Genomic DNA, 56,411 nt, shown 5'->3' with positions numbered 1-56,411 from the left:
AGCACGGGCCTTCCCCGGCGGACAGCGCCTCGCCGGTGTCGTGCGTGGCGGCGAATTCCTCGACGGTGACGGCGATTCGCTTGAGTGTCCAGAGCGCCGCGACATCGTCGGGCACCGCGCCTGCCACCACGGCGACGTGCACCTGCCGCACCCCGGGTTCCGCGGCAGCGGCTGTCAATTGCGCGGTGAGGTCGGCTTCGAGGGTCTCGTCCTCGGGTTCGGCGGGCAGATATCGGGAGTGCAGCAGCACCGAGGCCAGCCGTTCGGCGCGCGGCGGCCGTCCCAGGCCCACCACGATGGTGCAGGTCGTCTCGGCGGTGCGCAGGGCACTCGGATCGATCCGGTCGCGCTGCTCCATGGTGTCGGCGTAGAAGAAGTCGACCATCCGGTGCAGCGGGCCGGCCCCGGGGCTGAGCGCACCGATGCGGACGCCGACCAGTTGCAGGCACAGGTTCCGGTCGGCATCCAGCAGATCCACGTGGGCGCGCAGCGCGGACGACGGGTCGCGGCGGGTGACCACGGTGACCTGTTCCGGCAGTGGGCCGTACAGCCGGACCTCGTCCACGCCGACCGGCACCATGGCCCCCTCGCCGAGACTCGCATCGGCGAACAGCAGCGCCACGGTCTGCATGGCCGCATCGACCACCGCCGGGTGTACGAGATGTCCCGAGCCGGCGGCGATCGCGCCGTCGACGGTGGCCACCACCGCATCGGCGCTGGCCCGCACGGAGGTCACCCGCCGGAACGCCGGGCCGTACTGCAGGCCGCGGGCTGCCAGTGCGGCATAGAACAGCTCTGGATCGAGCTCCACCTCGGAATCGATATGGGGTGGTTCGATTTTCGATGATTCGTAGCTCCCGGTGAGCAGGCGCCCGGTCGCGTTCACGGTCCACACCGAACCGGTCGCAGTGCGGGATCGAATCAGGAATCGGCCGCTGGAATCCTCGATGCTGGTCTCCAGCAGCGGCACATCCGGTCCGGCCATGATCAGCGGTGCGACGAAGCGAACATTGTCCAAGGCGACCCGGGTGCCGCCCAGCCTGCTCGCGGCCGCACTGAGCGCCGCATCCACATATGCTGCGCCGGGCAAGATCCGGGTACCCGCGACCACATGGTCGGCGACCCACGGCAGATTCTCCGATCCGATCTGCAGCAGCCAGCCGGGCCTGCCCTCCAGATCCGGATCGCCGAGCATGACGTGACCGCCGGGGGTGCCCATCCGCATTTGCTCGAAAAGCGGTAGCGCGGAATGTAATCGGGTGCGCTGCCACGGATAGCGGGGGAGTGGAATATGCGGCGTGGGCGGCCGATCCTGGGGGAACAGGACCGTGGTGTCGAGGACACCGGCACCGTAGAGACCGATCAGGGTCTGCCGCAGACTCACCGAATCCGGTTGCTTGCGATCGAGAGTCGCCACGGTGACTCCGGTATCGCCGGCGCCGAGCAGCAGTTCCCGGATATTGCCCGACAGCACCGGATGCGGGCCGACCTCCAGGAACACCTGACTGCCGGCGGCGATGAGGGCGCTGATCGCGGCCGAAAACCGCACCGGCTGGCGCACATTGGCGCACCAGTACTCGGCGTCCCAGCTCGCGCCGGTCACCATTTCGCCGGTCACGGTCGAGTAGAGCGGCAATACCGGACGGCGGACTGTCAGCTGCGCCAGGGCGGTGCGCAGTTCCTCGAGGATCGGGTCCATCAATCGGCTGTGATAGGGCACCTCCACGCGCAGGCGGCGGGCGAAAATGCCGTCGTCGGTGAGTTGTTCGGCAATCTCGTCGAGCCGGTCCACGTCACCGGAGAGGGTGAGCGATCCGGCACTGTTGATTGCCGCGATATCCACGCGCGGATCGTCGTCGGCAAATGCGTGCGCCTGTTCCGCCGTGAGCCCGACCGCGAGCATGCCGCCGGATCCGGCCGTGGTGGCCTGCAATCTGGCACGGTGGTACGCGACCGTCACGGCGTCCTCGAGCGAAAGTAGGCCCGCCACATAGGCCGCCGACACCTCGCCGACACTGTGCCCCGCAATGGCGGCGGGCGCGATGCCGAACTCCGCCAGTGCGGCCACCAGCGCCACCTGGACGAGGAAGTTGGCGGGCTGCGCGACTTCGGTTGCGCCCATTCGCGACTGTGTCTCCGGCCGCATCAGCTCCTCGATGATCGACCAGCCGGACACCGCCCGGAACGCCGTATCGACCTGTCGCGCCGTGGCCGCGAATACGCCTTCGGCGCACAGGAGTTCGCGTGCCATGCCCCACCACTGCGGACCCATCCCGGAGAAGACGAACACCGGCTCGGCGACGCGATGCGCGACGGTGCGCACCGCGTCCCGGCCGTCACCCGCGCCGTAGCGGCGCAGATCCCGCACCAGGTCGTCCCCGACGAGCACCCCGGTGCGGAAGGGATGATGCGCCATCCGCGTCCACGCCGCCTCCGCGAGGTGACCGGGATCGGCGCCGCCGGCCAGCAGATCGGCGAAGCGGCCCGCCAGCTCGCGCACCGCCGCCGGGCTGCGGCCGGAGATCGGCAGCACCCCGAAGTGCCGGGGGGCGATCGGAGTTGTGGACGCCTCGGCCGGGAACTCCTGCATGATCACGTGCGCATTGGTGCCGCCGTAGCCGAATCCGTTGACAGCGACCGTCATTCGCTCGACGTCCGGGCCGACCCGCTCGGGGTCGAGCTGGACGTGCAGATTCAGATACGCGAAGGGGATATCCGGATGGGCGGTCTCGAACCAGCCCTGTGGCGGTATGGTCCGATGCCGCAGCGCGAGCGCGGATTTGATGATGCTCGCGACACCGGAGGCGGCCTCGGTATGGCCGAGTGTGGCCTTGAGCGAACCGACGCCGAGCGTGCTGGTCCGGCCTGGCGCCACACCGTAGACGCTGCCCAGCGCCCGCAGCTCGATCGGGTCGCCGACCGGTGTCCCGGTGCCGTGCGCTTCCACGTAGGTGATGTCCTCCGGCGCCAATCCCGCACGGGCGCAGACGGTTCGGGCCAGCGCCTCCTGCGAGGTGGCATTGGGCACCGTAATGGCGGTGGTGCGCCCGTCCTGGTTGGTGCCGGTCGCCTTGATCACCGCGTAGATGCGATCGTCGTCGCGCACCGCATCGCTCAGCCGCTTGAGCACGACCATGCCGCCGCCCTCGCCGCGCCCGTACCCGTCACCGGCGGCATCGAAGGATTTGCAGCGGCCGTCCGCGGCCAGGAATCCGCCCTTGCACATCATGACGAATGTTTCCGGCTGGAGCATGACGTTCACCCCGCCCGCCAGCGCGACCGTGCAATCACCGCGTTCGAGGGACTGACACGCCAGATCCACGGCGACCAGTGAGGACGAGCACGCCGTATCCACTGTGAGCGCAGGGCCGGTCAGATTGAGTGCGTACGCGATTCGATTCGACAGCATGGTGTAGGACGCGCTCGCGGCCGTATGCATATCGACATGCGGCAGCGCGGGCCCGACCACACCGACCACCGACTGGTCCACCACGAACCCGCCGACGTACACCCCGACCGCCGCGCCCGAGGCGCGCCCGGCCACACCCGCATCGTCGAGCGCCTCCCAGGTGACCTCCAGCAGTAATCGCTGCTGCGGATCGAGTCCGATCGCCTCACGCCGGGAGATGCCGAAGAAATCGGGATCGAACTCCCACGGATCATTGGTCAGGAACGCCCCGCGCTTGGTGTAACTGCGCGCCGGCGTGCGCCGGTCCGGGTCGTACCAGCGGCGGTAATCCCACCGGCTTGCCGGAATATCGACGACCGCGTCCCGCTTGTCGATGACGAATTCCCAGAAACTTTCCGGTGAATCGATTCCGCCGGCATAACGGCAGCCGATACCGACGACGGCGATATCCGACATACGTTTCCTCCAGAATGTGTGACACCGCCGTTCACCCGAGGGGACAGCGGAAGAATCGCCCAGCTGTGCACGGTTTCGCTCATCCGATGCGCCGGTGCAGGGTTGTGGGCCGATAGTACGTGCGCTGCCAGGGATTTCGACCGCCGGAATTCGAACGTTGATCCAGGGCACAAACCTTGGCGACCGCGACTGTGAGCGGCCACGAATCGCCTGCCGCGGAATTCATCCCGCCGTGATCGGCCGTAGCATCGGCACGCGATTCGAACGACGCTGGGAGTGGCCATTGTTCATCGGTTTCGCACGCTGGGGAGAATTCGTGGTCCGGCGGCGTTTTCTGGTGCTCGGCGTCATGGTCGCCGGGTTGCTCGCGCTCGGCGGGTACGGCCTCGGATTACCGGACCACCTGAGCTCGGGCGGCTGGGATGATCCGGGGTCGGAATCGGTGCGTGCGATGAGCCTGCGGGAGCAGGCCTTCGGGCGTGATCACACCGGCGATGTGATTCTGCTGTTCCACGCCCCGGCCGGTAGGACGGTTGATGATCCGGAATTCTCGCGGACGGTCACGGGCTATCTGAACAGCCTGCCGCAGCGCCATCCCGACGAGATCGCCAAGATCAATGGTGCCTACTGGCCCACCGAAACCGGTGTGGCGCAACGGTCTATCTTCGGCACGGCCGACCGGGATGCCGCCTTCGCCTCCGTCGCGATCGCGGGCGACGATGACACCACGCTCATTCGCAATTTCCACAGGGTGACCGACGCCTTCCGGCTGCCGGGGGTCGATATGGAGGTGGCCGGCGGGCAGGCCGTCGGTGCGGCACTGACGGACACCATGACCGAGGACCAGCGGCGGATGGAATTGCTCGCCATCCCGGCGGTGGCGGTGCTGCTGTTCTTCCTTTTCGGCGGGGTCGTGGCGGCGGCACTACCGTTGTTCGCGGGTGGCCTGACCGTACTCGCGGCCTGGGGCGTGCTGCGTGTATTCACCTCGGCTGTTGCGGTGAATTCCTTTGCTTCCCCAGTGGTTTCGATGATCGGCCTGGGACTCGCGGTGGACTACGGATTGTTCATCGTGAGTCGCTTCCGCGAGGAGCTGGCGGCAGGATACGAGGTGCGGGACGCGGTACGGCGTTCGGTGTCGACCGCCGGGCGCACCGTGGTGTTCTCGGCCGTCATCGTCATTGTCGCCAGCAGCAGTGTCCTGCTGTTTCCGCAGAACTTCCTGCGCTCGTTCGCCTACGGCGCGATGGTGACCGTCGCCCTGGCCGCGCTCACCGCGGTGACCGTGCTGCCGGCGCTGCTGAGTGTCCTCGGCCGCCGAGTGGACCTGCTCGGGGTGCGCTGGTTCCGGGCGGCGGGGCCGCGCTCCGGGGTGTTCTGGCATCGCATCATCGGACTGGTCGTGAAACATCCACTCGCCGTAATGATTCCGGTGTGCGCGGTATTGCTGCTGCTGATCGCGCCGGTGGCCGATATCAGGTTCGGCGGTGTCAGTGAACTGTTCCTGCCGCCGCAGCATCCCACCCGGGTCGCCCAGCAGCATTTCGACGAACTGTTCCCGCTGCGGCGTATCGATCCGGTGCAGTTGATCATTCGCACCGGCGATCCACGTGCTGCCGGAACGGTGTGGGAGCAGGCGAATCACACACCCGGCCTGGCAGCTCACTTCGGCGTGCCCCGGCGCAGCGGCACCCAGCCGGATGTTTTCACCACCGACGCGCCGCTGCTCGATCCGCACAATGCGTCGGCCACGATCGAGAGCTTGCGCTCTATCGCCGCGCCGCCAGGTACGACGGTGCTGGTCGGGGGGTCACCGGCCGTTCAGCACGACAGTCTCCGGACTCTGACCGACCGCATGCCGTGGATGCTCCTGCTGGTGCTGTCGGCAACCACCGTGCTCATGTTCCTGGCCTTCGGATCGCTGGTGCTGCCGCTCAAGGCGGCGGTGCTCAATCTGCTGGGTCTCGGTGCGACACTGGGGATTCTGACGTGGATCTTCGTCGACGGGCACGGCGCGCAGGCGCTGGGTTTCACACCGCAGCCGATCATGTCGCTGATCCTGGTGGTGGTCGTCGCTGTAATCTACGGCCTGTCAACCGATTACGAGGTCTTCCTGCTCTCGCGCATCGCCGAGGCGCGGGCGGAGGGGGCGTCCACCGCCGAGTCCGTACGCATCGGCACCGTGCGCACCGGCCGGATCATCACCGCGGCCGCGGCGATCCTGCTGGTTGTGGTCGGCGCGTTCGCCTTCTCCGATCTGCTGATGATGCAGTACATCGCCTACGGCATGATCGCCGCGCTGTTCCTGGACGCGACCGTGCTGCGGATTCTGCTGGTGCCGGCGGCTATGACGCTGCTCGGTGAGCTGTGCTGGTGGGCGCCGAAGTGGCTGCGGCGCGGTTCCGAAAGCGATAGTAAAAGCTGAGTGGTTCTTGCCATCCGCCGCTGGCGGATAGGGCCGGAGTGGTGCATTCACCCCATTTTGCCCAGGCCATCACCATGATTCGCGGTCGATCGGCGCTGAGATCGAAAGGGAGTAGAAGGTGAGCTGATCTTCACTTTAGAGTTCGAACTCCACCGTGAACGTGCGGTAGATCACCTCGGAAGGGAGTCGACGATGACAACCGACGAAGCGCTTCGAGCGGGCCTGACGGTTTCCGGTAAGCCGATGTCCGGCCCGCTGCAAGACGTCGGGACCGTATCTCAGCAGCTGGTAGGACATTTCATCGACAATGTGATCCCCTGCGGCACCCTGCCCGGTGATGTCATCTCCGGTGACGTCACCAGTGTCACCCGGGTCTGTCTGGAATTGGCCGTGAGCATGCTCGATGGTCAGGACATTCCGGCGAAGGCCGGACGGCTGTCGGAGGCCGCGGCCGGATGGTCGCGTGAGGGGGTGCCGATCGAGACGATCCTGCACTCCATTCACGAGGGCTTCAAATTCGGCATGGACCTCATCGCCACGGGCGCGACGGCCCAGGATTACACCAACCTGATGGACGGCGCCAAGCTCGTGGTGGAGCTGCTCGACACCATCAGCGCGACGGTGGCCCGCGCCTACGTGCGCGAACACAAGGCGGTCGTCAGCGAGCACCACAGCGCCGTGCACACCCTCACGTCCGCGCTGCTCGGCGGGCACCCCACCTCGACGATGGCCCGCGAATGCGGTATAGACATCGCCGCCGAGTATTGCGTACTGGCACTGGACATTCCGGAACACCCGGATGAGCGCCACCCCATGCTCGACGGCAAGGTAGTCGCCCGCCGCAAACTGCGCCGCCTGCAAGCCGAACTGGCCACCCGCTGCGGCGAGACCGCACTCGCGCTCCTGAGCGTGGACGGCGGCACAATCCTCATTCCCACAACATCACCGACCGCGGACCGACTGGACGAACTCCTCGCCCACCTCTCGGCCGCAGCGCGAATCCCCGTAACCGCCGCAGTAGTAGTCGCACCCCCGGTCGATGTCCCCTCAGCCGCCGACCGTGCACACGAACTACTGGATATGGTCCAACGCCTGGAATGCTAGCCGGCCTGTACCGATTCGCCGATATGGCCCTGGAATACCAACTAACCCGCCCCGGCCCAGGCCGAGAATCCCTAGGCGCCCTCCTGGACCCCCTGGACGCCCACCCCGAACTCCTACACACCCTCCGCTGCCACATAAGCACCAACCTCAACCGCCAGCGCACCGCCCGCCAAATGCACATCCACACAAACACAGTCGACTACCGAATAAAACGCATCTGCCAACTAACAGGTTTCGACCCCACCGCCACCTCCGGCCTCTGGCAACTCCGCGCAGCCCTGATAGCCCGAACTTTCGGCGACCACACCCACACCCACCGAACCGCCTAACCCAACCGCATCGTCTTTGTCTTTGTATTTGTTCTCGAGAACGGCACCACAGCCGGTCGACCGAGCTGGTACCGCAGATAGTTCTCCCAACCGCGGAAGGTAGGCCGGGTACGGCTCCCCACGTGCCCAGCACGGCCATCTCGGGCCTTGCCCGCACCCTCCTGCAGACCAACCCTGTCCGGGAGGCAAGCAACCCAGGTGCACCGACCGTTTCGGCATAGAAACCGTTGGCTTTGGGAGGATTCGAGGCCGAGGCAGGCCGGTGCACCTGGGTTGCTTGCGCCGAGAGGCGGTGGTGGGTTTCTGGGTGCGGGCAGGGCCCGAGATGGCCGTGCTGGTGGCGTCGGGTGGGGTACCCGGTTGACCTTCCGGGCCAAGGAGATACCTGCGGTACCGGCGGGGTCGACCGGCTGTGGTCCGGTCTCAAAGACACAACACGAAAAGACAAGAGCGAAAAGACTAAGGACGCCTGGAAACAAGGGATCGAAGAACAAGAACCCGGAAGGCCACCTCGGGCAACAGCCTGCCGCAGGAGCGAGATCAGGCGGGCAGGGCAGGGCAGGGGCAGGGGCAGGGAAGAATCGCGGTCTGGCGTGGTGGTGTGGTCCGGTGGGCGAGCAGATTCGGTGGTGGCCCTCGGAGATGTTGCCGCCCTGCAAGTCCGCGCCCGGGGCGGGGAAACCTGTTGTCGCGGTGGAGTTGTCATTGCTCGGCGAGCGAACCGGCCCGAAAGCCGATGCGACAACGACCTCTAGCACCGACAGGATCAACCTGTCGGTGACACCAGGGGCGGGAAATCTATTGTCGCGGTGGGGGTGTGATGGCCCGGCCGACCACCCGGTACCGAACCGGTCGCAATCTCGAGGCACGACACACCCGGGGAGGCCGGAGCGACGGCGGAGCCTCGGTCAACAACTCGGCCGGGTGATGCAGGTGGTTGACCCGCGGAGTCCGGGACGGATCCACATGCGCCGGAGCGATCCACGCCGTCCGGCCCGGAAAGTCCGAATCCGCACCGAGTTTGATCGTCTTCCACCCACGTGGCCCGTCCTTCACCAGGGCATGGCAGTGATCGCACGCCAGAGTGAGGTTCTCGATGTCGGTCGGTCCGCCCTTGCAGAACTCGGTCACATGATGCGCGGCGGCCATACTCGCCGGAGCCGAGCACCCCGCGCGGGTGCACCCGCGCTCGGTGGCGATCAATGCCAGCCGTTGTGCCGGGTTCGCCAACCGGATTTCCCCGATATGCAGGGGCATACCGTGCTTGTTCTTCACGAGCACGAACGTCTTGGAGTCGCGGGCCATCAGCTTGAGGGCGTTCTCGACCGGGATGTGCCCACCGGTGGCCAATGTCGCTACCCCCGTAGCGCGTTCGACATCTTCGATGTCGATGGTCATGATCGTCGACACCGGCAGGCCGCGGTGGGAACCGAGTTTGGCGGGGTTGAAATCCGGGTGCAACACCGCCAGCAACGCATCATGCTGGCGTTGGGCCTTGCTGCGCTCATCACGAGCCGCGCACGCCTCCAGCACATCCCGCGGCACCGGGTTGTCCTCATCCTCAGCCCACGGGCTTTCCTTGTCCGCCGGGTTGCACATACCGGGGCGCGCCAGCTTGGCCATGACCGCATCGAATGCCGCACGGGCGTTGGGGGTGAGCTCGACGGTGAGGGTGGACATGAGGTCGTAGCGTTGCGGGCTCAGAACCGCGCTGCGCTGGTTCTGCCGGTCGGCGTCCTCGGTGAGCTTGCCGTCGGGGTCCAGGAAACCGAGGATCATCTCCCCGATCCTCGGCAAATGCGTCGGATCCAAGGCGCGGGCCTGGAAGGCGAGCTGCTTCTCGGCATACGCGCGAGCTTCGGGCGCGACCTTGCCGGGCAACCGGTTCATCACCTGCCGGATCACCCGCACATGATCGAGGGAGATCGCACCCTCGTCCAAGGCTTGAGCCGCGTTCGGCAGGACCGGGGCCGCGTCGGGCTCGTCACCGACGCGATGCCACACCGCGAGATCCTCAGCGGTGCGCCACCGGTTGATCGCGTCCCCGTGCGAAATGTGCAGCACCGATTGCAAATACAACGCCGGGCTACCCGACCCGTTGAGAGCGGGCAAAGACCGGGCGCAGGCTTGCACGATCAGATCCCGCTGCACCGACGCCAACCGGCGAGTGCAGGTCTCGATCTGCTGCATCAACGCCACAATGTCGGTGTCCGACACCGGAATCAACGGCAGAGTGGTGAGGGAATCGACCGCCGCGACCAGTGCGGCTGCACCGGTCGCGATTGCGGATTCTCCCCCTGATTCCATGCCTCTATTCTACTCCGCGAAAACAGACCTCGAAGGGTTAATTGTATTGTGATACAAGGATATTCAGATTCGGGAGGAGCTGTTCGTCTATGATTTCGGGCCGAAGTTCAGTAGGTTCCACAGCTCGTCGGGGGAGTAGGTGCTGGTGACTGATATGCCGGCCGCGGTGAAAGAGGCCAGGGCTCTGGGCATGTGGTAGCCCGAGGTGATCAGGATGGCGTTGGGGGTGCCGAGTTCGGTCATGAGCTGGGCGGAGTATTCGGCGTTTTCGACTGTGGAGCGGGCGGCGGGTTCGAGGTGGATGCGCTGCGGTGGGAGGCCGTGGGAGGTAAGCCAATTGGCCATGGCTTGGGCTTCGGTGATGCCGGATTGGGGGTTGCCGCCGGTGACTATGACCGGTGATGCCGCGGAGACGAACGCTTCGACGTAGCCTGCGCGCAATCGGTCGATCAGTTCCGGTCGCAGGGCGCCGTCGGGCTGCAGGCCGAAACCGAGGATGACGATTGCGGTGTCGGGGCCGTGCGGGACCGGCTGGTCGGCGTGGGCGGTCGGTGCGCTGAACGCGATGACACCGAGTGCGAGGACGGCGGTCAGCGCCGCTTTCGAAAAACGGGGGATGAGGCGGGGAAATGGAAAGTCGCGCACGGGAACTCCAGAAGTTTCACGCGAATTGAGACCGGACGGACAGCCGGTGTCGTCGATGATTCGTCACCCGAATGCGACTGTGCGGAAGTAGTTCCCATATCCGGAAATGTCACTGCGCCGGTCGTGCAAATTTGTGACGGCATTCCCGATGAATCATATTGTCGCACTTCATGAACAGCGTCCATCGGTTTCGTGAGATGTCCGAACCCCGTCGCAGTGCCTTCTGACGCCCTCCCACCGGGCTTAGCGTAAGCCCGGATTCGGTGCCGAAACTCCCACACGGCAGCGGAACTCGAACGTACGTCGGGCTGCAGGAAGGCACGAAATGAAACGAAGCACCCGCCCAAGGGCAAAACGAAGTACCCGCCCCAGGGCAATACGAGCGGCGGTCATGACGGGGGTCTCGCTGCTGGCGGTCGGATTCGCCGGAACGAGCGCTGAGGCCGCACCGGATGCGGCGCCGACCGAGCAGCAGCTGGGTGACTACATCGCGGCGGGACTGAAGCAGGCGGGACCGGTCGCCGGCGTCGGCACCGGATCGGCATGCACCTCCGGCAGTGGCGCGGGATCGGGTAACGGTTCCGGTGACTGCTTCGGCGGGTCCGGGTCCAGCTCCGGGCTGTCGGGCGGATACTCCTCCGACACACAGGGTTACGGCCCGGCCATGACGTCATGGACGGCGGCCTTCGGGTACGGTCTGGCCAACCCCGATGCCGCGCCCCCGGAAACCAACGACTGGAATTGCAAACCCAGCGCCGAACACCCGCGCCCGGTGGTGCTTGTGCACGGCACGTGGATGAACGCCTACAACGGTTTCGCGTTTATGAGCAAGCCGATCACCGACGCCGGATTCTGCACCTTCACCTTCAACTACGGCCGGTCCAATATCGCCCAGGGCGGCGGACTCGGCTCGGTGCTGCCGGGTGTCATGGGTACCGGTTACATCCAGGATTCGGCAAAACAGTTGGCCACCTTCGTGGATCGGGTGCTGGCCGCGACCGGCGCCCCGAAGGTCGATATCGTCGCGCATTCCCAGGGCGGACCGATGGCCGGCTGGTACACCAAGTTCGAGGGCGGCGGCCCGAAGGTGCAGCACATGATCACCTACGGCGCCACCAACCACGGCACCTCGCTCGACGGCATCGGCGCATTGGGCCGGGCGGTCAACAACTTCGGCATCGATGTCCTCGGTTTCGTCGAGCTGTTCGTGGGCCACGCGGGTATCCAGCAGACCATCGGCTCGGATTTCGTCAACCAGCTCAATGCAGGCGGTGACACCGTGCCCGGCATCGACTACACCGTGGTCGGTACCCGCTACGACGAGGTCACCAACCCTTACGATCTGACCTTCCTCAAGGCCGGTCCGGGTGCGCACGTCGATAACATCCTGCTGCAGGACGGTTGCGAACAAGACGTGTCCGATCACCTGACGATCATGTACTCGCCGCGAGCGTTGTCGATCGCGCTGCGGGCACTGGATCCGGCGCAACATCCGGACCTGCAGTGCACCTTCAACCCCTGGGTCATCGGCGGCGGCGGATCGCTCTGACCCTCACAGCCGTACCGGCGCCGATGTCGTCCGACTCCCGATGTCGCCCGGTACTCTCCGCAGGCTCGCACCGGCTCTAGTGCGTCCGGACCCCCTTTCGGTGACACGTACGGGGTCCGAAGCCTGCGGGCGCGCCCACCGGGATCTGCCCTGAACCCGGTGGGCATGCGCCTGTCCTCCCTAGCGCCGCCCGGTTTCGGACTCGATCCACGCGGCCATCATCTGCGCGGTCATGGCGACCGCCTCTTGACGTTCGTGACTGTCGACCTCCAGCGCCGATGCGCGCAATACCCCCGCGAACCCGGTATTGACCAGAACGAATGTCATCACGTCGTATTGGTGATCGTCACCGGGCCCGAGAATTTGGATCAACAGCACCTTCATCAGCAGGTGCAGGCGAGTCTCGAACTCCGGGAGACCACTGTTGTAGAACTGCACTCCCGCAACGAGTGCACGCACCAATTTCGCATTGACGACGAGTTCTTCGGCGAACACCTCCAAGACCTCGGTGATCACCCGCCTCGTCGACAGCGGCTCTTGTGGATTCGATTGCTGCGAGAGACCGGACAGCCACTGTGTGAAGCGCCGCTCGAGCTGATCGAGCAGTCGCGCGAGCAATTCGTCCACCATCACGCTGCGATCGGAGAAATACCGATAGACCGTGCCGATGCTGACGTCCGCTTCCGCCGCGATCCTGTTCGTCGAGGTGTCGGCGATTCCGCGTTCACCGAACAATCGCGACGCGGTGTCCAGGATGTGCTCCCTGGTCGCCCGCGAACGCTCCTGGGTCGGACGACGACGCTGTCGTGCTTTCGGCGGCATCCCGGCCTCCCTGCCGTATCGTGAAAATTGAGCTTTGCTCATCTTAGGCTGTCGAAGATCGCTAATAGGCTGTAAGTTATTGCGCCACAGGAATTTATGGCCGACGTGGCACGGCACGGGCGCCGATCGCGGCGTGCGGCCGCTGCGCGCAGGCCTGCGGAGGTGCGCAGATGGCCGATCGGGTGTCCAAAGGGCGACTCACACGCGGAAGTCAGCTGGGCCGTCTGGCGGCGGGGCAGGCCGTGCGCGGGGTCGGGACCAGGCTGTCGATGATCGGACAGCCCGAGGAGGCCCGGCGGATTCTCGCCGAACGATCCTCCCTGCAGGCCGCACAGCAATTGGTCACGGTGCTGGGCGGTATGAAGGGCGCCGCGATGAAACTCGGGCAGATGCTCTCGGTGCTCGACGTCGACCTGGTTCCGGAATCGCATCGCGAATTGTTCCGCGGCAAGCTCGCCGAACTCCGCGATCGTGCGCCCGTGGTGTCCTTCACGGCAATGCGGAAGGTCATCGAGGACGATCTCGGGCCATTGGCGCGAGTCTTCGCCGAATTCGACGAGACGCCGATCGCGGCCGCCTCGATCGGCCAGGTCTACCGGGCGACATTGCACGACGGGCGAGCGGTCGCGGTGAAGGCGAAGTACCCCCGTGTGGACGAGGCCGTACAAGCGGACCTGCGCAATCTGGAATTCTTCAGCAAGCTCTGGAAGTCCGCGCTGCCCAGCGCGGCCGATGCCGGCGTACTGGACGAGATCGCCCGCAATATCAGCGGCGAACTCGATTACGTGCGCGAGGCGCGGACCCAGCATCGAGTGGCAATGCGCCACCGCGATCATCCGTTCATCGTCGTCCCCGACAGTATCGAAGAGTACTGTGCGCCAAATGTTCTGGTGACGGAGTTCCTCGAGGCGGAGTCCTTCGATCGGATCCAGGCACTGCCGGACGACGACCGGAATCGAATCGGCGAGCTCATCTACCGTTTCTACATCTGCTCACTGTTCACCGACTACGAATTCTGCGGTGATCCGCATCCGGGCAATATTCTGCTGGATGCGAGCGGCCGTCTCGGATTCGTGGATTTCGGGCTCTACAACCAAATGGATCCGGCACACGTCGATTTCGAACGCACCGCGCTGCGGGCCGCGGGCGAACACCGCGCCGACGATCTGTACCAGCTGTGGGTGGAGCGCGGCATCATCGATCCGCATGCGGGCGTCACCCCGCGGGAATGCCTCGAATACGTCTGGGCCGCAGCGGGTTGGCATCTGCTCGACGAGGAGATCGCCATCACCCCCGAGCTCGCCACCGGGGCGGTGATACTGGCCGTCAACCCCAGATCCGTCGAATTCCGGGGTATGCGTAAGCAAATGCTGCCGCCCGAGCACGTCTTCTCACGGCGGGCGGATCTGTTCACCTTCGCCGCGCTCGGTCAGCTGAGGACGAGGGGCAACTGGCATGGAATCGCACGCGAGTGGCTCTACGACGAGCCCCCGGCCACCGAAATCGGCCGCGAGATCGCCCGGTGGCGGGCCTCGCGCCGAATGTGACGGCCACCGCAGTCCGCTGGAAACCGCACCTGCCCAATGGAACTGAGATCCGCGACCGCAGTACTGTGAATTGTTCACCTGCGGGGACGGGTGTCCGGCCGGACGAGGGGACTGACTGCGTATGAGCGACGAGCACCAAATCCTCACCCCCGGCGAGACCTGCTGGCAGATCGCGCAGGCCGACCGCCTGGCGTGCATTGTGGATGCGGCCGACTATTTTCGGCACGCCAAGTCCGCGATGCTGCAGGCCCGCAAGCGCATTGTGCTGATCGGCTGGGACTTCGACACCCGGATCAAGTTCGAACCGCAGCACAAGACCCTCGAGGGTCCGGATCGGCTGGGCAAATTCCTGTCCTGGCTGCCGAAGCAGCGCCCGGATCTCGAGATCTACCTGCTGAAATGGAATATCGGCGCATTCGCGGCGATCGGCCGCGGGATGACGCCGATCTTCGTCGCGAACTGGATGACCGATCGGCGACTGCACTTCGAAATGGATGCCGCGCACCCGATCGGCTCGGCACATCATCAGAAGATCGTGGTGATCGACGATGCGCTGGCGTTCTGCGGCGGCATCGATATGACCGTCGACCGCTGGGACACCAGCGACCACCGGGACGACAATCACTACCGGACCGAGCCGAGCGGCAATCGGTACGGACCGTGGCACGATGCCACCACCGCCGTCGACGGCGACGCGGCGAAGGCGATCGGCGAATTGGCCCGGGCCCGATGGAAAGCGGCCACGGGAGAGGAACTAGACGCGGTCGACGAGATCGGCGGCGATACACCGTGGCCGGAGGGCCTCGAGCCGACAATGCGGTCCGTCGATGTGGGCATCGCACGGACCCTGCCCGCACTCGCCGACCGCGCCGAAGTCCGTGAGATCGAGGCGCTGTACCTGGCGGCGATCGCGGGCGCCGAGCGATCGCTGTACATCGAGAGCCAGTATCTGGCCTCGCGCCACCTCGCCGAGGCGATCGCCACACGGCTGCGCGAGCCGAACGGCCCGGAGATCGTGCTGGTGCTGCCGCGGCACGCCGACGGCTGGCTCGAGCAACAGGCGATGGACGGAGCCCGCCGGCGCCTACTGCACCTGCTGTGGCAGGCCGATACCGAAAACCGGCTCGGCGTCTACTATCCCGTCACCGCGGCCGGTGCACCGATCTATGTGCACGCCAAGGTGCTGGTGATGGACGACCGGCTGCTGCGGGTGGGCTCGTCGAACCTCAACAACCGTTCGATGGGCTTCGACTCCGAATGCGATCTGGTCGTCGAGGTCACCCCGGACACCGCGAACGGTGATCTGCTGCGCGACACCATCCTCGGCATCCGGCGTCAGCTGATCTGCGAACATCTCGGTGCCGAGCCCGCGAAATTCGATGCCACCCTCGCCGAGACGTCCTCACTCCGCAGCACTGTCGAAGCCCTGCGCGGCAGCGGCCGGACCCTGGTGCGGTTCGATCCGGAGACGGTCGAGGACGAGGACAGTCCGCTGGCGGAGAACGAACTGATGGATCCTGAACGCACCCCACCGAGCCTGTGGGACAACCCATTACTGAGCTGGGGTCTGCGCCGCCTGAAGGCCACCGGGCCGGATCCGCTCAGCTGACCGGTTTTCTGACCCCGCCGTAGATGCCGCGCCGCACGATGAGCGGTTGCAGCAGCGACCACGCCGGGATTCGGAAGCCCTGACCGCCCGGGCTGAACACCTCCAGGCTATTGCGCTGGGTGCCCACCACCGAACCCCAGCGCCGGGCTGCCGGTACGAACGGCTTCGGTGTTCCGCCCGCCAGGTCGGCCCGAATATTGTGTGCCAGTAGGCCGTCGGCGCGGCTTCTGGCCGATGTGCGCAGCGGGTCGGTCGCCGCGACGTCTCCGATCGCGTACAGGCCCGGCGCGCCGGGGACCCGGAGATACTCGTCCACCACGACGAAACCGTTTTCGTCGAGCAGCTCGTCCGGCAGCCAAGTCGTATTCGGAGTGACCCGGCCGACCGTCCAGAGCACGGCAGCGGCACTGCTCGCCGATTGCCCGGTGCTCCATTCGACGGTTCCGCTGGTGATCTCGTCGCAGCCGAATCCGTCCGGCACCACCGCGCGATGGTGTGGGTGCAACCCGACACCCAACCGTTCGAGCCGCTTGCTCAGCGTGCTCCACACCCTGCCGTGGTGGTGCGAAAGCGCGCGCTCACCAGGGAAATACAGGTCCACCCGCTTCTCCGGCCAGGTGGTGGCCACGTTCAGGGCGCCGCTCACCGCAGCGGCCCCGCCGCCGAGCACGATGACCGAGTCGGCGGCCGCGAGTCTTTCGTGATCCGCGGCGATCGCGGCTGCGACCTGGTCGCTGGTCTGTAGATCCGGCCGCCGCCAGAAGCCGTTCGTCACGCCGGTAGCGATCACGAGCACGTCGTACGGCTCGATAGCCCCGGCGCCGTCTGATCCGGTGAGTTGGACCTGCTGTGCCGCGAGGTCCAACCGTGTCAACGTGCCGTGCACGATTCGCACCGGGTCGAGCCGCTGATAACGATCGAAGGGCACCCAGTAATCGCGGGCCCACTCTCCCGGGCGGGACAGGCGCATACCGAGCTCCTGACCGCTGACCAGTCCCGGTTTGCTCGAAATACCAACCACGCGGCCATGTTTCGAGAGGTGTATGGCGGTCAGCAGACCGGTGTCGCCGAGACCCGCGACCACAATGCGAGGGCTGCTCACGCCACGAACTCCCGCTGCTTGCGCGGGGGACGCGGAACGAAGCGCGGTACCCGGTCGATCACATCCTGATAGTCCGGCCTGCGTTCGAGACTGCGCTGCTCCATCATCGGGATGCTCGCCCCCTGGAACATCGCGAACATACCGATCGCGCCGAGGAAGACCCACCACCAGTCCTGTGGTGCGGCAGCCAGTCCGAAGAGCCCGAGCGAGAGCCAGAAGCTGAACTCGCCGAAGTAGTTCGGATGCCGCGACCAACTCCACAGTCCCCGATCCATCGCCTGGCCGGGGCGGCGATGCGCCGCGAAACGGTACATCTGCAGATCGGCGATGAACTCCAGCACCACCGCACCGATACCGACCACGCACGCGACGATGTCCAACCAGCCGATCCCGCGATCGGTGTTGGTCAGCACCACATACACCGGGAGCATCCCGGCGAAGACCTGCAGAGTAGGGAACACGTGAATGCCCATCAGGTCGGCGACCGCCTCGGCCTTGCCCGCCCTGGCGCGCAGCATCGGATAGCGCCAATCCTCATGGTGCAGACCGGGAAACGCGTACAGCCAGTTACCGGTCAGCCGAATCGCCCAGAACACCATCACGCCCAGCACCAGCCAGGCGCGTGTGCGGTCTCCGTCATCCCCGATCCGCGCCCACCAGGCCACCAGCAACAGCGGCGGCAGCACACTCCAGTAGGCGTCGTAGAAGCTCGAATTCTTGTGCATCCGGCTGGCCGCGAAGACCACAACCGTGGCGATCAGATCGGCGATCAACCCATCCAGCCAGAGCTGACCGGTCCGCGGCCCCCAGGCCAGCCACGCACCGCCCGCCCCGAAGGCGAGGACATAGGCGATCCCGACACGCACAATCGATTCGGTCTTGCTCATCCGATGACCGTACCTAGAACGTGTTCCAGTTAGTCGGAGATTCCGCCATGAACATGGACGGCCTGCCCGTAGAACCCTTCGGGCCGCTGTGCCAGAAGCGGAGCGACCTGACCACTGGCCGCAACGACGGCCTCGGATCGCGTGGTCGCATCATGTGCGTCCTTGTCGGCCCACAGCTGAGTCAGCCAAATAGTGTCCGGATCGTCAAATGCCGTGTTGATGCTGTAGCTGAGCAGCCCGCCATCTTCGCTGGCACGTAACCCCTTCAGCAGCAGGGCAATCAACTCGTCCCGCTGGCCAGGTAGCGCCGTCATTCGACCGAAGACGCTGAACAAATTCTCACCGGACACCGTTCGCCCTTTCGCCTGATCGTTCGTGTCCGAGGCTACCTTCCACCCGCCACTCCGGTCTTGAGATGCGCTCGGCCCGTTAACCTTCCGCCGTATCGAGGTGGGAACCGCACGTCACGGTGAGAAGTCCGCCCCGATGCCGATTTCTGACCGCTCGGGCCGGTTCGACTCGGGCGAGGGAATGACTGAGACGCCCGCGATGTTTTTCCGGAATTCGAAGTGCAGTGGTCGAACCGGAAGGAAATGTGCCTCATGTCACAAGGAGCGGTCGAGGACCCTTCGATCCAGCTTGATGAGTTCTTCACCGAGTTCCGGGCGGGATCGTTGCGGTTGCGGAACAGGTTCGCGATGGCTCCGATGACAAGAATGCAGTCGCCGGGCGGTGTTCCGAATGCGGAGAACATCGAGTACTACCGGGCCCATGCGGCCGGTGGTGCGGGGCTGCTGATTACCGAGGGCACCTATGTGCGGGGCCCGGCGGCCGGGCCGGAGGCGGCGGTGCCGCGGTTCTACGACGATGACAGTGCCGCCGGTTGGCGGGCGGTGGTGGAGGCGGTGCACGCCGAAGGCGCCGCGATTGCGCCGCAGCTCTGGCATACCGGTGTGACACGGGGTGACAGCCCGAAATTCGAGCCGGAGGTTGCCTCTGTGAGCCCGTCCGGCGTGAACCACAAGGGTCAGCAGGTGGGGCAGTCCTTGACCACCCGTGATCTGGACACGCTGGTCGAGTCGTATGTGGAGTCGGCGTCGCTGGCGAAGCAGATCGGATTCGACGGCCTCGAACTGCACGGTGCGCACGGGTATCTGCTCGATGAATTCTTCTGGGCCGCAACCAATCACCGGCAGGATGAATACGGTGGAACGCTGCGGCGGCGCGCCGGTTTCCCCGCTCGCGTGGTAGCGGCCGTCCGCGAGGCCGTCGGTCCTGATTTCACGATCATCTACCGCTATTCACAGTGGAAGGGCGCCGATTACACGGCCCGGGTCGCCGAGACTCCCGCAGAGCTCGAAGAGCTGCTGACGCCGCTGGTGGAAGCCGGCGTGGATATCTTCCACACGTCGCTGCGGCGGCACTGGCAGCCCGAGTTCACCGAGCACACAGACGATCTGAGCCTGGCGGGCTGGACCAAGAAGATCACCGGACTGCCGGTGATCACCGTGGGTTCCGTCGGAGTGGACAGCGTCTTCCACGGTGATCGAATCGACGAGACCCAGGCTCAGCGCTTTCAGGTGCTGCAGGAGCAATTCGAACGCGGCGAGTTCGATATCGTCGCGCTCGGCCGGGCGCTGCTGGCCGACCCGGAATGGGTGAACAAGGTGCACGACGGCCGGCTTTCGGAAATCACGCCGTTCCGGTAGGCCGTATCACGTCGGGCCGGCCCTGATCGAGCGCCGGGAAGTGGTGTGCGCACAGGCTTTCCATCGCTCGAGAGGCATGCGAAGCTCACCGTGTGAATCCCGATAGGCCGCCGCTCGTGCTGCTGCACGGCATCACCATGTCCGCGCAGGCATGGCAGGACGTCATCCCGCTGCTCGCCGCTCATCACAGCGTGGTCGCGCTGGCGGCGCTCGGGCATCGCGGCGGCCCGCCGGCGGTCCGGCGCCCGGCCACGGTCGGCGACCTGGTCGATGACGCGGAACGGGTACTCGACGACCTCGGCCTGGAACGGGTCCACCTGGCCGGGAACTCACTGGGCGGCTGGATGGCCGTCGAACTCGCGCGGCGAGGCCGCGCCGACAGTGTTTGTGCGCTTTCACCAGCGGGTTTCTGGGATGCGGGCGCGGCCGGCCAGACCTCCGGTGTGAAGAAGCTGCGCCGCATGATCGCTCTGACCCGGCTGACACCCGCACTGCAACCGCTCGCCATGCGCTCGCCGATCGTCCGGCGGCTGGCGCTGCGCGATATCGCAGTCCGAGGCGAGCGACTGTCACCGGCGCAGGCCCTCGAGGCCGCACGCGACCTCCTCGGTTGCACGGTCGCCGATGATCTCCTCGGCAACCATGAGGAGATCGCGCCGCTGGACCCGCTGCCCTGCCCGATAACGCTCGCCTGGTCGGCCCTGGACGCCATCCTCCCGGTGGACGTCAACGGACGGATCGCCCGCGAACGAATTCCGCAGGCCCGCTTCGAGATTCTGCCTGGCGTCGCGCATGTGCCGATGATCGACAATCCGGCCCTCGTCGCCGAAACGATTCTCACCAGTACCGGAGCGCTTCCGCGGCGGTGATACGGTAGCCCACCGGAATGTCCGCCGATCGACAGGCAGTGAGTAGCGCAGGTGTCCGAATCCATTGCGGCTGAGAACGAGCCCGGCCGCATGGCGCCGCGGACCCAGCGCGGTGAACGGACACGCACCGCGCTGATCGCGGCGGCGCGTGAAGTCTTCGAACGCGACGGATACCTGGACGCGCGAATCGTGGACATTTCCAAGACGGCGGGGATGGCGTCGGGGTCGTTCTATACCTATTTCGACAATAAGGAAGAAATCTTCGCCGCGCTGGTCGAGCAGGTGCAGGAGGAGATGCTGCATCCGCATGTGCAGGCGCGCAGCGGGATCACCGATGTGCGGGCGCTGATCGAGGCCGCGAATCGCGATTACCTCCTGTCCTACAAGCGCAATGCCCGTCTGATGGCGCTGTTCGAGCAGGTCGCGCATGTCGATGACAACTTCCGGCGGCTGCGGGTCGAGCGTGGCCGGGCATTCGTGCAGCGCAATGCGCGTCTGATCCGGTCGCTCCAGGAATCCGGGCAGGCTGCGCCCGATCTCGACCCCATGATCACCGCGCACGCGCTCTCGGCGATGGTGAGCCGGATGGCCTATACCGTTTTCGTGCAGAACCAGCGCATCTCGTTCGAGAAGCTGGTGACGACCCTGACCCAGCTGTGGATCAATGGGCTGCAACTGAAACCCGAGTTATCCTCGGTCTCGGAAGCCGGCCCCGGAATGGAGCTCGGCTGACCGGTGGCGACGAGGCCACCGGCGAGGAGAGGTTGTTCATGGTCGCGTTGCTGCCGTCCTTCGCCCAGGTGCTCGCACTGCCCCGTGGATTCGGCCGGGTCATTCCGCCGGAATTCGAGGACGGCAACGGGCATATGAACGTGATGCACTACTACGGGCTGCACGGTGAAGGTCTGTGGCAGACGCACCGCGACCTCGGATATCGTGCGCACGCGGGCAGGTTCGGGTCGTTCGCGAAGGAGCAGCACGTCAAGTATCTGCGCGAAGTGCTTGTCGGGCACGAGGTTTCGGTGCACGTCGGCCATATCGGCCGCACGGCCAAGGCTTTGCGCGGAGTGTCGTACCTGCTCAATCTGACAACGAGCGAGGTCGCGAACTCCTTCGAATTCCTGGCGGTGAACATCGATCTGGAATCGCGGCGTCCGGCGCCGTTCCCGGAGGACATCGCCGACATGCTCGACCAGCGCATCGCCGTGACACAGGCCTGCGGGATCACCCCGGATTACGGTGTACTGGAATTGCGCACCGCTCCGGCGGTCTGATCGGCCGATGCTGCGCTGATCAGCCGATCTCGCGCGCGAAGTCGATGAGGGCGGCATTGACTTCGGCCGGTCGCTGCTGCTGAATCCAATGCCCCGCGCCGTCGAGAATGACGGAACCACGCAGATCCGCCAGCACCGCAGGCATTTTCGCCAGCGGCGTGAAGCGGATGACGGGATCGGCGGAACCGGCGATGAACAGCGACGGTTGCGTGATCTTATCGGCCAGGTGGGCGGTCCGCTCCCAGCTGCGATCGAGATTGCGATAGTAATTGAGCCCGCCGGTGAACCCGGTCGCGGTGAAAGTCGCTACGTAGTAGTCGAATTCGGCGGGGGAGAGCCATTCCGGGATCGGAGGCTCGGCCGCCTCGGTGTCGAGGAATGTATCGGCGCTGAGCACCTCGTCCTGCAGCAGCGTGCGGCGGACATCCGCCGCCAGTACCGGATCGGCGACCCCGGGCTCCTGGAACCAGCACATGTAGAAGTCGTCGCCGAGCCGCGAACGCAGGATGGGCACCGGCGGCGCGGAGGACCGCGGGGTGGCCGGAACGCTCAGACCGGCGACCGCGCGCACGCGATCCGGATAGGCGCGGGCCAGCTGCCAGACCACCGATGCGCCCCAGTCGTGCCCGACGAAGATCGCGTCCTCGAGACCGTAGGCGTCCAGCAGCCCGATGAGATCCGCGCACACCGTGAGGATGTCGTAGTCCTCGACCCGATCGGGCCGCGAGCTGCCGCCGTAGCCGCGCATATCCGGGGTGAGAGTGCGGAAACCCGCGTCGGCCAGCGCGAAAACCTGGTGCCGCCAGGAGAATCCGAGTTCGGGAAAGCCGTGGCAGAACACCACCGCGGGGCCGTCGCCATGCTCGACGACACGCAGTTCGATGCCATTGGCGGCTACCTGACGACTGCCCAGCTGTTGCCAGTCTTCGAGCAGATCTCGTGCGGTCATCTCGTCCTCCACCTGACATGCTGCCCTGCCGGTCCCGGCTGAAACACACGGTATGCAAAAGTGACGTTGAGTTCAACTATGGGCCGAAATGGCATGTGCTGCACCGAGTTAAGCATCGCGACGAGTGCAGAGCGGGCATTCGGGCCTTGAAATGCGGCCCCGGAGGCGAGTAGACAGGCGAGATTATCCACTCGAATCCATTGGACTCGAGTCTCTGACTCGGAAGGAGATCCTGTGCAGGTCGCGGGAAAGATTGCGGTCGTCACCGGTGGCGGCGGCGGAATCGGCGGTGCGCTCGCCGCGCGGCTGGTGCGCGAGGGAGCCAAGGTTGTGGTCGCCGACCTGGATGCCGATGCCGCCGCGGGTGTTGTCGCATCGATCGGCGAAAACCATCCCGGCGCGGCGGTCGCCATGGGCGCCGACGTATCCGACATCGCGCAGATCGAGGCGCTCATCGCCCGAGCGGAAGCGGAGTTCGGCCCGGTCGATCTGTACTTCGCGAATGCGGGTGTCGCCGGACCCGTCGGCCTCGGCGCGGACAAGGACTGGCTGACCACCATCGACGTCAACCTCCAGGCGCATGTGCGCGCCGCCCGCCTGCTCGTTCCGGGCTGGCTGGAGCGCGGCGAGGGCTACTTCATCGGCACCGCCTCTGCCGCGGGTCTGCTCACCCAGATCGGTTCGGCCGCATACTCGGTCACCAAGCACGCGGCCGTCGGCTTCGCGGAGTGGCTGTCGGTGACCTACGGCGACCGCGGGATCCGGGTCAGCTGCCTGTGCCCCATGGGCGTCGAGACGAAGCTGCTGCGCGCGGGCGAGAACTCCGGGGACGCGATCGGCGAGGCGGCGACCCGGGCGGTGACCTCGGCGGGCGCGGTGCTGACCCCGGAGGAGGTGGCCGAGGTGGTCATGGCGGCCGTCGACGATGAGCGGTTCCTCATCCTGCCGCATCCGGAGGTCCTCGATATGTACCGGCGCAAGGGCTCCGATTACGACCGCTGGCTGTCCGGCATGCGGCGCTATCAGGAGCAGCTGCTGAGCGGTGTCGCCGAGTCCTGACAATCTGAATCCGGATTCGGTATTGCGGTTGTCATGCCTGGTGGGGACGTCGCTTCCACGATAGTGTGTTGCGAGTCACAGTAGAGTCGGAAACCTGTTCCCTTGACCTGCGCGGCCTGCGTCCCGCATGGTGGCCATGGGTTACCAAGCGCTTAGTAAGTTGCTCCGAGCGGGCCGGCCCGGATCGCCCGAACTCCGAAAGGACCACTCTGTGAACAGATTCGAAGGAAAGACGGCGATTGTCACCGGCGCCAGCCGCGGCATCGGGCTCGGCATCGCCCAGCGCCTGGTGGACGAGGGCGCGAAGGTCGTGATCACCGCGCGCAAGAAGGAGGCGCTCGACGAAGCGGTCGAGATCCTCGGCGGTCCCACCCACGCGCTGGCCGTCGCCGGTCGCGCCGATGACGCCGCACATCAGGCGGAGACCATCGAGCGCGCGATCACCACCTTCGGCAGTGCCGATCTGCTGGTCAACAACACCGGCATCAATCCGGTCTTCGGCCCGATGGTCGAGCTGGATCTTGCCGCCGCCCGCAAGATCGTCGAGGTGAACTGCCTGGCCGCGCTGTCCTGGGTGCAGCAGATCTACAAGGCCTGGATGAACGAGCACGGCGGTGCGGTCGTGAACATCTCGTCCGTGGCGGGCACCAAACCGGCTCCCGGCATCGGGTTCTACGGTTCCAGCAAGGCGATGCTGATCCACATCACCCAGGAGCTCGCGGTCGAACTCGGGCCGAATATTCGGGTCAATGCCGTCGCTCCCGCGGTGGTGAAGACCAAATTCGCCTCCGCGCTCTATGAAGGGCACGAGGACGAGGTGGCCGCGAACTATCCGCTCAAGCGGCTGGGCGTACCGGAGGACATCGGCGGCGTGGTGGCCTTCCTGCTCTCCGAGGATGCGAGCTGGATGACCGGGCAGCTGGTGGTCGTCGACGGTGGCGTCACGCTCACCGGCGGCGTCTGACACCACACCGACATCGGCCCCTGACCACTCTTCCGAGGAGAAGACACCTATGAGCAATCAGCCCCAGCGAATCGCGATCATCACGGGTGCGGCGCGCGGCATCGGCGCGGCCGTAGCCCGCCGGCTCTCCAGTGACGGCATGGCCGTCGCTGTGCTAGATCTGGATGAAAAGGCTTGCGGCGCAGTCGTCGAGGAGATCGAGAAGGCCGGCGGGCGGGCGCTCGCCGTCGGTGCGGATGTGTCCGACGAGGCCGCCGTCGACCGGGCCGTGGATCGGATCGCCGCCGAACTGGGCGCGCCGACCGTTCTGGTCAACAATGCGGGCGTACTGCGCGACAATCTGCTGTTCAAGATGTCCGTCGACGACTGGGACACCGTCATGAACGTGCACCTGCGGGGTTCGTTCCTGATGTCGCGGGCGGTGCAACGGCACATGATCGAGCAGAAGTGGGGCCGCATCGTCAGCCTCTCCAGCACCTCCGCGCTCGGTAATCGCGGCCAGGTCAACTACTCCGCGGCGAAGGCCGGTCTGCAGGGTTTCACCAAGACGCTGGCGCTGGAGCTGGGCAAGTTCGGCGTCACCGCCAACTCCGTCGCACCGGGCTTCATCGAAACCGAGATGACCGCGGCCACCGCCGCCCGGATGGGCGTTCCGTTCGAAGACTTCAAAAAGGCTGTGGTGTCCACGATTCCGGTCGCGCGCGCCGGGCAGCCCGAGGATATCGCGCACACCATTTCGTTCCTCGTCAGCGAGGGCGCGGGGTTCGTCTCCGGCCAGGTGATCTATGTGGCCGGCGGCCCCAAGAACTGAATAGGGAAGGACCGAAGGCGATGAACACATTCGAGGGCCTGGGCGATCTACCGGGCCTCGATCTGGACCGGCTCGCCGACTGGCTGGCCGTCCACCGGCCCGATCTGGCGAAGGGGCCGCTGCGGGGCCGCCTGATCGCCGGCGGCAAATCCAATCTGACGTATGAAATCAGCGACGGCACCACGTCGTTCGTGCTGCGCCGGCCGCCGCTCGGCCATGTGCTTGCGACCGCGCACGATATGTCCCGGGAACATCGTGTGATCAGCGCGCTCGCGGGCACCGACGTGCCGGTGCCCGAAACCTATGCGCTGTGCGAAGACACGGAAATCCTCGGTGCACCTTTCTATTTGATGGAACTGGTGGCCGGAACGCCGTACCGCACCGCCGCCGAACTCGAGGTGCTGGGTCCGGTGCGCACGGCCACGGTGTCGGCCGATCTGATCGATACGCTCGCCGCCCTGCACACCGTCGATCCGAATGCGGTGGGGCTGGGGGACTTCGGGCGACCGGAGGGCTTTCTGGAACGCCAGGTGCGGCGCTGGAAGAAACAGCTCGACGCCTCGTACTCCCGGGACCTGCCCGCCGCTGTCGAATTGCACCGCCTGCTCGCCGAACAGCAGCCGCCGGAATCGGCGGCGCGGATCGTGCACGGCGACTACCGCCTCGACAATGTTCTGGTGGACGCGGCGGATCGGGTTGTGGCCGTGCTCGATTGGGAGATGGCCACCCTCGGTGATCCGCTCACCGATATCGGTCTGCTGCTCGTCTATCAGCGGATGGGGCAGCGCCGGGTACCCGGCGTGACCGACGTGGCCGCGGCGCCGGGCTTCCTGACCGAGGACGAGATGCTCGACCGGTATGCCCGGCTCGCCGGTCGCGATCTGACGCACGTCGGGTTCTATGTCGCGCTGGCCTCGTTCAAGCTCGCGGTGATCGCCGAGGGCATCTACTACCGCTATATCCACGGCCAGACCGTGGGTTCCGGTTTCGACGGGGTGGGAGAAATGGTGGATCCGCTGCTGCGCGCCGGAATCGCCGCATTCCAGGAGAAGGACCGATGAGCAATCCCGAAGCGGTACGGGAGGATCTGCGCGGGCGCGTGGCCGCCCTGCTCGCCGCGCACGACCCGGCCACCACCGATGCGGTGACCTTCCACCGCGCCCGCTTCGATGCGGGCCTGGCCTGGGTGTACTACCCGGAGGGCGTGGGCGGCCTGGGAGTCGACCGGGAACTGCAACCTTTTGTCGACGCCCTGTTCGAGCAGGCCGGAGCGCCGGGCAACAATCCCGAACTCAATGGCATCGGCCTCGGCATGGCCGCGCCGACCATCCTCGCCTACGGCACACCCGAACAGCGGCTGCGCTATCTGCGGCCGCTCTGGGCGGGGGAGGAGATCTGGTGCCAGCTGTTCAGCGAACCGGGCGCCGGATCGGATCTGGCGGCGGTGAGCACCCGCGCCGTGCGCGACGGCGACGACTGGATTGTCAACGGGCAGAAGGTCTGGACCTCGGTCGCGCACAAGGCACAGCGGGCGATTCTGGTGGCCCGCACCGATCCGAACCGCTCGAAACATGCCGGACTGTCCTACTTCGTCTGTGATATGACCGATCCGGGCGTGGAGGTGCGGCCGCTGCGCCAGATCACCGGTGAGGCCGAATTCAACGAGGTCTTCCTGACCGATGTGCGCATCCCCGATGCGAATCGCCTCGGCCAGGAGGGCGAGGGCTGGCGGGTGGCCAATACGACCCTCAACAACGAGCGCGTATCCATCGGCGGGCGTCCGGTGCCCCGCGAGAGCGGGCTGCTGGGCGCGGTGACCCGGACCTGGCGCAATAACGCCGATAAGCACACACCGGAACTGCATGACCGGCTGCTGCGACTGTGGGTCGATGCCGAGGCCGCGCGGCTGGCGGGCACGCGGCTGCGGCAGCGGGTCGCGGGCGGGCAGCCGGGGCCGGAGACCTCGGCGCTGAAGCTCTCGTTCGCGCGAATCAACCAGCAGCTCAGTGGATTCGAAGTGGAGATGCTCGGCGAGGACGGGCTGCGCTACGACGACTGGACCATGGTCCGTCCCGATCGCGTCGATTTCGCCGGGCGCGAAGCGGGCTATCGCTATCTGCGCGCGAAAGGCAATTCGATCGAGGGCGGCACCTCCGAGATCATGCGCAATATCGTCGCCGAACGGGTGCTGGGCCTGCCGTCGGAAGCGCGCGGGGACAAGGACATCGCCTGGAAGGACCTCATCCGATGAGCGAGGACATTCTGCTGCTCGACACCGATGTCGAGACGGCGCTGCGCGCGGCGGTGCGGAGCTTGCTGAACGAGCGGTGCGATCCCGCGGCGGTGCTGGCGGCCTATGCGGGGGACCGGTCGCTGACCCGCGCACTGTGGAAACCGATCACCACCGAGTTGGGGCTGGCCGGTTTGCTGATCCCCGAAAACCGGGGTGGCGCAGGCGGTTCCGCCCGTGACGCCGCGGTGGTGCTGGAGGAGTTGGGTCGCTATGCCGCTCCGGTGCCGTTCCTGACCAGCAGTGTGATCGCCGCGACGGTACTGCTGGCGGGCGACTCCGAACTCGTCGCTCAACTTGCCACCGGCGAATGCACCGCGGCACTGCTCGCACCGTTCTCGGCCGCGACGGTCGAGCAGATCCCCACGCTGACAAAGGATGCGGACGGCCGGTTGTCCGGCCGGGTCACCAGCGTGGCGGGAGCGCTGGAAGCGGATGTGCTGCTCGCGGCGGTGCAGACGCCGGCGGGTACCGAGGTGCATGCGCTCGCGACCTCCGCCGTCACGGCCGCTCCGGTGGTCTCCCTCGATATGACCAGGCCCCTCGCCGATATCACCGTCGACTCCGCTCCCGGCCGGGTGGTCGTGGCGGCCGGAGCCGGATTGCCCGCGCTGCGTGCGGGTTTGGCGATCGGCGCGGCCCTGCTGGCCTCGGAGCAGGCCGGAATCGCGGAATGGTGCCTGGACACGACCGTGGCGTATCTGAAGGTGCGGCGGCAGTTCGGGCGGGTGGTCGGGGGGTTCCAGGCGCTCAAGCATCGGCTCGCCGATCTGTACGTCGAGCTCGAATCCGCCCGTGCGACAGCTCGATACGCGGCGGGTGCGATCGCGGCGGGTGATCCGGATGCCGCGATCGCCACCGCCGTCGCCGCGGCGTACTGCGGCGATATCGCGGTGCATGCTGCCGAGGAAGCCGTGCAGCTGCACGGTGGCATCGGCATGACCTGGGAGTATCCGGTGCACCTGTACCTCAAGCGGGCCAAGGCCGATCAGATCGGGCTGGGCAGTCCCGCCTACCACCGGTCCGTGCTCGCCGGGCTGATCGATCTGCCGCTCGGCCGCAAGTGACCTCACACAAACGACGATCAGGAGTAGAGATGTTCGAGCTCTCGGACAAGGCCCTCCGCTATCGGGACGATCTGCTCGCCTTCATGGACGAGCTCGTCTACCCCGCGGAATCGATTTACGAAGCGCAGATGGCCGAGTCCGGCGATCCGCACTTCCAGCCGCCGATCGTGGAGGAACTCAAGACCGAGGCCCGCAAGCGCGGGCTGTGGAATCTGTTCCATCCGCATCCGGAATGGGGTCCGGGGCTGACCAATTCCGAATACGCGCCGCTGGCCGAAATCATGGGCCGCAGTGCGCATCTGGCGCCGGAGGTCACCAACTGCAGTGCCCCCGACACCGGGAATATGGAGGTGCTGACGCTCTTCGGCACCGAGGAGCACAAGCGGGAATGGCTGGCGCCGCTGCTCGCGGGTGAGATCCGGTCCGCGTTCGCCATGACAGAACCTGCCGTCGCGAGTTCCGACGCCACCAATATCCAGCTGCGCATGGATCGCGACGGGGACGACTACGTACTGAACGGCCGCAAATGGTGGACGTCCAATGCGCTGCACCAGAACTGCAAGGTGCTCATCGTGATGGGCAAGACCGACCTCGACGCACCGAAGCATCGGCAGCAGAGCATGATGGTGGTCCCGCTCGATACGCCCGGCGTGACCGTCGTGCGCGGGCTGCCGGTATTCGGCTATCAGGACCGAGAAGGCCACGCGGAGGTGGTATTCGAGAATGTCCGGGTGCCGAGCACCGCGCTGCTGGCCGCCGAGGGCGATGGGTTCATGATCAGCCAGGCGCGGCTGGGTCCCGGCCGCATCCATCACTGCATGCGGATCGTCGGCATGGCCGAGCGGGCGCTGGACCTGATGATCGATCGGGCCCAGGCGCGCACCACCTTCGGGGCGCCGGTGGCCGACCGGGCCAATATCCAGGACTGGATCGCGGAGGCCCGCATCGAGATCGAAATGGTCCGGCTGCTGACCCTCAAGGCCGCGTATCTGATGGACACCGTGGGAAACAAGAACGCGCGCACCGAGATCGCCGCCATCAAGGTGGCGGCGCCGCAGATGGCGCTGAAGGTCATCGACCGGGCCATCCAGGTGCACGGGGGCGCCGGTGTCTCCGACGACTTCCCGCTGGCCAGCATGTACGCGCACGCGCGGACGCTGCGGCTGGCCGACGGTCCGGACGAGGTGCACAAGCGGACCATCGCGCATATGGAACTGCGCCGCCGGGATCCCTCCTGGGGCCGGAAAGCCTGAGGCACGCAGATGAATTCGACCCGTACGAGAAGGAGTGGCGCATGACGAAGACCCAGCAGGTACGCCTGGCCGCACGGCCGACCGGTCTGACCACCGCCGACACCTGGAATGTGACGACCACCGAGCTGCCCGAGCTCGGACCGGGCGAGATCCTGGTCAAGATCGGTTTCATCTCCCTGGATCCGGCCATGCGCGGCTGGCTCAACGATGTTCGCTCCTATGTGCCGCCGGTCGGCATCGGGGAGGTGATGCGGTCGCTGGATATCGCGACGGTCGTCGAGTCGAATCATCCGGACTTCGCGGTCGGTGACACGGTCAGCGGCATCTTCGGCGTCACCGAGTACGCCCTCAGCGACGGCCGCGGCGTGCAGCCGGTCGATCTGAGCGTCGCATCCGGGCCCACCTGGCTGGGCACGCTCGGAATGCCGGGCATGACAGCGTATTTCGGTCTGCTCGAGGTCGGGAAGCTGCGCGCGGGGGAGACCGTGCTGGTCTCGGCCGCCGCGGGCGCCGTCGGCAGTGTGGCCGGGCAGATCGCGAAGGCCAAGGGCGCCACCGTGATCGGTATCGCGGGCGGACCGGAGAAGTGCCGGATGCTCACCGAGGAGCTGGGATTCGACGCGGCGATCGACTACCGCGCAGGTGACGTGCTGCGGCAGCTGCGGGCGGCCGCCCCCGACGGCATCGACGTCTACTTCGACAATGTGGGCGGTGAGATCCTCGACGCCGCGCTGGCCAATCTGCGCCGCGGCGCCCGCATCGTGCTGTGCGGTGCGATCTCGGCCTACAACGAGGAGAAGCCGCCGCCGGGACCGTCGCGGTATATGTCGCTGCTGGTGTTCCGGGCCTCCATGACCGGATTCGTGGTCTTCGACTACGCCGATCGCTATGCGGAGGCCGGTGCGCAGCTGGCGCAATGGCTGGCCGAGGGCAAGATCAAGAGCCGCGAACACGTGGTCGAAGGTGGGGTGGCGCGCTTCGGCGAGACCTTGAACATGCTCTTCACCGGCGCGAACACCGGGAAGCTTGTGCTCGCGGTCTGAGAGATGACACGCACCCGGCCTCCTACCGGGCCGGGTGCGCGAGGGCTGCCGACGGGTGCCTGGCATGCCACGGTCCGAATGAATGGGAGACTGTCCAGGTGGCCGAAGCACAGGACCGCTCACGCGCGGACGAGACTCGAACACGGTTGCTCGATGCCGCCGTGGTCGCCTTCGCCGACCGCGGATTCCACGGCTCCACCACCCGTGACGTCACCTCGATCGCCGGATTGAGCACCGCGGCGATCTATGTGCACCATCGCTCCAAAGAGGAACTGCTCTACCAGATTTCGCGCACCGGTCACCTCGATACCCTGGAGCGCATCCAGGCCGCCATCGCCTCCTCGGCCGATCCCACCGAGCAACTCGTCGCGCTGGTGCGGGATTTCGCGATCCACCATGCTCGCGCGCACACCGTCGCGCGCGTCATCAATTACGAGCTCGCCGCGCTCAGTCCCGAGCATCAGCGTGAGGTCAAGGATATTCGCCACACGATCGATGCCGAGGTCCGCAACCTGATCGAGCACGGTGTGGCCGACGGGTCGTTCGACAATCCGAATCCGCACATCGCGGCGGTCGCGGTGCTGTCGCTCGGCATCGATATCGCACGCTGGTATCGCGAGGACGGCGCCTGGTCGCCCGAGCAGCTCGGCGACTACTACGTCGACCTCGCCCTGCGCATTGTCGGCGCCGGTCATCCGGAAAAACAGGCGAAGCGGTAACTTCGGCGCTGTCTTCCCGGCGACCCGGTGCTATGCCGACTGGCGCCGCAGCAGCACCGACGATTCGCTGACCCGCGCGATCGCGAGTTCGCTTTCGATCGCCGTTGCGGCGTAGTGGAGTCCGGTGATGCGCAATTGCTCGATCCTGCGCTGCACCGCGTCCAGTCCGTAGTTGCTGACAACATCGGTGATCCCGATCCGGTAGGGATCGGACCCGAATGCTCGAGTGGTATCGCTCTTCTTCATCGCGGCCCCCAATGGGAATACCTGCTGACTCCCGCCCAACCATAACTCCTCGCACGTGCATTTGCACGTGCTGGACGTCGATGTGTGAGTTGTAATAGGTTGTGGCACACTCTGGTTCGCATGGGTAATGCCGACAGGAGTGGCCGTGATCGAGGACTTGACCAGCGTCGGGAGTAGTTGCATCGCCGAAGAACCGAGCGAGGATCCGGCACTGCTCCGCCGCGTCCTCGGAGTGCGTTTGCGCAGATTGCGTGAGACGGCCGGCATCAGCGGGGACCGGGCCGGCCGGGTGATCCGCGCCTCGCACTCGAAGATCAGCCGACTGGAGGCGGGGCGGGTGAGCTTCCGCGCCAAGGATATTGCCGATCTGCTGACCGCCTACGGCGTGCGTGATGCCGGCACCCGGGCCGAGTTCTTGCAGCTGGCCGAGCGCGCCAATGCCGTCGGACGCTGGCAGGCCGGTCCGGATCTGGCGACCGCGCGACCGGACACCTATTCAGCACTGGAGGACGCGTCCGCGCTCATCCGTTGTTATGCACCGGGTTTGGTTCCCGAGCTGTTGTGGACGCCGTCCTACGCGCATACGGTCTTCGCGATCGCCGACCGTGAGCCGGCGGCCGATATCCAGCGCCGTGTGGAGGCGCTGGTGCGCCGGCAGCGGCTGCTCACTCGGACCGATCCGCCCAGGGCGTGGTTCGTCGTGGAGGAGGCGGCGCTGCGCCGCCCGCTCGGCGGGCACGAGGTATGGCAGGGGCAGTTGAGCCATTTGGCCGAGATGGCAACACATCCCAATATCACCGTGCAGGTGCTGCCCGATCACATCGGCGGTCCCGCCATCAGCGGCACCGCCTTCACCATGCTGCGGTTCGCTGCCCCCGAGTTGAGCGATATCGTCCACTTCCCGCACCCCACCGGTCCCCAGTTCCTCGACAAACCCGTCGATCTGGACCGCTTCAACGCACTCTGGGACCGATTGTGCGTCTGCGCCACCTCACCCCAGCGCACCGCCGAAGCCCTCGACTCGCTCGCCATCACCCGCCCGATCAGAACAGAGATCCGATGACCGACAACGCTTTCGGCACCCAGCTACCGACCGAGATCGACACCACCATCCCGCACGAGGCCCGCGTCTACGACTACTGGCTCGGCGGCAAGGAGAACTATCCGGCGGACCGGGCGCTGGGCGATGCGATCGCCGAGCACGTCCCCACCATCAAGACCATGGCGCGCGCCAACCGCGCCTTCCTGTCCCGTGCGGTCCGCTACCTGGTCGCCGAGGCCGGGATCACGCAGTTCCTCGATATCGGCACCGGAATTCCGACCGCCGGAAATACCCACGAGGTGGCCCAGAGTCTGGATGCCAATGCGCGTGTCGTGTATGTCGACAAGGATCCGATCGTGCTCGCCCACGCCCGTGCGCTGATGGACAGCACGCCGCAGGGCCGCACCCGCTTCATCCACGCCGACCTGCACGAACCGGATTCGATCCTCGGCAATCCCGATCTCACCGGAACCCTGGATCTGTCCGAACCCGTCGCCATCATGCTCGTCGCGATCATGATGTACTTCCGCGACAGCGACCACCCGCAGGAGATCATCGCCGCGCTCCTGGACGCGGTCCCCTCCGGCAGCTACATCGTAATAACCCACCCCACAGCCGATTTCGCGCCAGAAGCGATGGCAGGAGTCGCCGCGGCCGCCGAAAGCTCCGGCATCACCTTCTATCCCCGCAGCAAATCCGATACCAGCGAGCTGTTCACCGGCACCACCCTGATCGATCCGGGTCTTGTCCCCGTCGCCGCCTGGCGCCCCGAACTCACCAGCAAGCCCACCGCCGTCGCCGACGCCGAAAGTGCCTGGTACTGGGCGGGTATCGGCCGTAAGGCCTGACTCTTCGGGTCGAAGGGCAGCCGATTCGCCGCCGAAGTGCGGCGGGTTCGGCTGCCCGCCAGCGTCTATCTCTCACAGGGCACGCCCTGTTCGCCGAGTCAGGCGGATCACGTCAAGGCTTGCTGGTCCAGGCCTCGGTCGATCTCGCTGCCCGATAGGCGAACACGGTGATACCCGCGAGCAGAATCACCGCCACCGCAAGCGCTGCCGCCCCGTGACCGTGCACAACCAACGCAGCCCCGATCGCCGCACCGAGAAACATGGCGGCCACCGGAATCACCCTGCGCCCCAGCTTGCTTCCACTCCCACCGGCCGCCGCACTATCAGCCGCGATCCCGGTCAGCGTGAGCGTCAGCACCGTAGTCGTCAGATCCGGAACGGCCAGCGCCCGAGCAGTCGCATTCTGCAGCCCCAGCCCCGCCGCGAGAAACACGATGAGCACCGCCAGCGCCCACCCCCGGTAGGGGTCGTCAATGAGCACCGCAATCACCCACGCCGCCGTGATCAGTACCAACTGAGTGGCCACCGCCCCGAAGAGATGCCGCCCGCGATGCGCACCAAGGTGCGTATACAGCCGCCCCCCGCTCACCGCCCCGATCAGAAAAACCACCACCGCCAGCAACAGCGCCCACCACAAGAACCCAGGTGCATTCCCGACGGAAAACCCCAGAAACACAACGTTTCCCGTCATATTCGCCACCAGCACATGCCCGAGCTCGAGATAACTGAACGCATCAACCACCCCGGTGACAACCGTCAACCCCAGCAACAGCGGCGGCAACGGCCCATGCGCATGCCCCCGCGGCGGCACAATCAACTCCCGCGCCGCGATCAGATGCTGCTTCATCCCTGAGGCTCCTGTCGTCATAGGGGAGTGCCGCCACCAAGCCCGCAAGCCTATTTTGCCGAAGGGAACTGCGAACCCGCAGGCCACCCGGTGTCGAATATGCCATTCCTTGCCATTCCTACGGCTCAAGAGTAGGAACATGGAAATATGCGCATCTAACTATGTGAGTCGCGAATGTCGAAACCCGCTGAACAACAAACAAGCCCGGAACACGAGCGCGCCGCCTTTCCCGAAGCGGGTCACGGCGTCGATTGGAATTCCTCGACCGCTGTGCTCGATGACGTTGTAGTGCTGCGTTACCGGCCCAAGAACGCCAGCGGGACTTCGGCGGGCACTTAGCTGGAGGAGTGTTGGTGGCTGGATGGGCGGAGCGGGTAGGGGGATGTGCCGCATATCGATCGTGAGTCGAGGGGCCTGACTCGGTGGGCGGTGCGAGGTTTCGTCGCTACCGTGGAGATTCCGAGGCATGGGTGTGCCGCGGTCTGGTTCGAGGGAGTACTCGACATGTCCGACAACGCTTCTCGATTAGCCCGGCTGCGGCAGATGCTGCGGCGTACCCCCGATAGTTTGGGTTTGCACGGCTCGCCGGTACCTGGTGTTGAACACGCGAATCCGGTGGGTCGGGGGAGTAGTGGTGAGCCTCCGACGTTGCGGATGCCGTCCAGGAAGGTGTGCGCGCGGCTGCCCGCGTGGGTGTTCACGCTGAGCGGGTCGGAGCTGCAGAAGATGCTCGATTACAGCGGCCCGGTCGGCAGCGCGTATTCGGGAGCGGCTGCGCGCCATCCTCATCCGGTGGCCGACGCGATCCCACCCGCGCTGACGATCACCGACTATCTCGCACATCAGCAGCGTGCGCTCGCGATCCGTCTGGTGATGGACAGTCCTGACGATAGGAAACCCCGCACTGTCCTCGAATTCGTCCAGCGCTGTGACGCCGACGAGCTCCGGACGGTATGGACCGGCACCCTGGGCGCGGACGCATTGATCGCCACCGCCACCGCAGGCCCGCTACCCGTACTGTCCCTGCTCGCCGCCGAACTGCTCGACCGCGCACACCGCTGGCACGACATCACCGAGCTGGAACGTGCCGCGGGCAGCGCAGGCTACCGGGCCACCCAGCTGTTCCGGGACTACGTGCATGCCGACGAGATCGATGCGAACAGGGCGGCGTGGTGGCAGGGCCGGCCGCAACGGAGGCAGGCGGTCTAGCGCGACTACTGGTCAGGAGGGTTTGCGGGCGGCGAGGAAGAGGTCGTGTTCGGGGATGGCGTGTGGGTGGTCGGGGTGGAATTCGACTACTCGGTGGTGGAGGACGTCGAGGCCTGCGGCGGTTAGGCGGCGGGTGAATTCCTCTGGGGGATAGCTGCTGACGGTGACGGGCTTTCCCATGAATTCGATGTCGAGGCTCTCGACGTCCGCGGGGACCGTGGCCAGTAGGAAGATGCCGCCGGGGGTCAGCCAATCGGCGAATTTCACCAGTGCGGCGTCGATTTCGGCTCTGGTCAGTTGGAGCAGGGGAAAGAATGCTGTCACTGCGTCCCAGCTCTCGGCCGGATACGACAGTGTTCGCAGGTCTGCGACTTCGAATCGGGCACCGGGGACCTGGGTGCGGGCTATCTCGATCATTCCGGGGGACACATCGCAACCGGTGACGTCGTGTCCTGCGGCGACCAGCACCTCGGCTGTCGGCCGGCCTGTGCCGCAGCCGACGTCGAGTACTTTCGACTTGTCCGGCAGCTCGGTCAGCAGCCACTCGAGTTCCTCGCGGTGCGCCGTCAGTCCGGCGAACGCCTTCTCGTAATCGATGCCGAGTCCGTCGAACACCTCGGCGGCAGAAAGTCCCATGGGACCAAGTTAATCGACTGGTCCTGCATGTGGGGCAGATCGAGCGGTCGACTGCTAGTGCTGTGCGGCAACAACATTGGGACTGCGTGCCTTCGGCGATGTCGTGCTGTCACACACCTGCCGTCACACACCTTTCACCGCGGCCCGGTCCATGAAGCCGAACAGGTATCCAGCTACCCGGCGCATCTGGATCTCCTCCGCGCCTTCGGTGATGCGGTAGCGACGGTGATGGCGATAGATGTGTTCGAAGGGCTTGTGGCGGGAGTAGCCGAGGCCGCCGTGGACCTGCATCGCGCGGTCGGCGGCCTCGCAGCAGAGTCGGTTGGCCCAGTAGTTGCACATCGAGACCTGTTCGGAGACAGTGAAAGTGCCGTAGGTGTCCATCGACCAGGCGGTTTTGTGGATCAGTGCGCGCAGCATCTCGCACTGGGTGTGCAGCTCCACCAGTGGGAACTGGATGGCCTGGTTGGCAGCCAGGGGAGTGCCGAAAGGCTTGCGCTCCTTGGCATAGGCGACGGCCTGGTCGATGCAGTATTGCGCCGCACCGAGACTGGAGGCGGCCTGGCGAATCCTGTTCTCGTTGAAGAAGTGCTGCACGACTCCGAGGCCGCGGCCCACCTGCCCGAAGATCGCCGAATTCGGCACGCGCACATTGGTCAGGGAGATGCGCGCGTGATCGGTGGGCATATTGAACGTCCACAGGTATTCCTCGACCTGGAAGCCCGGAGCGTCGGTGGGCACCAGGAATGCGGTGATGCCGCGTCCGTCACCGGCGTGGCCGGCGGTGCGGGCGAAGATCAGGTCGGCGTCGGCGATGTGCACGCCGGTGTTCCAGGTCTTGGCGCCGTTGATAATCCAGTCGTCGCCGTCGCGGACGGCGGTGGTCTCCATATGCGTGGCATCGGAGCCGTGCTCGGGTTCGGTGATCCCGAAGGCGAAGAACCTGGTGCCGTCGGCCAAACCGTTGACCCACTGCGCCTTCTGCGCCTCGGACCCGTACTCGAGCATGAGCAGCAGCCCGACATTGTTGGCGACGATGGCATGCTCGTTCTGCAGATCGCAGTGCAGGCCGAGTCCGCGTTTGGCCAGATGTTCGCGGATCACCGCCATGCCGAGGTTATTGCCGTCGCGGCCACCGAACTCCTTGGGAAAGGCGTAGCGGTAGTGGCCCGCGGCATCGGCACGCCGGCGTGCCTGGGCGAGCAGTTCCTCCCATTCCACGCTCGGCAGCCCGTTGCGGTCCCAGTCGGTGCGGGCGTCCTCGCGGCGGTGGTCGAAGAAGCGGATATTGTCGTGCTGCTGTTCGAGCGGGATGATCTCGGCCTCGATGAACGAGTCCAGCTCCTGCAGATACGCGGTCAGTTCGTGCGGCAGTTCGAAATCCACGCTCGCTCCTAGGCTTTCGCGCCGGGCCGGATCAGCATAAGCAGATCCCACTCGATCTCCGATACGCGGCGGCCGCTGGCGGCCATCACAATGTCTCGGACGGTCCCGTCCAGGTGCGCGGCGGCCTGCGACGCCAGCCCGACGCCCCAGGCCAGCGTGCCCATAACCTTCCACCAGCGGAACCGGTCGAGGTCGAATTCGCCGCCTGCGGACTCGTAGCCGCGGACGAAGGTCGCGCGATCGGCGAAACCGCCGAACTCCTGCGCGTCCTCCCGGAAACGCCACATCCGCAGCGCGGACCAGGCCACATCACGCATCGGATCGCCGAAGCGCTGGGCCCCTTCCCAATCCAGCACGGCTCGCAGACCGTCTGCGCCGACAATGATGTTGCCGTTGCGTAGATCGGTGTGCAGCAGTGCGATACGCGGCGGCGGGGCCGGTTGCCTGCGTTCGAGCCAGCGCAGTGCCATCGCGAAGACCGGCCGTTCGCCCAGTAGCGTGCGCACGCCCTGCTCCGCCGTGCGGAGGGTGTCGGCGGCCGGATCGGCTCCGGCGGCGGGCAGGGTATCCGGGGCCTCGCCCGGGTCGATGGTGTGCAATCGGCCCATTGCCCGGCCCCACTGCCGGGCCACGGTTTTGCTATGACCCGTTGCCTCGATCAGGCGTAATACCTTGCGCGGAACGGTCTCTCCGTTCACGTGATCGGAGATCACGAACGGCTCGCCCGCGCGAAGGTCGCCGCACACCGCCACCACCTCGGGCACCGGAACACCGTGCGCTCGAGCCAGTTCACGCACAGCCGCTTCGGTATCGACCGAGATGATCTGCACCGCAGGCGGAACGAGGGTGGCGACGAGTCTGCGTGCGCCCGCACCCTCGATGTCTGCGGTGAAAGCGATATTGCGCCTGCGCGCACCGGCGGACAGCACGTGCACCTCGGTGACCCGCACGGTCGTACCGAAAGTCTCCGTCAGGAAGGCCGCGAGCCCCGCCACCGGATCGGTGATCACTCACCCTCCCAGCTGTCGTAGCCCGGCTTCGCGATCGCCAGATCAGCGCGCACCACCTCGGTCAACGCCTGCCACAATGCTTGCTCGTCGCCGTCGGGAACCGCTGCCAGCAAGTCGATTTCGCGCCGCGCCGCTTCCGGTCCGAGCTCGACCTCGCGACTGAGGATCCTGGCCAGATTCGCCCCGACCCGCGCGCGATGGTGCAGCGCTGGCGGCAACGCCGGCAGCAGCGTGCCCTCCAGCAGCTCGGCCAGTGACTCCAGCAGCTCGGCTGCCGACGGTCGATTCTGCACGGGCGACTCCCTCGTTGGACACCGTGCTCAGCATTACACGCAGGCCACGCTCCGCACACCGGTTGACCGCCGCGAGGCGTGAAATGTCATGTCACGCACAGACGTCCGCGCATGCCACATAGACGTCCGAGCGTGCTAGTTTTCACCCCGGCCATCCCGGCCATCCCGGCCATCCCGGCCACCCCGGCCACTAAGCCGTCGGGCTCCGAGTCGCCCAGCTGTTAGGAGTTGAGTCGCTCCCAGCCGCCCAGCCGCCCAGCCGCCCAGCCGCCGAGTCGCCCAGCCGCCGAGTCGTCGAGTCGCCCAGCCGTCGAGTCGCGCTAGGTTGTCGAGTCGGCCGGCCGCTCATCGTATTCACTCCGGCACAGATCGCGCCTTCGCGGAACCCTGCGCACCCAGCGGGAGCTGCACCCGCAGTGTTCGAATCTCACCGACCAGATCGGCATAACCTTCCTGGACCTGCGCGAACCGCATTGCCGCGTGATGCTGGTGTGCCGCGCTGCCACTGTGACGCAGCGTCCGCTGCATCTGTGCGTAGGTGGACGCGAAGTGGCTGATCACCTCGCCGAGGGAATGGGTGTGCCGGCGCCCGGCGGTCGGGCGCGGCAGATGCAATGCCGACCACTCGTCGATCAGGCCGATGACTTCGCTGATCTGCCCGCGCACAGTGCGGTCGTCGAAGTCGGCCGGTCGCCGGGCCGGGGATACGGTCGCGGTGGTGAGGGTGGAGTGCAGGTCGGCCAGTTCGCGCGCCCAGCCGATCAACGGGGAACCGCCCTCCAGATTGCCCGCGACGGCGAGCAGTAGTTCGCGGGCGTCCAGCAGCCCCTCGGCCGGTCGGACGCGCTCGCGATCCCAGATATTGCGGGTCGGTGCCTGAGAGGTCTTGGCGGCCCGTGCTATACCGTTCATCCCCGGCCCCTCGACTCGGCGTCGGCTGAGTACCCGTCGGGCAGCGTGCAGCGGGTGAACGTCCGAGTCCCATCGGTGAACCGCTGGGTGTTCTCGCACAAGGTGATCAGCTCCGCCGCAACCGCATCCGGACGGTGGCGAGGCTCCTCGAGTTCCACGATCAGTCGCCCGGTCACCGCCGCCGTGAGCAGCCGGATGACCGCCCGTCCGGCATCCGGCGGGAATTCGAGGACACCGGCCGCTGCCGTCATTGCGGCGTCCTCGATCAATGCCACATAGATCGCATCGACGTATTCGATGAGCTCCGGCCGTCCGAGCCGACTGAGCTCGGTGGCCGCATCGAGTTGGGCGACAGCCGGAATCGACCCGATACGCGATTCCACCAGCACCTGATCGTCCGCACTGGGCGCATCGGTGGATTCGGCGGGCCGCGGCGGCTCGGCCTGGGCGGAGGGGGCGGAGGTCGCGTCGAGGTAGTGCACCTCGACCGCGGTCCGGGCGAGCTGCGCGACGGCCGCGCGTTCGGAGGGCCCGAGGTTGGTCAGGTGCTCGCGCGAGGGCACGATGAGTTGCGCTCCGTTCGAATCCTCGATCGACTCGAGGATGTACCACAGCACATCAGCGCGCCGCGGCGTATCGAAGACCCGATCGAGGTCGATGCCCCAGTGCTGCGCGGTCTGCCGGAGGCGGGGCAGGACCGTCGCGACACTGCTGTCCCGATCGAGTTCGGCGACCATCTCGCGCAGCAGCAGCTCGGGAGCGATCGGTTCGAAAAGCACCTCCCCTTCCCCGAATTCGCAACGGGCGGCGTACTCGCGAAACGCTTGCAGTACGACGCGGCGGACATTGATCGGCAGCAGTTCCGTACGGGCATATCCGAACCACATGAGTATGTTCCCGGGCTAGTTTATGGGTGAGCGTCAGCGCCTGCGGTCGGGATGCGCGGGTCTGCTTTCCGATAGCGATGCGGAGGGGTAGCGCGAGTCGATCGTGAGGTAGGTATCCGCATCACCGGTGGTCATGTATTGATTCAATCGTCGAAGAGGTTCTGCGACAATGACATTCGACAGGGCAGTCCGGGTGGAACCACCGATGAGGATGACATCGGCGGTCCCGATCAGGACATTCGGAGTTCTCATGCGGTGGCGAGCTGGTACTCGATCGGCGAATGCGGTGTGCGCGTACCGGTATCGAGCGCCTGCCGCACCGCGTGGCATACATCCTTGACGTCAGACCGTGGTGAGGAGAGGGTGGCCGCCTGCGCCATCCGGCCGAGGCGGTCGGCGACTCTTCCACTGTCGACCTGGCTGGTCAATGCCAGCGAGGCATTGGCGAACGAGACGGCCTCGCCGATCTGACCGAGCCGGAAGGCTCCGGTGGCGATGGTGATGTTGTCGAAAAGGATGCTGCGTGCGGGTCGTCCGGGTGCGGAGGCGGCCAGCGATGCCTGCGCGCCTTCCACCGCCGCGAGGGTATAGCGTTCGACGGCCGGACCGCTTGCGGTGAGCGCGTATTCGCTGTGGATCACCGACTGCATACCGGTGAATTCACCAGGGGTGAAGAACACCCGGGTCCACGGGTCGATGAGGTCACCTACGCGGGCGATCTCGTCCTCGGCGCGGCCCAGCGCGAACCGCATTCGATTGGCATCGCCCATCATGGCGTGTGCCCAAGCCTCATTGGCGTACAGCCGCGCCGATTCCCCACTGCTGGCGGCATCTTGGGCGGGCATCTGGCCGAGTTGGAACATGCGCAGGGCGGTTCGTGGATCGTGTTCGATCAGGTTGATGCGACCCAGGACGTAGAGCGTGGAGGCGACGAGGCTGTCCGCACCGGCCCGGCGCGCGAAAAACAATGCCAGCGTGGCGTATTGGCGTGCACGATACTGGTCGCCCACATCATGGAAGGCCCACCCGACCAGACGCGCGAGATCTGCGGAGGCGATCAGCATCGAATGTTCGCGCGCTTCACCGCGGCACCGCGCCAGCAGTGCGGTCGTCAATGTCAGTAGGTTGACGGCAGATTCGGCCACCGCGGAGCCGCCATGGCTCTGGTCGACCTCGCGCAGCCGGGCGGTGGCGCTGCGCACGAAGTCGAGATCGAACTGCCCGGTATCGCCGAGGGGCGCTTCGGACGCTGCCTGGTCAAGCGGTGGGAGCCACGGCGTGAGGATGTCGGGAGAGCCGACGACCGCGGTGGCGAGCGCTTCCAGCAGAGTCGTTTCCCGTTCGCGCTCATCAGGTTCCGGGCGCAGGTCGGTGTGGTGTGGCAGTGGGGGAGGAATCGATGGCGTGGGTGAACCGATGGTCGCCGGATCCGGTGCGCCGATGGCGGCCAGCAGACCGCGATAGGTCTTGTTCGGCCGGTTGACCTCACCGAGCTCCCAGCGCGCCACATGCCGCTCCGAACAGGCGACATTGATGCCCTGCCGCCGGCCCTGCTCATTGACCAGCTCGGCGAAATCGCTACGGCTGAGCCCTAATTGCGTGCGGCGGAAGGTACGCAGATATCGACCCCAGGAGCTGAGGGTCGCGGCCTGGGGGTCGCTCTGGTCGGGTTCGGTGTCTGTGACGTCCATGGTCCCCGCCCTTCTTCGGCTCGCTGAAAGCGCAGGTGCGGTACGACGTTGGGCCACTAGCCTTTTCGCGCGATAATCGTGCCTGATAATCTAACCTGATAATCAGAATTATGGAATAGTGGCGTCCGAAGCGCAGCCCGATACGGTGGGGAGCCATGGCGAGAACCGCACGAAAAGTGCTCCTGGGACGGGAAATCGACGCGATGCTGCGCCGCGCGCGCACCACCCAGGCCGACGCGGGCAAGCTGATCGGGGTCAGCCAGTCGCGCATCGCGGCGGCGGTCGCCGGTAATGGCAATCTCAGTGCCGACGATCTGGAACAGCTGGCGCGCAAGCTCGGCGTCGTCGATGAGGCCTACATCCGGATCGTGCTCGATCTGCGCGGTGACAACCATCGCCGCGGGTTCTGGACCTCGGGTTACCGCCGCGCCTACATCGAGGAGCTGCGACTGCTGGTCGACCTCGAGGATGTGGCGGACCGGCTGCGGGAAACCGGAGCCGAGATCGTGCCCGGACTCCTGCAGCACCCCAACTACATTCGCGCACTGCACGAACCCCTGCAGCTCGACCCCGACGATCCGGACGCGGTGACGGTCGAGGACTATGTGGAGGCGCGGATCGCCCGTCAGCAGATCCTGTTCAAGCGCCACGCACCCGAATCCCACACCATCCTGTCCGAATCCTGCCTGCGGCGGACGTACGGCGGTGATGCGGTGATGCTCGATCAACTCGTGCACCTCATCGAGCTGTCCCAGCGCCCGAATATTCAGATCCAGGTCATGCCGTTCACCCACCAGGCGCCGGGCGCGGGCATGGAGGATCGCTACATCCTGGTCCGGGTGCCCTCTCCGGGAGCAGCGGGGGACCTCGAGATGGCGGTGGTGGAAGCCCAGGGCGAGATCCGCTACATCGACGACAAGCCCGCGGTCGGCATCCGCGACAAGATCTTCAACCGCCTCGCCATGACCGCGCTCAGTCCCGCCGACTCCCGCCAGTTCATCGAACACCTCGCCCGCGGTCTGCGCAGTCGGCCGACTGTGCATCGATAGCCCGCGAACCGCTCAACTGAATAGGAATCACGATGTCCAGCAATGACTTCGAGCCACGGCAGCTCGACACGCACAAGCCGAGCTCGGCACGCATCTACCACCACATGATCACCGGTGAGGTGATCTTCGAATCGGATCTGCCCTTCATCCACCGGCTCTACGCCGATATTCCCTTCTATCCGCTCTGGGCCCAGCACAATCGCCGGTTCCTGGGTCGCGCCGTGCGATACATGGCGGGCAAGGGGATTCGGCAGTTCCTCGATATCGGTTCGGGCCTGCCGACCGGGGGCAATACGCACGAGGTCGCCCGGGAGCTCGTGCCGGACGCCCGCGTCGTCTACGTCGACAATGACGAAGAGGCCATCAACCGGGCCCGCGATCTGCTGCAGAGCGAACAGGTGCTCGACACCACCGCGATGGTCGACGCCGATCTGCGTGATCCGGCGCGCATTCTCGAACACCCTGACACACAACGCCTTATCGACTTCTCCGAACCGGTCGGCCTGCTGGTGGTCTCGGTGCTGCCCTGGGTGACCGATGCCGATGAACCCGCAGCACTGATCAAGCAGCTGCGGGACGCGGTTGCGCCCGGCAGTCATATCGCGATGACACATGTGTCACTCGAAGACGCCGGGCAGAAGATCAAAGAGCAGGTAGCGGCCGGCGCGGCGGTGTTCACCGACGCCAGCACACCGGTCACGCTGCGTAACCGGAACCAGTTCGCGACGTTCTTCGAGGGTTGGGCGCTGGCCGAACCGGGCATCACCTACGCCACGGACTGGCACCCCGATCAGCCGGTCGATACCGACGACTACGCCCGCCCGTGCAACTTCGCCGCTGTGGGAAGCCTTCCCTAGCGCAGTCAGATGCGCCGCGCGGCCGCCGACGTCGCCGGCGCAGTTCGAAAGGATCCACCATGCCGAGGACACCCACTGTCGGACAATTCCTCAAAGCGGCCGCGAGCTCACCGCAGCAGGCCTGTGTCATGGTCTACCGCGACGATCACCGAACCCTGGTGTGGGACGACAAACTCACCGATTCGTTCGACACCGCGGAATCGCGCGTCCCCGCCGAACAGTGCCTGACCTTCGATCACGACCAATTCGAGGTCATCCAGCAGGCATTGCGAACGGGCAGGCCGCTCCGGCAGATTCTGCTCATCGTGCAGGGCGCCGACGGCCTCTACGAATTCAGCGCCTCGCCCGAATGCGAGTCCTCCGTCGGAGCCGCCAGACTGTACTTCGACCACCTCGAATACTCCGCATTCGTCCAGGCCGTCAAGCAGAACGAGTTCGAGCGCTCGGCATTCCTCTTGCCCGCGACAGGTTAGACGGCGACTTCCGCACGCCGCGATCGACTTTCGCTATTTGCGGCGGGAGTTGTTTCCTGGTCGTTCGGATCGGTGCCCGAATTGCAGACAGCTGAAGTAGGGCTGCGAGGCCGACACGCTATCTGTTGTGCCGAGGCCGGGGTCGAATCTCGGAGTAAATTTCGGCTGTGCGATGCCCCGGGAGCGGTGCAGGACAAGTAAGGCCCGTGCGTTCTCGCTCGCTTATGCGCCGGTTGGCAATCGCGATTGCCTCGGGCGTCCTCGCCGCTACCGTGTCCGCAACGCCATTTCTGCCCTCGGCCACCGCCGGGCCCGGTGGACAGGGTGGTTCGGCGGTCGCACCGGATGGCTCGCGGATCGTGAATACCCACGCCGACGGTGACAGGCACCTGGTTCTGACAGTTTTCTCGGCCGCGATGAACAGTGAATTCCCGGTGGAGGTGCAGCGGCCCGCAGATCGGTCCGTGCCGCGGCCGGTGCTGTATCTGCTCAGTGGCGGCAGCGGCGGAAAGGGGTCGGCATCATGGGATCACGAAACCCATGCCGGGGACTTCCTGGCGGACAAAGACATCAATGTGGTGCAGCCGGTCGGTGGGGCGGCGTCCTATTACGCGGATTGGCGGGCACCGGATCCATTGTTGGGCGTCGTGAAATGGAAGACCTACCTGACCGAGGAATTGCCACCGCTGATCAACGCGGCGCTCGGCGCCAATGGCGTCAATGCGATTGCGGGCGTGTCTATGTCAGGCACCTCGGTGCTGCAATTGCCGATCGCCGAGCCGGGCCTGTATCGGGCGGTGGCCGCGTACAGCGGATGTGCGCAGATCTCCGATCCGGCCGGCCAGTCCTTCGTCCGTCTCACGGTGGCCTACAGCGGTGGTGATGCGGAGAATATGTACGGACCGCCCGATGATCCGCTGTGGGCCGCCAATGATCCGTATGTGAACGCGGCAGGGCTGCGCGGTCTCGACCTGTATCTGTCGAGCGGCAACGGGCTGCCCGGCCCCTATGACACGACGCGTGACCGGCACCTCGTCGACGCGGGGGTGGGCGCGCTGGCGAACCAGATCCTCGTGGGCGGCGTCATCGAGGCCGCGGTCGACCACTGCACGCGCGCGATGGCACATCGATTGGCGGAGTTGAACATTCCGGCAACCGTCGAACTGCGCCCGTACGGTACCCACTCCTGGGGATACTGGGACGACGAATTGGCCGCCTCCTGGCCGGTGCTGGCACACGGCTTGGGACTCCCCGCGTGACGGTGGCGGGCGTTCGGATCAGCGGGTGTAGCGGATCAGGGCGCGGGCTTTGGCCTTGGCGGCCTCGGTGTCGCGGTCCCGGGGTGGGGCGTTGGTGGTGAGGCCCGCGAGGAGTTTGCCGGTCGCGGCGGCGACCTCTTCGATGGCGAGGTCGAAGGCGGCCTGGTTGGCCTGGGAGGGTTTGGTGGTTCCGCTGATCTTGCGGACGTACTGCAGGGCTGCGGCGTGCACCTCTTCCGCGGTGGCCGGCGGCTCGAAATTGTGCAGGGTGTGAATGTTGCGGCACATGGGTGTGAGCCTACGCCCGGGGTCCGACGCGGCCGCCGAATCGGAGCCTGAGCGGGGGATCGAATGCACTGGTCAGGACCTTTCGCGGCCGCGAACCTCCGTGCGGTCGGGAGCAGGTCCCGGTGCCGCCGATTGTGCGCCGAGGTGGCGGATTTCCTCGGAATCGGGGCAAGATCGGAAGCGGCAACGACGGCTCGCTCGTTGCGATCCGAGGACACTGTCGAAGGAGATCGTGATGACTGAAGCGTTTGTGCTCGGTGGCGTTCGAACCCCCTTCGCCCGGTACGGCGGTTCGCTGTCGCACATTCGTGCCGACGACCTGCTGGGGATGACCATGAAGGGTGCGTGCGAGCGCGTCGGCGTGGGTCTCGATCAGATCGAGGACATTGTCGCGGGCTGCGTCAATCCGGCCCACGAGGGGATGGGTGATGTCGCGCGGTGGGCCGCGCTGGCGGCGGGATTCCCCGACACGGTGGCCGGGGCGACGATCAACCGGTTCTGCGGGTCGTCCCTGAGCGCGACCGTCAATATCGCGCACGCGATCAAGGCGGGGGACCTGGGGGTCGGGATCGCCTGCGGCGTCGAGTCGATGTCGCGGTCGGGATGGGCATACATGAAGGGCGACAGCCCGTTCGGTCCTCGTGGCCCGGTCATCCTGCTCGACACCATGTGGGCGGGTGCGGGCGGTCCCGCCAATCCGGCGCTGCTGGCGCGCAATGCTTACATCGGAATGATCGAGACCGCGCAGAACGTCGCCGACCGCTACGGGCTGACCCGCGAGGAGATCGACGCGTTCGCGCTCCGGACGCAGCGAAATGCCAAGGCGGCCAGGGATTCCGGGCGGCTGGCCAAGGAGATCATGCCGGTGCCGATCACGGCGACGAGGAAGACCCCGGCCCGCCTGTTCGAGCACGACGAATTCATTCGTGACGACACCACCGCCGAAAAGCTGGCGGCGCTGCCCCCGCAGCCGGGGACCACGCAGATGACCGCCGCGAACTCGACGCCCCTGACCGACGGCGCCAGCGCACTGGTGCTGGCCTCGGGTGAACGAGCCGCCGAGCTCGGTGTCGAACCGCTGGCACGGGTGGTCTCGTCCGCGGTGTACGGGATCGATCCGCTCTACATGGGCCTGGCTCCGGCGTGGGCGCTGCCGCTGGCACTCCGGCGCGCGGGCCTGACACCCGAGCAGATCGACGTGTGGGAGGTACACGAGGCATTCAGCGCTCAAGCCCTGGGCGTGCTGCGTGAATTGCCCAACCAGCTGGACGGTTTCGTCATCCCCGACGAGAAGCTGACACCGAACGGCGGCGCGGTGGCAATCGGTCACCCGTTCGGCGCCACCGGCGCCCGCTACGTCCTGACCCTGGCCACCGAACTGCGGGAACGCAATGCGCGCTACGGCGCGATCGGAGTCTGCATCGGATCCGGTCAGGGAGTCGCAATCGTCCTCGAAAACCCTTCCGCCGCCTGAGAATTCTCACCGAAGCGATGACGTACGAGGCTTCGGAGAGCTCGTCGCGCTGACGGGTGTTGTTGTCGGAGGCTGCCGGTACATTGATCGCTGAAGTTGATCATCACTACCGAGCCGGGCTCGGTATCAGAAGGAGTTCCCGTGAGCGCCCCCACCGGCTTCGCCAACGTCGTCTACCCAGCCGCGGATCTGGATGCGAGTGTCGCGGCTTTCACGGCGCTACTCGGCGCCGAGCCCATCTTCCGGACCGCGGACTACGCGATGTATGCCATCGGTATCGCGGTGTCGTCCAAACCGTGGGTGCGCCATCCGCTTCCGTTCTGGACGGTAGGCGATATCGCGGAAGCGCATGCCTCGATGCTGACGCTCGGCGCCACGGCGATGGGCGAAATCGCCGACGGGTCACTCGCCGAGATCGGCACCGCGCCCGTGGTCAATGGCGATCCGGTGACCGGCATCGTCGATATGCCGGGAAACCGTCTGGCAGTACTCAAAGCCGCCGACGGCAACCTCATCGCCATCAATCAGTCGGTCGGCTGGTAACTGCGATCCGGCCTGCCCACCGGCCGGTGGCTGGTCGAGTCGGCGGGGGCGGCCGCGATTTCGGAAGCCGCCCCGGCCCGGCTGCTACATCCTGGAACCTCCAGTCGGGCTTGGGCTTTGACGCAACGCATGCCTCGCCGGCGCGTAACTCCAGGTAGTATGTGGTGACACGATTCTGGATGGGGGACATCATGTCGTCGAACAATCACAGGGTGCAGGTCGATGATCCGCGCGCCCGATGGCGCCACCTGCCCGCCGAGCCCGCCCACTACGTCGAGGAAACCCACATCGACGGGAGTTCGTCGAGCTACACGGTGCCCGCCGTCGACCCGACCCAGGATTTCATTCGCCTCTACGGCTAGAAGCTGTCGGCCAGCAGGGCGTACTCGGCGGCGGTGCGATGCAGGATGGTGGTCTTGTCGTGGTCGTTGAGCACATCGACGTACCGGCCGTAGGCGAGATAGCACTTGTAGGGCGGAAAACCCGCGGCAGGCGCCTTCGGGTCCAGCGCCAGGCACTGGGCGTCGGGGACATGGGCGGGGCCGTCCATATCCCGGTATTGGGTGTGGCGCAGGAGAGTCACGGCGGCGACAAGCCCGTGGCCGGCTTGCGCGTCGCGCACGCGAAACAATGTGTCGTATTCCAGGTAAGACATCGCGTCGGCTCCTGCGTCCTGCAGTATCCGCTGCCATGTGACCGAATCCGTCGAGGTCGCGGTGAGGTAGTTCGTGCTGTAGACGGCGAAGACCTCGATGTCCGGATTGCGATCGTCGCGCTGCCCGACCATGGAACGGGCGAGCATGCCTTCCTCGTCGATGCGCAGTGCCGCGAAATCCTTTGCCGGAGTGGGCTTGAACTTGTCCACCGCGGCGAGCTGCATGTCGAAGGCCCGCCGTACCCAGCCGAGTAGATCGTTCTCGTCCGCCACGGGCCGCCGCACCGAGACACGGAGCACGAACTCGCCGTGTGCCAGATACGCGCCGATGCTGGGTGTGCCCGGACGCCAATGAACTTGCGCGGCAGCATAATCGGTGAGTGTGAGCGTGCGATTCTGGTCCGGCGCCGAGGCGAGATCGGCGGCCTCCAATTCGGTCGCCGCCCGCTCGGCATGGGCGGCATCGGGAAACCGCAGCAGTGTGCAGGTGAGCGCGGTCTCGGCCGGATTCGGACCGGAACCTTGGGTATCGGACCCGTTCACGGCATAGCCGACCAGCATTCCCTCCCGCGTCAGTACGGCTTTCGCGGCCGCGGGGACACCGCCCAGCTGTACCGCCGCGTTGTCATCGCTCAGCACCCCGCCCGCCCGGCCCACCGCGAGGATCGGATCGATCTGCACGTCCGGAACCAGCGCCGCGGACATCCGCATGCCCTCGACCTGCGCACCGTAGGACCCTGCCGGGCGATCGTAGTTGTGGCGCGTCAACGGATAGGGACCGACATCCAGTACCCGCACATCGATGGGCCGCGAGATCGGCGTACCGGCGATCGAGCACGCCGCGAGCAACCCCGTAGCCACGAAAACCGCTGCCAGCGAAGACATTCGCCATCGACCGGTCATGATCGCCCCCTGGTTCGACCCGATCTTTCGAGGCTACCTCCGGGCCGCGCCGACCGATACCGGATGAGCGAACTGTCCACGTCCCGCACGACCGCCGGGCGGATGCCAGTACTTCACCCACGCTCGAGCATGAGTGAAGTACTGGCATCCGCGCGAAGCGGATCAGAGCGCGTAATCGATACCGCGTGAATTACGGCAGCTGGCCGTTGGCGTACAGGTAGCCGACGACGCCGCCGATGAGGCAGCCGGGAATCGCGGGCAGGATGAGGAAGATCCCGCCGATGACAGCGCCGAGCGCGCAACCCACCGCGATATCGATGATCTGCTGGTCATTGAGCGCGAAGTCGATATTCTGCGCCGTGGTGGAATTCGACGGCTGCGCGGGCGCCGTATCGGGGCGGAGCACCGTCATGCTGGTGCCTGCGTTATTGATCTGCGGCTGCAGCCGGATCTTTTGTCCCGCCGACGTGTAGACCAGCGGAATCTGGCCGATCACCGCACCGTCGGACGCCGTCACGGCCAGTGTGTCGCCATCGGCCGTGGTTTGGAACTTCCCATTGACCAGATCCGTACTGACCGACGAACCATCTGCTTTCCAGGAGGTGGTGTAGGTGACGCCGGAAACAGAGCTGGTCACCTGATCCGTGGCCGGCACCTGCCCGGAGGCAGTACTCGCGGTCGCACCCAGGACTGCGGTGGTCAACACTGCGGTCGCAGCGAACTTCGTGATTCTCATTTAATCCTGTTCCGTCCTAGCACAGGGTTCACGCTGAGCCGCAGCGGTATGGGAACGCTCGCGGGGAACCCTGTTCGAGATAACTTGTCCGAACCGTGATTACACTACATTCGAGTCGGGGAACGGGTTTGGCGCAAAGGCGCCAAGGGTGGGTGCCGGTCAGGTGGCGTCGATATCGATGGCGGCCAACACTTTCGTAGATCGAACGTATCCGTATTCCGATGTCGATGAACTCCAATTCGCCTACTGGGCAATGAAACTGACCGAAAACCCGGGTCGAACCTGGTCGCGTTCACCAGCGAACCAGCGCAGCGAGGGTGGATTCGGTCACCACTGCTGCAGGCTGGTATGCGGCCGTGGCGGCAGCGAACCTGGCCAACAGCGATCACATCTTTTCGACGCTCGGATCGTTTGTTGCCGGACGTGGCGGGTAGACGGGAATCATGATCATCCAGGAGGGGGCCGGCAGTGGGCTGCCCAGGATCGACGACGTCGTCATCGCGATACCGGCGCGCGACGAGCAGCAGTTGCTGCCCGGTTGCCTGGACGCCCTGCGCCGGTCTGCGGAGCAGGTGAGTGTCCCGGTGCGGATCCAGGTGGTGCTCGATGCGTGCACCGACCACTCCGCGCGGGTGGCCGAAGCCGCCGGGGCGGAGGTGATCGTGGTGGACGCGCACAATGTCGGGGCGGCGCGTGCGGCCGGGTTCGCCGCGGCCGGTCTCGGATGCGGTGCGGGTACCTGGTTCGCCACCACCGACGCTGATTCTCGTGTCGATCGTGGCTGGCTGAATCGGCAGATTCGGTACGCGGAAGCCGGCGCGGAGATCGTCGCCGGCGTCGTCACGGTCGCCGACTGGGACCATTACTCCCCGCAGGTGCGCGCTCGCTACGAGCGCGCGTACCGGGTCGAGCGTGCGGCCGGCCACGTCCATGGCGCGAGTCTTGGATTCCGGGCCGATATCTATTGGCGTACAGGGGGATTCGCGTCGCTGCGGTCCGGTGAGGATGTCGAGTTCGTGCACCGGGCAGCGGCGCTGGGCGTGCGAGTGGTCTGGGCCGAGGATGTGGTGGTGGCGACGTCCGGGCGTCGATTCGGGCGGGCGCCCGGCGGGTTCGCGGCACATCTGCGACGACTGGAAGCCTCGTCCACGCCGGAGGCGGAAAGTGCGTGAGCGGTCTTCGGATGTGCGCGATCGGCTGCGCGAGCTCTCGAGCTCGGGACGCTTGGTTCTGCCTTTCCCCGGCGGCGGGATGACGCGCCAGCGGTTCCGTGCCCTGGCGTCATTGAGTGCCGAGGACACCGTGCTGGGCCGCATGGCCGAGGCACACGCCGATGCGGCCGCGATCCTGCACGAACTCGACGGTCCGCCACCCGCGACCGGGCAGATCTGGGGGGTGTGGGCGGCGGAGCCGCCCGAACCGGTGCTGTGTGCCCGGGCCACCTCGTCGGGCTGGGTGCTCGAGGGGCGGAAATTGTGGTGTTCGGGCGCGAGCTTCTGCACCCACGCACTGGTCACTGCCCGCGACGGCGAGAACCGCCGGCTTTTCGCGGTGTCGCTGACCCAGCCCGGCGTGCGGCCGGTGCCATCGAGCTGGCATGCGGTGGGGATGCGTGAATCCGATTCCGGCGCAGTGGACTTCGATGGCGCCCAGGCCACGGAGGTAGGCGTGCCCGGCGCCTATCTGGACCGCGCCGGGTTCTGGCACGGTGCGATCGGGGTGGCGGCGTGCTGGTACGGCAGCGCCTGCGCGGTGGCCAGACCGCTGCACGAGCGTGCGGCGAAGGGGCGTGCCGATGAGCATGCGCTCGCGCATCTGGGGGCGGTGACGGCCGCAATGCACGCGGCGCGGCTGAGCTTGTCCGCGGCCGCGGGCGAGATCGACGCCGATCCCGGTGGTGACCGGCTCGACGCCCGCATCCGGGCTCGTACCGTTCGCGGCGTGGTCGAGGACGCGGTCACGGCGACGATGGATCGCGTCGGACGGGCCCTGGGAGCCGGTCCGTTGTGCATGGATGCCGAGCATGCCCGGCGGGTCGCAGATCTCACGGTGTATGTGCGTCAAAGTCACGCGGAAGTCGACCTGGCCGAGCTCGGCCGCGATATCGCGGGGGAGGAGTTCACATGGCCGGACCTGTGATCGACGTGCAGGCCGCAGGACTTCCCGATGAGCAGTGGGACGCGTGGCGGCAGCGCTGCGCACCATTGCCGCTGTCCGCCTGGCCGCGGCTGGTCGTGGTGGCCGCGCATCCCGACGACGAAGTGCTCGGCGCCGGCGGACTCATCGTCACGGCCCGCGCGGCGGGCATCGCGGTCACCATCGTCACCGTGACCGACGGCGAGGCATCCCATCCGGAGTCGGCCACCCACGGCCCCGCGCGGCTGGCCGAGCTTCGCATCGAGGAAGCCCGCAGCGCCGCAAGCGAACTGGGAGCCGACGCCCCCATTCGTCTCGGCCTGCCCGATGGCGGTGTCGCGTCGCACGAAGACCGGTTGAGGGTCCGATTGCGCGCCCTGCTCGGCGATATCGGCGAGCCCGGTGCGGTGTGCGCGGCGACCTGGCGGCACGACGGTCATCCCGACCATGAAACCGTCGGCCGCGCCGCGGCCGCCGCCTGCGCGGCCACGAATACCGAACTGCTGGAATACCCGGTGTGGATGTGGCAGTGGGCCGCACCGGACCATCCGCGCCTTCGGGAACAGGATCCGGCGGTATTGTCGTTGTCCCCCGCCGCGCACGCCGCGAAATGTCGTGCGCTGGCGCACTTCCGCAGCCAGTTCCTGCCACTGTCCGACGACCCTGCCGATGCGCCGATCCTGCCCGCACACGTCCTGCGCCGATTCACCGGCCCGACCGAAACCTTCTTCCGATGAGCCACCCCCGCCTGCCCGTCGGCTACTTCGAGGAGCTGTACGCTCGCAGCGCTGATCCCTGGCAGTTCACCACCCGCTGGTACGAGCAGCGCAAACGAGCGCTCACCCTGGCCGCGCTACCCCGCCCGCACTACCGGTCCTGCTTCGAACCGGGTTGTGGCATAGGGGTTCTCACCCAGGAGCTGGTCTCCCGCTGCGACCGGATCGTGGCCACCGATATCGTGGACGATGCCCTGCGCCGCGCCGCCGCCAGGCTCGCCGGAGCATCGGCGCAGGCCGCCGCGACCGTGGAACTGCGGCGCTGGGGGCTCGGAGACGTGTGGCCCGCAGAGCATTTCGATCTCATCGTGCTCAGTGAGGTGTGCTACTACCTCGACGCCCCGGCCTTGCACGCGGCTCTCGACGAACTCCTGGGTCATCTCGACCCCGGCGGCACCGTCGTCGGCGTGCACTGGCGCCATCCAGTGCCCGAGTACCCACTGACCGGAGACGAGGTCCATGCCGTTCTCGGCGGCCATCCAGGTCTGACGGTGCTGGCCCGCTACAGCGACGACGATTTTCTGCTGGAGGTGTACACCACGGCAGGGACCGAGCGCCGTTCCGTCGCTCAGGACGAAGGCTTGGTCTGAACCGCGGGCTCTCGGCTCGTCGAGCTCAGCTCTTGTTGCGGGAGAGCATTGCCCAGGCGGCTGTTCCGAGGAACAGCACAATGCCGATGATCGCCAGCCAGAACATGCCCTTGATGACGAAGCCGAGCACTGCCAGGACCAGCCAGATGATCAGCAGAATACCGATGAGTGTCAGCATTGCTCAACAATGGCACGGAGCACCTCGATTTCCGCGGAGACACTCGGCCGGTGGGGAAGCGGCTGCTCGACGACGGTTTGTCTCGCAACTGCGGGTATGCACACCCTGTTGGTCCGAGCCGCTATCCTGCACGGACGTCCAGATTTCGGGAGAATCATGAAGTACTCGCAGTGCGCAGTCACCGGAAATTGCGTCACCACTCAGGGGGGCGGTGGGCAGTCCTGAAGATTCTGATTCTCGGTGGTACCCGGGAGGCCCGGGAAATCGCTGATATCGCCTCCGGCGAGCGCGGATTGGAGATCGTTTCCTCACTCGCCGGACGCGTGCGCGAACCTGTGCTTCCGGTCGGCGCGGTGCGCGTGGGGGGATTCGGGGGAGCCGACGGGCTGCGGAAGTGGCTTGCCGACAATGGGATCGGCGCTGTGATCGATGCCACCCACCCCTTTGCCGGGGGTATTACCGCCAATGCGGCATGGGCCGCGGCGGAGTCCGGGTTGCCGGTGCTGCATGTGCGCCGCCCCGGCTGGAGCGAGCAGGCGGGTGATCGGTGGATCCGGGTGCCGGACCTGGCTGCGGCGGCGGAAACCGTTGCGGGACTGGGGGAGCGCGTATTCCTCACCATCGGCCGCCAAGGGGTGGCGGCCTTCGCGGGCTCGGAGCAGTGGTTCCTGATTCGCGCCATCGACCCGCCCGAGGGCGCGGTGCCCGAGCGGCATGAAGTGCTGCTGGCCCGCGGACCCTTCAGTGTCGCAGACGAAACCGCGCTGCTGGCCGCGCAGCGCATCGATGTGCTGGTGACCAAGGACAGCGGGGGAGCCTTGACCGAGGCCAAGCTCGCCGCTGCCCGTGCGCTCGCGTTGCCGGTGGTCATGATCGACCGCCCGTCGCTGCCGGCGGGTGCGGTGCAGGTGGAAACAGTTGCCGCAGCACGGGATTGGCTGCGGCAACAGTCCTAGGACAACCGGCTGCTGGGGTCGAGCAGCTCGGGGAGCCGGTCGAACCAGTCCAGTACGGCGCGTTCGTAGCGAATGCCGAAATCCACGGTCGCGCGCTCGAACGGTGACATGCGCTCCTCGTCGTGTCCGGCGAGGTAGGAGGTCAGCCGTTGTTCGTGCAGTGGGCGATTGGCGGCGATAATGCGTTCCAGGCGTGGCGGATCGACGAATTCGCCGAACGACAGGGTGAGCAGCAGCGGCACCCGGATGGTCTCCGCGCCCGGGTCGCGGGCGATCCACTCCGCGAACGCCTCCCGCCCGTCCTCGGTGATGCGATAGGGCGTGCGGTCGCGC

54 protein-coding genes and 1 pseudogene (2 of these 55 cut by a window edge) are annotated in these 56,411 nt (G+C 66.3%); 33 read left to right on the top strand and 22 right to left on the bottom strand.

What is annotated here, in order from left to right; translation table 11 throughout:
* Positions 1 to 3,865, bottom strand: the 5' portion of a protein-coding gene (locus ABZX86_RS09455; protein ID WP_355121769.1) for an SDR family NAD(P)-dependent oxidoreductase. The gene continues 2,453 nt to the left of window position 1, outside the view; the window shows 3,865 of its 6,318 coding nt (coding positions 1-3,865); the start codon lies at positions 3,863 to 3,865; its stop codon lies beyond the left edge, outside the window.
* Between the two features lie 232 nt (positions 3,866 to 4,097).
* On the opposite strand from ABZX86_RS09455, the gene ABZX86_RS09450 reads away from it, so the two are divergent.
* The gene (locus tag ABZX86_RS09450) at positions 4,098 to 6,290 is read left to right on the top strand and encodes an MMPL family transporter (protein ID WP_355121767.1); all 2,193 of its coding nucleotides are present in this window, start codon (positions 4,098 to 4,100) and stop codon (positions 6,288 to 6,290) included.
* Between the two features lie 192 nt (positions 6,291 to 6,482).
* Positions 6,483 to 7,723, top strand: a pseudogene (locus tag ABZX86_RS09445) (helix-turn-helix domain-containing protein).
* 798 nt (positions 7,724 to 8,521) lie between these two features.
* Here the strand turns inward: ABZX86_RS09445 and ABZX86_RS09440 are convergent.
* Entirely contained in the window at positions 8,522 to 10,030 is a 1,509-nt protein-coding gene (locus tag ABZX86_RS09440; RefSeq protein WP_355121765.1) for a DUF222 domain-containing protein, read from the bottom strand.
* Positions 10,031 to 10,117: 87 nt separating this feature from the next.
* Positions 10,118 to 10,675 (bottom strand): YdcF family protein, encoded by a 558-nt coding sequence (locus ABZX86_RS09435; RefSeq protein WP_355121763.1) that lies wholly within the window; start codon positions 10,673 to 10,675, stop codon positions 10,118 to 10,120.
* 391 nt (positions 10,676 to 11,066) lie between these two features.
* Here ABZX86_RS09435 and ABZX86_RS09430 point away from each other — a divergent pair, with 391 nt between their 5' ends.
* Positions 11,067 to 12,224 (top strand): alpha/beta fold hydrolase, encoded by a 1,158-nt coding sequence (locus ABZX86_RS09430; RefSeq protein WP_355121761.1) that lies wholly within the window; start codon positions 11,067 to 11,069, stop codon positions 12,222 to 12,224.
* Between the two features lie 180 nt (positions 12,225 to 12,404).
* Here ABZX86_RS09430 and ABZX86_RS09425 read toward each other — a convergent pair whose 3' ends face one another.
* On the bottom strand, positions 12,405 to 13,046 hold the full coding sequence (locus tag ABZX86_RS09425) for a TetR/AcrR family transcriptional regulator (protein ID WP_355121759.1): 642 nt from the start codon (positions 13,044 to 13,046) through the stop codon (positions 12,405 to 12,407).
* Positions 13,047 to 13,216: 170 nt separating this feature from the next.
* On the opposite strand from ABZX86_RS09425, the gene ABZX86_RS09420 reads away from it, so the two are divergent.
* Both ABZX86_RS09420 and ABZX86_RS09415 read left to right on the top strand, forming a co-directional pair.
* The gene (locus ABZX86_RS09420; RefSeq protein WP_355121757.1) at positions 13,217 to 14,593 is read left to right on the top strand and encodes an AarF/ABC1/UbiB kinase family protein; all 1,377 of its coding nucleotides are present in this window, start codon (positions 13,217 to 13,219) and stop codon (positions 14,591 to 14,593) included.
* Between the two features lie 121 nt (positions 14,594 to 14,714).
* Positions 14,715 to 16,202 carry a phospholipase D-like domain-containing protein gene (locus ABZX86_RS09415; protein ID WP_355121756.1) on the top strand — a complete coding sequence of 496 codons (1,488 nt, stop codon included), beginning with the start codon at positions 14,715 to 14,717 and terminating at the stop codon, positions 16,200 to 16,202.
* Here the strand turns inward: ABZX86_RS09415 and ABZX86_RS09410 are convergent.
* Genes ABZX86_RS09410 through ABZX86_RS09400 form a run of 3 tightly spaced genes read right to left on the bottom strand, consistent with a single transcriptional unit; the run spans position 16,195 to position 18,541 of the window.
* The gene (locus ABZX86_RS09410) at positions 16,195 to 17,304 is read right to left on the bottom strand and encodes an FAD-dependent oxidoreductase (RefSeq protein ID WP_355121754.1); all 1,110 of its coding nucleotides are present in this window, start codon (positions 17,302 to 17,304) and stop codon (positions 16,195 to 16,197) included. The two genes, ABZX86_RS09415 and ABZX86_RS09410, sit on opposite strands and share 8 nt — an antisense overlap.
* A complete protein-coding gene (locus ABZX86_RS09405; protein ID WP_355121752.1) occupies positions 17,301 to 18,191 on the bottom strand; it encodes a DUF1295 domain-containing protein in 891 nt (296 codons plus the stop codon). The genes ABZX86_RS09410 and ABZX86_RS09405 overlap by 4 nt, the downstream gene beginning before the upstream one ends.
* Before the next feature lie 29 nt (positions 18,192 to 18,220).
* On the bottom strand, positions 18,221 to 18,541 hold the full coding sequence (locus ABZX86_RS09400) for an antibiotic biosynthesis monooxygenase (protein ID WP_355121750.1): 321 nt from the start codon (positions 18,539 to 18,541) through the stop codon (positions 18,221 to 18,223).
* Positions 18,542 to 18,793: 252 nt separating this feature from the next.
* On the opposite strand from ABZX86_RS09400, the gene ABZX86_RS09395 reads away from it, so the two are divergent.
* The 4 genes from ABZX86_RS09395 (at position 18,794) to ABZX86_RS09380 (ending at position 22,043) form a co-directional block, all read left to right on the top strand.
* The gene (locus tag ABZX86_RS09395; protein ID WP_355121748.1) at positions 18,794 to 19,900 is read left to right on the top strand and encodes an NADH:flavin oxidoreductase; all 1,107 of its coding nucleotides are present in this window, start codon (positions 18,794 to 18,796) and stop codon (positions 19,898 to 19,900) included.
* Between the two features lie 92 nt (positions 19,901 to 19,992).
* Entirely contained in the window at positions 19,993 to 20,769 is a 777-nt protein-coding gene (locus ABZX86_RS09390; protein ID WP_355121746.1) for an alpha/beta fold hydrolase, read from the top strand.
* A 51-nt stretch (positions 20,770 to 20,820) separates the two neighbouring features.
* Positions 20,821 to 21,501 carry a TetR/AcrR family transcriptional regulator gene (locus ABZX86_RS09385; protein WP_355121744.1) on the top strand — a complete coding sequence of 227 codons (681 nt, stop codon included), beginning with the start codon at positions 20,821 to 20,823 and terminating at the stop codon, positions 21,499 to 21,501.
* 38 nt (positions 21,502 to 21,539) lie between these two features.
* Entirely contained in the window at positions 21,540 to 22,043 is a 504-nt protein-coding gene (locus ABZX86_RS09380; protein WP_327139764.1) for a thioesterase family protein, read from the top strand.
* Between the two features lie 19 nt (positions 22,044 to 22,062).
* Here the strand turns inward: ABZX86_RS09380 and ABZX86_RS09375 are convergent, their stop codons facing one another.
* Positions 22,063 to 22,992, bottom strand: coding sequence for an alpha/beta hydrolase (locus ABZX86_RS09375; protein ID WP_355121742.1), 930 nt, complete (start codon positions 22,990 to 22,992; stop codon positions 22,063 to 22,065).
* 234 nt (positions 22,993 to 23,226) lie between these two features.
* Between ABZX86_RS09375 and ABZX86_RS09370 the strand changes: the two genes are divergently transcribed.
* The 9 genes from ABZX86_RS09370 to ABZX86_RS09330 all read left to right on the top strand — a co-directional run bounded on the left by ABZX86_RS09370 (position 23,227) and on the right by ABZX86_RS09330 (position 32,198).
* Positions 23,227 to 24,051, top strand: coding sequence for an SDR family oxidoreductase (locus ABZX86_RS09370; protein WP_327139762.1), 825 nt, complete (start codon positions 23,227 to 23,229; stop codon positions 24,049 to 24,051).
* A gap of 211 nt (positions 24,052 to 24,262) precedes the next feature.
* Positions 24,263 to 25,015, top strand: coding sequence for an SDR family oxidoreductase (locus tag ABZX86_RS09365; protein WP_327139761.1), 753 nt, complete (start codon positions 24,263 to 24,265; stop codon positions 25,013 to 25,015).
* A gap of 49 nt (positions 25,016 to 25,064) precedes the next feature.
* A complete protein-coding gene (fabG, locus tag ABZX86_RS09360) occupies positions 25,065 to 25,826 on the top strand; it encodes a 3-oxoacyl-ACP reductase FabG (RefSeq protein ID WP_355121739.1) in 762 nt (253 codons plus the stop codon).
* A gap of 20 nt (positions 25,827 to 25,846) precedes the next feature.
* Positions 25,847 to 26,887, top strand: a complete 1,041-nt coding sequence (locus ABZX86_RS09355) for a phosphotransferase family protein (RefSeq protein WP_355121738.1) — start codon at positions 25,847 to 25,849, stop codon at positions 26,885 to 26,887.
* Positions 26,884 to 28,077: an acyl-CoA dehydrogenase family protein gene (locus ABZX86_RS09350; RefSeq protein WP_355121736.1), complete on the top strand. Its 1,194-nt coding sequence runs from the start codon at positions 26,884 to 26,886 to the stop codon at positions 28,075 to 28,077. The genes ABZX86_RS09355 and ABZX86_RS09350 overlap by 4 nt, the downstream gene beginning before the upstream one ends.
* Positions 28,074 to 29,183, top strand: a complete 1,110-nt coding sequence (locus tag ABZX86_RS09345) for an acyl-CoA dehydrogenase family protein (protein ID WP_355121734.1) — start codon at positions 28,074 to 28,076, stop codon at positions 29,181 to 29,183. Before ABZX86_RS09350 ends, ABZX86_RS09345 begins: the two co-directional genes overlap by 4 nt.
* A gap of 29 nt (positions 29,184 to 29,212) precedes the next feature.
* Positions 29,213 to 30,436 carry an acyl-CoA dehydrogenase family protein gene (locus ABZX86_RS09340; protein WP_355121732.1) on the top strand — a complete coding sequence of 408 codons (1,224 nt, stop codon included), beginning with the start codon at positions 29,213 to 29,215 and terminating at the stop codon, positions 30,434 to 30,436.
* 41 nt (positions 30,437 to 30,477) lie between these two features.
* The gene (locus ABZX86_RS09335; RefSeq protein WP_355121730.1) at positions 30,478 to 31,479 is read left to right on the top strand and encodes an NADP-dependent oxidoreductase; all 1,002 of its coding nucleotides are present in this window, start codon (positions 30,478 to 30,480) and stop codon (positions 31,477 to 31,479) included.
* 98 nt (positions 31,480 to 31,577) lie between these two features.
* A complete protein-coding gene (locus ABZX86_RS09330) occupies positions 31,578 to 32,198 on the top strand; it encodes a TetR/AcrR family transcriptional regulator (RefSeq protein WP_355121728.1) in 621 nt (206 codons plus the stop codon).
* A gap of 30 nt (positions 32,199 to 32,228) precedes the next feature.
* On the opposite strand, the gene ABZX86_RS09325 is transcribed toward ABZX86_RS09330, so the two are convergent.
* A complete protein-coding gene (locus ABZX86_RS09325; protein WP_355121726.1) occupies positions 32,229 to 32,444 on the bottom strand; it encodes a hypothetical protein in 216 nt (71 codons plus the stop codon).
* A gap of 145 nt (positions 32,445 to 32,589) precedes the next feature.
* Here ABZX86_RS09325 and ABZX86_RS09320 point away from each other — a divergent pair, with 145 nt between their 5' ends.
* Both ABZX86_RS09320 and ABZX86_RS09315 read left to right on the top strand, forming a co-directional pair.
* Positions 32,590 to 33,507, top strand: a complete 918-nt coding sequence (locus tag ABZX86_RS09320) for a DUF5753 domain-containing protein (protein ID WP_355121724.1) — start codon at positions 32,590 to 32,592, stop codon at positions 33,505 to 33,507.
* The gene (locus ABZX86_RS09315) at positions 33,504 to 34,334 is read left to right on the top strand and encodes an SAM-dependent methyltransferase (protein ID WP_355121722.1); all 831 of its coding nucleotides are present in this window, start codon (positions 33,504 to 33,506) and stop codon (positions 34,332 to 34,334) included. The genes ABZX86_RS09320 and ABZX86_RS09315 overlap by 4 nt, the downstream gene beginning before the upstream one ends.
* 112 nt (positions 34,335 to 34,446) lie before the next feature.
* Here ABZX86_RS09315 and ABZX86_RS09310 read toward each other — a convergent pair whose 3' ends face one another.
* On the bottom strand, positions 34,447 to 35,181 hold the full coding sequence (locus tag ABZX86_RS09310; RefSeq protein WP_355121720.1) for a YoaK family protein: 735 nt from the start codon (positions 35,179 to 35,181) through the stop codon (positions 34,447 to 34,449).
* A gap of 654 nt (positions 35,182 to 35,835) precedes the next feature.
* Here ABZX86_RS09310 and ABZX86_RS09305 point away from each other — a divergent pair.
* Positions 35,836 to 36,390 (top strand): hypothetical protein, encoded by a 555-nt coding sequence (locus tag ABZX86_RS09305; RefSeq protein ID WP_355121718.1) that lies wholly within the window; start codon positions 35,836 to 35,838, stop codon positions 36,388 to 36,390.
* A gap of 12 nt (positions 36,391 to 36,402) precedes the next feature.
* Here ABZX86_RS09305 and ABZX86_RS09300 read toward each other — a convergent pair whose 3' ends face one another.
* The 7 genes from ABZX86_RS09300 to ABZX86_RS09270 all read right to left on the bottom strand — a co-directional run bounded on the left by ABZX86_RS09300 (position 36,403) and on the right by ABZX86_RS09270 (position 43,205).
* A complete protein-coding gene (locus ABZX86_RS09300; protein WP_355121716.1) occupies positions 36,403 to 37,026 on the bottom strand; it encodes a class I SAM-dependent methyltransferase in 624 nt (207 codons plus the stop codon).
* A gap of 123 nt (positions 37,027 to 37,149) precedes the next feature.
* Positions 37,150 to 38,412: an acyl-CoA dehydrogenase family protein gene (locus tag ABZX86_RS09295; protein WP_355121714.1), complete on the bottom strand. Its 1,263-nt coding sequence runs from the start codon at positions 38,410 to 38,412 to the stop codon at positions 37,150 to 37,152.
* A gap of 8 nt (positions 38,413 to 38,420) precedes the next feature.
* Positions 38,421 to 39,419, bottom strand: coding sequence for a phosphotransferase family protein (locus ABZX86_RS09290; protein ID WP_355122590.1), 999 nt, complete (start codon positions 39,417 to 39,419; stop codon positions 38,421 to 38,423).
* Entirely contained in the window at positions 39,419 to 39,715 is a 297-nt protein-coding gene (locus ABZX86_RS09285; protein ID WP_355121712.1) for a DUF6285 domain-containing protein, read from the bottom strand. Before ABZX86_RS09285 ends, ABZX86_RS09290 begins: the two co-directional genes overlap by 1 nt.
* Positions 39,716 to 40,069: 354 nt before the next feature.
* Positions 40,070 to 40,627: a hypothetical protein gene (locus ABZX86_RS09280; RefSeq protein WP_355121710.1), complete on the bottom strand. Its 558-nt coding sequence runs from the start codon at positions 40,625 to 40,627 to the stop codon at positions 40,070 to 40,072.
* Positions 40,624 to 41,514 (bottom strand): hypothetical protein, encoded by an 891-nt coding sequence (locus ABZX86_RS09275; protein WP_355121709.1) that lies wholly within the window; start codon positions 41,512 to 41,514, stop codon positions 40,624 to 40,626. Before ABZX86_RS09275 ends, ABZX86_RS09280 begins: the two co-directional genes overlap by 4 nt.
* A gap of 248 nt (positions 41,515 to 41,762) precedes the next feature.
* A complete protein-coding gene (locus tag ABZX86_RS09270) occupies positions 41,763 to 43,205 on the bottom strand; it encodes a hypothetical protein (RefSeq protein WP_355121707.1) in 1,443 nt (480 codons plus the stop codon).
* Positions 43,206 to 43,360: 155 nt separating this feature from the next.
* Here ABZX86_RS09270 and ABZX86_RS09265 point away from each other — a divergent pair, with 155 nt between their 5' ends.
* From ABZX86_RS09265 to ABZX86_RS09250, 4 genes are all read left to right on the top strand, one after another.
* The gene (locus ABZX86_RS09265) at positions 43,361 to 44,254 is read left to right on the top strand and encodes a helix-turn-helix transcriptional regulator (protein ID WP_355121705.1); all 894 of its coding nucleotides are present in this window, start codon (positions 43,361 to 43,363) and stop codon (positions 44,252 to 44,254) included.
* 32 nt (positions 44,255 to 44,286) lie between these two features.
* On the top strand, positions 44,287 to 45,111 hold the full coding sequence (locus ABZX86_RS09260) for an SAM-dependent methyltransferase (protein ID WP_355121703.1): 825 nt from the start codon (positions 44,287 to 44,289) through the stop codon (positions 45,109 to 45,111).
* Between the two features lie 59 nt (positions 45,112 to 45,170).
* Entirely contained in the window at positions 45,171 to 45,584 is a 414-nt protein-coding gene (locus ABZX86_RS09255; protein WP_355121702.1) for a hypothetical protein, read from the top strand.
* A gap of 416 nt (positions 45,585 to 46,000) precedes the next feature.
* Positions 46,001 to 46,843, top strand: a complete 843-nt coding sequence (locus ABZX86_RS09250) for an alpha/beta hydrolase family protein (RefSeq protein WP_355121700.1) — start codon at positions 46,001 to 46,003, stop codon at positions 46,841 to 46,843.
* An 18-nt stretch (positions 46,844 to 46,861) separates the two neighbouring features.
* Here ABZX86_RS09250 and ABZX86_RS09245 read toward each other — a convergent pair whose 3' ends face one another.
* Positions 46,862 to 47,131, bottom strand: a complete 270-nt coding sequence (locus ABZX86_RS09245) for a DUF2277 domain-containing protein (RefSeq protein ID WP_355121698.1) — start codon at positions 47,129 to 47,131, stop codon at positions 46,862 to 46,864.
* 235 nt (positions 47,132 to 47,366) lie between these two features.
* Between ABZX86_RS09245 and ABZX86_RS09240 the strand changes: the two genes are divergently transcribed.
* From ABZX86_RS09240 to ABZX86_RS09230, 3 genes are all read left to right on the top strand, one after another.
* Entirely contained in the window at positions 47,367 to 48,605 is a 1,239-nt protein-coding gene (locus ABZX86_RS09240) for a thiolase family protein (protein ID WP_355121696.1), read from the top strand.
* A 141-nt stretch (positions 48,606 to 48,746) separates the two neighbouring features.
* Complete coding sequence (locus ABZX86_RS09235) at positions 48,747 to 49,148, top strand: VOC family protein (protein WP_355121694.1); 402 nt, start codon at positions 48,747 to 48,749, stop codon at positions 49,146 to 49,148.
* A gap of 191 nt (positions 49,149 to 49,339) precedes the next feature.
* Entirely contained in the window at positions 49,340 to 49,510 is a 171-nt protein-coding gene (locus ABZX86_RS09230; RefSeq protein ID WP_355121692.1) for a hypothetical protein, read from the top strand.
* On the opposite strand, the gene ABZX86_RS09225 is transcribed toward ABZX86_RS09230, so the two are convergent.
* Positions 49,507 to 50,706: a hypothetical protein gene (locus ABZX86_RS09225; RefSeq protein WP_355121690.1), complete on the bottom strand. Its 1,200-nt coding sequence runs from the start codon at positions 50,704 to 50,706 to the stop codon at positions 49,507 to 49,509. The genes ABZX86_RS09230 and ABZX86_RS09225 overlap by 4 nt on opposite strands.
* A 190-nt stretch (positions 50,707 to 50,896) precedes the next feature.
* Entirely contained in the window at positions 50,897 to 51,442 is a 546-nt protein-coding gene (locus tag ABZX86_RS09220) for a hypothetical protein (protein ID WP_355121688.1), read from the bottom strand.
* A 443-nt stretch (positions 51,443 to 51,885) separates the two neighbouring features.
* On the opposite strand from ABZX86_RS09220, the gene ABZX86_RS09215 reads away from it, so the two are divergent.
* The 4 genes from ABZX86_RS09215 to ABZX86_RS09200 are packed head-to-tail and all read left to right on the top strand — an operon-like array spanning position 51,886 to position 54,944.
* On the top strand, positions 51,886 to 52,614 hold the full coding sequence (locus ABZX86_RS09215; RefSeq protein ID WP_355121686.1) for a glycosyltransferase: 729 nt from the start codon (positions 51,886 to 51,888) through the stop codon (positions 52,612 to 52,614).
* Positions 52,505 to 53,581, top strand: a complete 1,077-nt coding sequence (locus tag ABZX86_RS09210) for an acyl-CoA dehydrogenase family protein (RefSeq protein ID WP_355121684.1) — start codon at positions 52,505 to 52,507, stop codon at positions 53,579 to 53,581. The genes ABZX86_RS09215 and ABZX86_RS09210 overlap by 110 nt, the downstream gene beginning before the upstream one ends.
* Entirely contained in the window at positions 53,566 to 54,315 is a 750-nt protein-coding gene (locus ABZX86_RS09205; RefSeq protein WP_355121682.1) for a PIG-L family deacetylase, read from the top strand. Before ABZX86_RS09210 ends, ABZX86_RS09205 begins: the two co-directional genes overlap by 16 nt.
* Positions 54,312 to 54,944, top strand: coding sequence for an SAM-dependent methyltransferase (locus tag ABZX86_RS09200; RefSeq protein ID WP_355121680.1), 633 nt, complete (start codon positions 54,312 to 54,314; stop codon positions 54,942 to 54,944). The genes ABZX86_RS09205 and ABZX86_RS09200 overlap by 4 nt, the downstream gene beginning before the upstream one ends.
* Positions 54,945 to 54,969: 25 nt before the next feature.
* On the opposite strand, the gene ABZX86_RS09195 is transcribed toward ABZX86_RS09200, so the two are convergent.
* The gene (locus ABZX86_RS09195; RefSeq protein WP_355121678.1) at positions 54,970 to 55,122 is read right to left on the bottom strand and encodes a hypothetical protein; all 153 of its coding nucleotides are present in this window, start codon (positions 55,120 to 55,122) and stop codon (positions 54,970 to 54,972) included.
* Positions 55,123 to 55,292: 170 nt separating this feature from the next.
* Between ABZX86_RS09195 and ABZX86_RS09190 the strand changes: the two genes are divergently transcribed.
* Entirely contained in the window at positions 55,293 to 56,078 is a 786-nt protein-coding gene (locus tag ABZX86_RS09190) for a cobalt-precorrin-6A reductase (RefSeq protein ID WP_355121676.1), read from the top strand.
* Here ABZX86_RS09190 and ABZX86_RS09185 read toward each other — a convergent pair.
* Positions 56,075 to 56,411 carry the 3' portion of a PadR family transcriptional regulator gene (locus ABZX86_RS09185; protein ID WP_355121674.1) on the bottom strand. Its footprint extends 230 nt past the window's final position, so only the last 337 of its 567 coding nucleotides appear in the window; its start codon lies off the right edge, out of view; its stop codon occupies positions 56,075 to 56,077. The genes ABZX86_RS09190 and ABZX86_RS09185 overlap by 4 nt on opposite strands.

Origin of the sequence: Nocardia sp. NPDC006630, from assembly GCF_040611495.1 — a bacterium.
Lineage (GTDB): Bacteria > Actinomycetota > Actinomycetes > Mycobacteriales > Mycobacteriaceae > Nocardia.
Note: the sequence above shows the minus strand (reverse complement) of the source record. Positions and strands in the feature narration are given on the sequence as shown.

What these genes read in the sequence shown, in the direction of transcription:
- ABZX86_RS09240 (WP_355121696.1), top strand. Translation starts at nt 47,367, where the DNA reads ATGACTGAAGCGTTTGTGCTCGGTGGCGTTCGAACCCCCTTCGCCCGG.
- ABZX86_RS09395 (WP_355121748.1), top strand. Translation starts at nt 18,794, where the DNA reads ATGTCACAAGGAGCGGTCGAGGACCCTTCGATCCAGCTTGATGAGTTC.
- ABZX86_RS09440 (WP_355121765.1), bottom strand. Translation starts at nt 10,030, where the DNA reads ATGGAATCAGGGGGAGAATCCGCAATCGCGACCGGTGCAGCCGCACTG.
- ABZX86_RS09355 (WP_355121738.1), top strand. Translation starts at nt 25,847, where the DNA reads ATGAACACATTCGAGGGCCTGGGCGATCTACCGGGCCTCGATCTGGAC.
- ABZX86_RS09305 (WP_355121718.1), top strand. Translation starts at nt 35,836, where the DNA reads ATGCCGTCCAGGAAGGTGTGCGCGCGGCTGCCCGCGTGGGTGTTCACG.
- ABZX86_RS09405 (WP_355121752.1), bottom strand. Translation starts at nt 18,191, where the DNA reads ATGAGCAAGACCGAATCGATTGTGCGTGTCGGGATCGCCTATGTCCTC.
- ABZX86_RS09420 (WP_355121757.1), top strand. Translation starts at nt 13,217, where the DNA reads ATGGCCGATCGGGTGTCCAAAGGGCGACTCACACGCGGAAGTCAGCTG.
- ABZX86_RS09375 (WP_355121742.1), bottom strand. Translation starts at nt 22,992, where the DNA reads ATGACCGCACGAGATCTGCTCGAAGACTGGCAACAGCTGGGCAGTCGT.
- fabG (WP_355121739.1), top strand. Translation starts at nt 25,065, where the DNA reads ATGAGCAATCAGCCCCAGCGAATCGCGATCATCACGGGTGCGGCGCGC.
- ABZX86_RS09210 (WP_355121684.1), top strand. Translation starts at nt 52,505, where the DNA reads ATGTGGTGGTGGCGACGTCCGGGCGTCGATTCGGGCGGGCGCCCGGCG.
- ABZX86_RS09230 (WP_355121692.1), top strand. Translation starts at nt 49,340, where the DNA reads ATGTCGTCGAACAATCACAGGGTGCAGGTCGATGATCCGCGCGCCCGA.
- ABZX86_RS09215 (WP_355121686.1), top strand. Translation starts at nt 51,886, where the DNA reads ATGATCATCCAGGAGGGGGCCGGCAGTGGGCTGCCCAGGATCGACGAC.
- ABZX86_RS09255 (WP_355121702.1), top strand. Translation starts at nt 45,171, where the DNA reads ATGCCGAGGACACCCACTGTCGGACAATTCCTCAAAGCGGCCGCGAGC.
- ABZX86_RS09325 (WP_355121726.1), bottom strand. Translation starts at nt 32,444, where the DNA reads ATGAAGAAGAGCGATACCACTCGAGCATTCGGGTCCGATCCCTACCGG.
- ABZX86_RS09350 (WP_355121736.1), top strand. Translation starts at nt 26,884, where the DNA reads ATGAGCAATCCCGAAGCGGTACGGGAGGATCTGCGCGGGCGCGTGGCC.
- ABZX86_RS09340 (WP_355121732.1), top strand. Translation starts at nt 29,213, where the DNA reads ATGTTCGAGCTCTCGGACAAGGCCCTCCGCTATCGGGACGATCTGCTC.
- ABZX86_RS09415 (WP_355121756.1), top strand. Translation starts at nt 14,715, where the DNA reads ATGAGCGACGAGCACCAAATCCTCACCCCCGGCGAGACCTGCTGGCAG.
- ABZX86_RS09195 (WP_355121678.1), bottom strand. Translation starts at nt 55,122, where the DNA reads ATGCTGACACTCATCGGTATTCTGCTGATCATCTGGCTGGTCCTGGCA.
- ABZX86_RS09425 (WP_355121759.1), bottom strand. Translation starts at nt 13,046, where the DNA reads ATGCCGCCGAAAGCACGACAGCGTCGTCGTCCGACCCAGGAGCGTTCG.
- ABZX86_RS09205 (WP_355121682.1), top strand. Translation starts at nt 53,566, where the DNA reads ATGGCCGGACCTGTGATCGACGTGCAGGCCGCAGGACTTCCCGATGAG.
- ABZX86_RS09200 (WP_355121680.1), top strand. Translation starts at nt 54,312, where the DNA reads ATGAGCCACCCCCGCCTGCCCGTCGGCTACTTCGAGGAGCTGTACGCT.
- ABZX86_RS09380 (WP_327139764.1), top strand. Translation starts at nt 21,540, where the DNA reads ATGGTCGCGTTGCTGCCGTCCTTCGCCCAGGTGCTCGCACTGCCCCGT.
- ABZX86_RS09315 (WP_355121722.1), top strand. Translation starts at nt 33,504, where the DNA reads ATGACCGACAACGCTTTCGGCACCCAGCTACCGACCGAGATCGACACC.
- ABZX86_RS09270 (WP_355121707.1), bottom strand. Translation starts at nt 43,205, where the DNA reads ATGGACGTCACAGACACCGAACCCGACCAGAGCGACCCCCAGGCCGCG.
- ABZX86_RS09280 (WP_355121710.1), bottom strand. Translation starts at nt 40,627, where the DNA reads ATGAACGGTATAGCACGGGCCGCCAAGACCTCTCAGGCACCGACCCGC.
- ABZX86_RS09265 (WP_355121705.1), top strand. Translation starts at nt 43,361, where the DNA reads ATGGCGAGAACCGCACGAAAAGTGCTCCTGGGACGGGAAATCGACGCG.
- ABZX86_RS09345 (WP_355121734.1), top strand. Translation starts at nt 28,074, where the DNA reads ATGAGCGAGGACATTCTGCTGCTCGACACCGATGTCGAGACGGCGCTG.
- ABZX86_RS09335 (WP_355121730.1), top strand. Translation starts at nt 30,478, where the DNA reads ATGACGAAGACCCAGCAGGTACGCCTGGCCGCACGGCCGACCGGTCTG.
- ABZX86_RS09300 (WP_355121716.1), bottom strand. Translation starts at nt 37,026, where the DNA reads ATGGGACTTTCTGCCGCCGAGGTGTTCGACGGACTCGGCATCGATTAC.
- ABZX86_RS09220 (WP_355121688.1), bottom strand. Translation starts at nt 51,442, where the DNA reads ATGAGAATCACGAAGTTCGCTGCGACCGCAGTGTTGACCACCGCAGTC.
- ABZX86_RS09310 (WP_355121720.1), bottom strand. Translation starts at nt 35,181, where the DNA reads ATGAAGCAGCATCTGATCGCGGCGCGGGAGTTGATTGTGCCGCCGCGG.
- ABZX86_RS09245 (WP_355121698.1), bottom strand. Translation starts at nt 47,131, where the DNA reads ATGTGCCGCAACATTCACACCCTGCACAATTTCGAGCCGCCGGCCACC.
- ABZX86_RS09275 (WP_355121709.1), bottom strand. Translation starts at nt 41,514, where the DNA reads ATGTGGTTCGGATATGCCCGTACGGAACTGCTGCCGATCAATGTCCGC.
- ABZX86_RS09225 (WP_355121690.1), bottom strand. Translation starts at nt 50,706, where the DNA reads ATGACCGGTCGATGGCGAATGTCTTCGCTGGCAGCGGTTTTCGTGGCT.
- ABZX86_RS09260 (WP_355121703.1), top strand. Translation starts at nt 44,287, where the DNA reads ATGTCCAGCAATGACTTCGAGCCACGGCAGCTCGACACGCACAAGCCG.
- ABZX86_RS09250 (WP_355121700.1), top strand. Translation starts at nt 46,001, where the DNA reads ATGAACAGTGAATTCCCGGTGGAGGTGCAGCGGCCCGCAGATCGGTCC.
- ABZX86_RS09430 (WP_355121761.1), top strand. Translation starts at nt 11,067, where the DNA reads ATGACGGGGGTCTCGCTGCTGGCGGTCGGATTCGCCGGAACGAGCGCT.